This window comes from Paenibacillus tepidiphilus, assembly GCF_008635795.1.
Taxonomy (GTDB): domain Bacteria; phylum Bacillota; class Bacilli; order Paenibacillales; family Paenibacillaceae; genus Paenibacillus_AQ; species Paenibacillus_AQ tepidiphilus.
The window spans coordinates 57672-115342 of record NZ_VWRQ01000010.1 but is presented as its reverse complement, the minus strand read 5'-3'; the positions used below and the strand labels follow the sequence as shown (position 1 = coordinate 115342).

61 protein-coding genes (2 of these 61 cut by a window edge) are annotated in these 57671 nt (G+C 54.2%); 14 read left to right on the top strand and 47 right to left on the bottom strand.

The annotated features are described in order from the left end of the window. The 6 genes from F1379_RS14590 to F1379_RS14565 all read right to left on the bottom strand — a co-directional run. Window positions 1-621, bottom strand: partial view of an NAD(P)/FAD-dependent oxidoreductase gene (locus F1379_RS14590; protein ID WP_150270909.1) — the 5' portion only. It extends 417 nt beyond the left edge of the window; only the first 621 of its 1038 coding nucleotides appear in the window; the start codon lies at window positions 619-621; its stop codon lies off the left edge, out of view. Window positions 622-671: 50 nt separating this feature from the next. After that, entirely contained in the window at window positions 672-1706 is a 1035-nt protein-coding gene (locus tag F1379_RS14585) for a FecCD family ABC transporter permease (RefSeq protein ID WP_150270907.1), read from the bottom strand. A 2-nt stretch (window positions 1707-1708) separates the two neighbouring features. Next, window positions 1709-2767, bottom strand: a complete 1059-nt coding sequence (locus F1379_RS14580) for a FecCD family ABC transporter permease (RefSeq protein ID WP_150270905.1) — start codon at window positions 2765-2767, stop codon at window positions 1709-1711. Between the two features lie 222 nt (window positions 2768-2989). After that, window positions 2990-3220 (bottom strand): hypothetical protein, encoded by a 231-nt coding sequence (locus F1379_RS14575; protein WP_150270903.1) that lies wholly within the window; start codon window positions 3218-3220, stop codon window positions 2990-2992. A gap of 90 nt (window positions 3221-3310) precedes the next feature. Next, a complete protein-coding gene (locus F1379_RS14570; protein WP_239004676.1) occupies window positions 3311-4057 on the bottom strand; it encodes a metallophosphoesterase family protein in 747 nt (248 codons plus the stop codon). Window positions 4058-4167: 110 nt separating this feature from the next. After that, entirely contained in the window at window positions 4168-5769 is a 1602-nt protein-coding gene (locus F1379_RS14565; RefSeq protein ID WP_338046310.1) for a sigma-70 family RNA polymerase sigma factor, read from the bottom strand. Window positions 5770-5985: 216 nt separating this feature from the next. Here F1379_RS14565 and F1379_RS14560 point away from each other — a divergent pair, with 216 nt between their 5' ends. Then, window positions 5986-6474 carry a cell wall hydrolase gene (locus F1379_RS14560; protein WP_150270899.1) on the top strand — a complete coding sequence of 163 codons (489 nt, stop codon included), beginning with the start codon at window positions 5986-5988 and terminating at the stop codon, window positions 6472-6474. A 53-nt stretch (window positions 6475-6527) separates the two neighbouring features. Here F1379_RS14560 and F1379_RS14555 read toward each other — a convergent pair whose 3' ends face one another. From F1379_RS14555 to F1379_RS14530, 6 genes are all read right to left on the bottom strand, one after another. After that, entirely contained in the window at window positions 6528-7577 is a 1050-nt protein-coding gene (locus F1379_RS14555) for a copper amine oxidase N-terminal domain-containing protein (protein ID WP_150270897.1), read from the bottom strand. Between the two features lie 289 nt (window positions 7578-7866). Beyond that, window positions 7867-8619 (bottom strand): RNA polymerase sporulation sigma factor SigF, encoded by a 753-nt coding sequence (gene sigF / locus F1379_RS14550; protein ID WP_150270895.1) that lies wholly within the window; start codon window positions 8617-8619, stop codon window positions 7867-7869. 11 nt (window positions 8620-8630) lie between these two features. Further along, complete coding sequence (gene spoIIAB / locus F1379_RS14545; RefSeq protein ID WP_420850506.1) at window positions 8631-9083, bottom strand: anti-sigma F factor; 453 nt, start codon at window positions 9081-9083, stop codon at window positions 8631-8633. Further along, window positions 9083-9436 carry an anti-sigma F factor antagonist gene (gene spoIIAA, locus F1379_RS14540; protein ID WP_150270891.1) on the bottom strand — a complete coding sequence of 118 codons (354 nt, stop codon included), beginning with the start codon at window positions 9434-9436 and terminating at the stop codon, window positions 9083-9085. The genes spoIIAB and spoIIAA overlap by 1 nt, the downstream gene beginning before the upstream one ends. Before the next feature lie 198 nt (window positions 9437-9634). Then, entirely contained in the window at window positions 9635-10825 is a 1191-nt protein-coding gene (locus F1379_RS14535; protein ID WP_150271120.1) for a D-alanyl-D-alanine carboxypeptidase family protein, read from the bottom strand. 209 nt (window positions 10826-11034) lie between these two features. Next, window positions 11035-11460, bottom strand: a complete 426-nt coding sequence (locus F1379_RS14530) for a hypothetical protein (protein ID WP_150270889.1) — start codon at window positions 11458-11460, stop codon at window positions 11035-11037. A gap of 782 nt (window positions 11461-12242) precedes the next feature. Between F1379_RS14530 and F1379_RS14525 the strand changes: the two genes are divergently transcribed. Then, complete coding sequence (locus F1379_RS14525; protein WP_150270887.1) at window positions 12243-13280, top strand: serine hydrolase domain-containing protein; 1038 nt, start codon at window positions 12243-12245, stop codon at window positions 13278-13280. 1266 nt (window positions 13281-14546) lie between these two features. On the opposite strand, the gene F1379_RS14520 is transcribed toward F1379_RS14525, so the two are convergent. The 7 genes from F1379_RS14520 to fur form a co-directional block, all read right to left on the bottom strand. Further along, complete coding sequence (locus F1379_RS14520) at window positions 14547-15878, bottom strand: pyrimidine-nucleoside phosphorylase (protein ID WP_150270885.1); 1332 nt, start codon at window positions 15876-15878, stop codon at window positions 14547-14549. Beyond that, the gene (locus F1379_RS14515; protein WP_150270883.1) at window positions 15878-16738 is read right to left on the bottom strand and encodes a purine-nucleoside phosphorylase; all 861 of its coding nucleotides are present in this window, start codon (window positions 16736-16738) and stop codon (window positions 15878-15880) included. Before F1379_RS14515 ends, F1379_RS14520 begins: the two co-directional genes overlap by 1 nt. Before the next feature lie 50 nt (window positions 16739-16788). After that, on the bottom strand, window positions 16789-17613 hold the full coding sequence (locus F1379_RS14510) for a purine-nucleoside phosphorylase (protein ID WP_150270880.1): 825 nt from the start codon (window positions 17611-17613) through the stop codon (window positions 16789-16791). A gap of 31 nt (window positions 17614-17644) precedes the next feature. After that, window positions 17645-18823, bottom strand: a complete 1179-nt coding sequence (gene deoB, locus F1379_RS14505) for a phosphopentomutase (RefSeq protein ID WP_150270878.1) — start codon at window positions 18821-18823, stop codon at window positions 17645-17647. A 107-nt stretch (window positions 18824-18930) separates the two neighbouring features. Then, window positions 18931-19824 carry a site-specific tyrosine recombinase XerD gene (gene xerD / locus F1379_RS14500; RefSeq protein ID WP_150271118.1) on the bottom strand — a complete coding sequence of 298 codons (894 nt, stop codon included), beginning with the start codon at window positions 19822-19824 and terminating at the stop codon, window positions 18931-18933. 174 nt (window positions 19825-19998) lie between these two features. Beyond that, entirely contained in the window at window positions 19999-20232 is a 234-nt protein-coding gene (locus F1379_RS14495; RefSeq protein WP_150270876.1) for a DUF4227 family protein, read from the bottom strand. 247 nt (window positions 20233-20479) lie between these two features. Further along, the gene (gene fur / locus F1379_RS14490; RefSeq protein ID WP_150270874.1) at window positions 20480-20947 is read right to left on the bottom strand and encodes a ferric iron uptake transcriptional regulator; all 468 of its coding nucleotides are present in this window, start codon (window positions 20945-20947) and stop codon (window positions 20480-20482) included. A 329-nt stretch (window positions 20948-21276) separates the two neighbouring features. On the opposite strand from fur, the gene F1379_RS14485 reads away from it, so the two are divergent. Further along, on the top strand, window positions 21277-21501 hold the full coding sequence (locus tag F1379_RS14485; protein WP_150270872.1) for a hypothetical protein: 225 nt from the start codon (window positions 21277-21279) through the stop codon (window positions 21499-21501). Between the two features lie 49 nt (window positions 21502-21550). Here the strand turns inward: F1379_RS14485 and F1379_RS14480 are convergent, their stop codons facing one another. The 9 genes from F1379_RS14480 to F1379_RS14440 form a co-directional block, all read right to left on the bottom strand. Then, on the bottom strand, window positions 21551-22087 hold the full coding sequence (locus F1379_RS14480; protein ID WP_150270870.1) for a GNAT family N-acetyltransferase: 537 nt from the start codon (window positions 22085-22087) through the stop codon (window positions 21551-21553). Window positions 22088-22128: 41 nt separating this feature from the next. Continuing rightward, on the bottom strand, window positions 22129-23019 hold the full coding sequence (locus F1379_RS14475; protein ID WP_150270868.1) for a MerR family transcriptional regulator: 891 nt from the start codon (window positions 23017-23019) through the stop codon (window positions 22129-22131). A gap of 133 nt (window positions 23020-23152) precedes the next feature. Then, on the bottom strand, window positions 23153-23554 hold the full coding sequence (locus tag F1379_RS29765; protein ID WP_162551166.1) for a PucR family transcriptional regulator: 402 nt from the start codon (window positions 23552-23554) through the stop codon (window positions 23153-23155). An 88-nt stretch (window positions 23555-23642) separates the two neighbouring features. Continuing rightward, a complete protein-coding gene (gene allB, locus F1379_RS14465; protein WP_150270864.1) occupies window positions 23643-25043 on the bottom strand; it encodes an allantoinase AllB in 1401 nt (466 codons plus the stop codon). Between the two features lie 55 nt (window positions 25044-25098). Further along, window positions 25099-26151: a DUF6282 family protein gene (locus F1379_RS14460; protein WP_150270862.1), complete on the bottom strand. Its 1053-nt coding sequence runs from the start codon at window positions 26149-26151 to the stop codon at window positions 25099-25101. A 46-nt stretch (window positions 26152-26197) separates the two neighbouring features. Further along, a complete protein-coding gene (locus F1379_RS14455; protein WP_239004675.1) occupies window positions 26198-27067 on the bottom strand; it encodes a carbohydrate ABC transporter permease in 870 nt (289 codons plus the stop codon). Then, window positions 27067-27963 (bottom strand): carbohydrate ABC transporter permease, encoded by an 897-nt coding sequence (locus tag F1379_RS14450; protein ID WP_150270860.1) that lies wholly within the window; start codon window positions 27961-27963, stop codon window positions 27067-27069. Before F1379_RS14450 ends, F1379_RS14455 begins: the two co-directional genes overlap by 1 nt. Window positions 27964-28034: 71 nt before the next feature. Beyond that, on the bottom strand, window positions 28035-29372 hold the full coding sequence (locus tag F1379_RS14445) for an extracellular solute-binding protein (RefSeq protein ID WP_150270858.1): 1338 nt from the start codon (window positions 29370-29372) through the stop codon (window positions 28035-28037). An 87-nt stretch (window positions 29373-29459) separates the two neighbouring features. Beyond that, a complete protein-coding gene (locus F1379_RS14440; protein ID WP_239004674.1) occupies window positions 29460-30167 on the bottom strand; it encodes a GntR family transcriptional regulator in 708 nt (235 codons plus the stop codon). 361 nt (window positions 30168-30528) lie between these two features. Between F1379_RS14440 and F1379_RS14435 the strand changes: the two genes are divergently transcribed. Further along, window positions 30529-30951, top strand: coding sequence for a GNAT family N-acetyltransferase (locus tag F1379_RS14435; protein WP_150270856.1), 423 nt, complete (start codon window positions 30529-30531; stop codon window positions 30949-30951). A gap of 86 nt (window positions 30952-31037) precedes the next feature. On the opposite strand, the gene F1379_RS14430 is transcribed toward F1379_RS14435, so the two are convergent. The 4 genes from F1379_RS14430 to F1379_RS14415 all read right to left on the bottom strand — a co-directional run bounded on the left by F1379_RS14430 (window position 31038) and on the right by F1379_RS14415 (window position 34117). After that, on the bottom strand, window positions 31038-31469 hold the full coding sequence (locus tag F1379_RS14430; protein ID WP_150270854.1) for a hypothetical protein: 432 nt from the start codon (window positions 31467-31469) through the stop codon (window positions 31038-31040). A 157-nt stretch (window positions 31470-31626) separates the two neighbouring features. Next, complete coding sequence (spoIIM, locus tag F1379_RS14425; RefSeq protein WP_150270852.1) at window positions 31627-32250, bottom strand: stage II sporulation protein M; 624 nt, start codon at window positions 32248-32250, stop codon at window positions 31627-31629. Window positions 32251-32354: 104 nt separating this feature from the next. Further along, a complete protein-coding gene (locus F1379_RS14420) occupies window positions 32355-33554 on the bottom strand; it encodes an endonuclease Q family protein (RefSeq protein WP_150270844.1) in 1200 nt (399 codons plus the stop codon). Further along, the gene (locus F1379_RS14415) at window positions 33545-34117 is read right to left on the bottom strand and encodes an NUDIX hydrolase (RefSeq protein ID WP_150270842.1); all 573 of its coding nucleotides are present in this window, start codon (window positions 34115-34117) and stop codon (window positions 33545-33547) included. The genes F1379_RS14420 and F1379_RS14415 overlap by 10 nt, the downstream gene beginning before the upstream one ends. A 76-nt stretch (window positions 34118-34193) precedes the next feature. Here F1379_RS14415 and F1379_RS29760 point away from each other — a divergent pair, with 76 nt between their 5' ends. Next, complete coding sequence (locus F1379_RS29760) at window positions 34194-34367, top strand: hypothetical protein (protein ID WP_162551165.1); 174 nt, start codon at window positions 34194-34196, stop codon at window positions 34365-34367. A gap of 101 nt (window positions 34368-34468) precedes the next feature. Here the strand turns inward: F1379_RS29760 and F1379_RS14410 are convergent, their stop codons facing one another. After that, on the bottom strand, window positions 34469-35596 hold the full coding sequence (locus F1379_RS14410) for a M20/M25/M40 family metallo-hydrolase (protein WP_150270840.1): 1128 nt from the start codon (window positions 35594-35596) through the stop codon (window positions 34469-34471). A gap of 102 nt (window positions 35597-35698) precedes the next feature. Here F1379_RS14410 and prli42 point away from each other — a divergent pair, with 102 nt between their 5' ends. After that, window positions 35699-35800, top strand: coding sequence for a stressosome-associated protein Prli42 (gene prli42, locus F1379_RS14405; RefSeq protein WP_150270838.1), 102 nt, complete (start codon window positions 35699-35701; stop codon window positions 35798-35800). 392 nt (window positions 35801-36192) lie between these two features. On the opposite strand, the gene F1379_RS14400 is transcribed toward prli42, so the two are convergent. The 9 genes from F1379_RS14400 to F1379_RS14360 form a co-directional block, all read right to left on the bottom strand. Beyond that, window positions 36193-37677 carry a dihydrolipoamide acetyltransferase family protein gene (locus tag F1379_RS14400; RefSeq protein WP_150270836.1) on the bottom strand — a complete coding sequence of 495 codons (1485 nt, stop codon included), beginning with the start codon at window positions 37675-37677 and terminating at the stop codon, window positions 36193-36195. A gap of 430 nt (window positions 37678-38107) precedes the next feature. Beyond that, window positions 38108-39094 carry an alpha-ketoacid dehydrogenase subunit beta gene (locus tag F1379_RS14395; protein ID WP_150270833.1) on the bottom strand — a complete coding sequence of 329 codons (987 nt, stop codon included), beginning with the start codon at window positions 39092-39094 and terminating at the stop codon, window positions 38108-38110. Between the two features lie 3 nt (window positions 39095-39097). After that, window positions 39098-40129: a thiamine pyrophosphate-dependent dehydrogenase E1 component subunit alpha gene (locus tag F1379_RS14390; RefSeq protein WP_150270831.1), complete on the bottom strand. Its 1032-nt coding sequence runs from the start codon at window positions 40127-40129 to the stop codon at window positions 39098-39100. A gap of 564 nt (window positions 40130-40693) precedes the next feature. Further along, window positions 40694-42115: a dihydrolipoyl dehydrogenase gene (lpdA, locus tag F1379_RS14385; protein ID WP_150270829.1), complete on the bottom strand. Its 1422-nt coding sequence runs from the start codon at window positions 42113-42115 to the stop codon at window positions 40694-40696. Between the two features lie 208 nt (window positions 42116-42323). Then, on the bottom strand, window positions 42324-42512 hold the full coding sequence (locus F1379_RS14380; RefSeq protein WP_150270826.1) for a hypothetical protein: 189 nt from the start codon (window positions 42510-42512) through the stop codon (window positions 42324-42326). Next, window positions 42509-42910, bottom strand: a complete 402-nt coding sequence (locus tag F1379_RS14375) for a hypothetical protein (protein ID WP_150270824.1) — start codon at window positions 42908-42910, stop codon at window positions 42509-42511. Before F1379_RS14375 ends, F1379_RS14380 begins: the two co-directional genes overlap by 4 nt. Before the next feature lie 784 nt (window positions 42911-43694). Next, on the bottom strand, window positions 43695-45551 hold the full coding sequence (locus F1379_RS14370) for an ABC transporter ATP-binding protein (protein ID WP_150270822.1): 1857 nt from the start codon (window positions 45549-45551) through the stop codon (window positions 43695-43697). Next, entirely contained in the window at window positions 45532-47319 is a 1788-nt protein-coding gene (locus tag F1379_RS14365; protein ID WP_150270820.1) for an ABC transporter ATP-binding protein, read from the bottom strand. Before F1379_RS14365 ends, F1379_RS14370 begins: the two co-directional genes overlap by 20 nt. 19 nt (window positions 47320-47338) lie before the next feature. After that, on the bottom strand, window positions 47339-47548 hold the full coding sequence (locus F1379_RS14360; RefSeq protein ID WP_150270818.1) for a Ni2+-binding GTPase: 210 nt from the start codon (window positions 47546-47548) through the stop codon (window positions 47339-47341). Window positions 47549-47761: 213 nt separating this feature from the next. Between F1379_RS14360 and F1379_RS14355 the strand changes: the two genes are divergently transcribed. After that, complete coding sequence (locus F1379_RS14355) at window positions 47762-48331, top strand: thymidine kinase (protein ID WP_150270816.1); 570 nt, start codon at window positions 47762-47764, stop codon at window positions 48329-48331. A 132-nt stretch (window positions 48332-48463) separates the two neighbouring features. On the opposite strand, the gene F1379_RS14350 is transcribed toward F1379_RS14355, so the two are convergent. Continuing rightward, complete coding sequence (locus F1379_RS14350) at window positions 48464-48985, bottom strand: DinB family protein (RefSeq protein ID WP_239004673.1); 522 nt, start codon at window positions 48983-48985, stop codon at window positions 48464-48466. A gap of 134 nt (window positions 48986-49119) precedes the next feature. Here F1379_RS14350 and F1379_RS14345 point away from each other — a divergent pair, with 134 nt between their 5' ends. From F1379_RS14345 to F1379_RS14315, 7 genes are all read left to right on the top strand, one after another. Beyond that, window positions 49120-49818: a hypothetical protein gene (locus tag F1379_RS14345; RefSeq protein WP_150270814.1), complete on the top strand. Its 699-nt coding sequence runs from the start codon at window positions 49120-49122 to the stop codon at window positions 49816-49818. Then, the gene (locus F1379_RS14340; protein WP_150270812.1) at window positions 49766-50290 is read left to right on the top strand and encodes an accessory gene regulator B family protein; all 525 of its coding nucleotides are present in this window, start codon (window positions 49766-49768) and stop codon (window positions 50288-50290) included. Before F1379_RS14345 ends, F1379_RS14340 begins: the two co-directional genes overlap by 53 nt. Next, a complete protein-coding gene (locus F1379_RS14335) occupies window positions 50287-50406 on the top strand; it encodes a cyclic lactone autoinducer peptide (protein WP_150270810.1) in 120 nt (39 codons plus the stop codon). The genes F1379_RS14340 and F1379_RS14335 overlap by 4 nt, the downstream gene beginning before the upstream one ends. A gap of 21 nt (window positions 50407-50427) precedes the next feature. Next, a complete protein-coding gene (locus F1379_RS14330; RefSeq protein ID WP_150270807.1) occupies window positions 50428-50772 on the top strand; it encodes a LytTR family DNA-binding domain-containing protein in 345 nt (114 codons plus the stop codon). A 191-nt stretch (window positions 50773-50963) separates the two neighbouring features. Continuing rightward, window positions 50964-51143, top strand: coding sequence for a sporulation histidine kinase inhibitor Sda (locus tag F1379_RS14325; protein WP_150270805.1), 180 nt, complete (start codon window positions 50964-50966; stop codon window positions 51141-51143). Window positions 51144-51443: 300 nt separating this feature from the next. Beyond that, window positions 51444-54065, top strand: coding sequence for a bifunctional 2',3'-cyclic-nucleotide 2'-phosphodiesterase/3'-nucleotidase (locus tag F1379_RS14320; protein WP_239004672.1), 2622 nt, complete (start codon window positions 51444-51446; stop codon window positions 54063-54065). 614 nt (window positions 54066-54679) lie between these two features. Beyond that, on the top strand, window positions 54680-55177 hold the full coding sequence (locus F1379_RS14315; protein WP_150270801.1) for a hypothetical protein: 498 nt from the start codon (window positions 54680-54682) through the stop codon (window positions 55175-55177). A gap of 194 nt (window positions 55178-55371) precedes the next feature. Here the strand turns inward: F1379_RS14315 and F1379_RS14310 are convergent, their stop codons facing one another. From F1379_RS14310 to F1379_RS14295, 4 genes are all read right to left on the bottom strand, one after another. Then, window positions 55372-55683, bottom strand: coding sequence for a hypothetical protein (locus tag F1379_RS14310; protein WP_150270799.1), 312 nt, complete (start codon window positions 55681-55683; stop codon window positions 55372-55374). Beyond that, entirely contained in the window at window positions 55680-56225 is a 546-nt protein-coding gene (locus F1379_RS14305) for a hypothetical protein (RefSeq protein WP_150270796.1), read from the bottom strand. Before F1379_RS14305 ends, F1379_RS14310 begins: the two co-directional genes overlap by 4 nt. 239 nt (window positions 56226-56464) lie before the next feature. Next, window positions 56465-57571 carry a hypothetical protein gene (locus F1379_RS14300; RefSeq protein ID WP_150270794.1) on the bottom strand — a complete coding sequence of 369 codons (1107 nt, stop codon included), beginning with the start codon at window positions 57569-57571 and terminating at the stop codon, window positions 56465-56467. Continuing rightward, on the bottom strand, window positions 57555-57671 hold the final stretch of the coding sequence (locus tag F1379_RS14295; RefSeq protein WP_150270792.1) for a hypothetical protein. Its footprint extends 1287 nt past the window's final position; only the last 117 of its 1404 coding nucleotides appear in the window; its start codon lies off the right edge, out of view — the gene reads right to left on this strand; the stop codon is at window positions 57555-57557. The genes F1379_RS14300 and F1379_RS14295 overlap by 17 nt, the downstream gene beginning before the upstream one ends.

Genomic DNA, 57671 nt, shown 5'->3' with positions numbered 1-57671 from the left:
CTTGATCTGCACGGAGGAGGCTTTCATCTTCGCGACATTCTTCTCATGGCCGCCGAACTTCTCCCGCCGGTGCACGACGGTTACGCTGGAAGCGATGCCTTCCAGGGCATTGGCCCAATCGACCGCAGAATCCCCGCCTCCGGAGATCAGTACGGCTTTGCCGCGGAACGGCTCAAGCTCCTGTACGGTATAGTGCAGGTTCGTGACCTCATAACGCTCTGCCCCTTCAATCTCCAGCTTGGCCATCTGCAGAATGCCATAGCCGATGGCCAGAATCACTGTCCGCGTCCAGTGCCGCTCTCCCGTAGCCGAAGTTAGAATGTAGGTTCCGTCCTCCTGCCGTTCCTGCTCTACGATTTGCTGCCCGAGAACGATGGTCGGATCAAAGGTGCGGGCCTGCTGCTCCAGCTGCTGGATCAGCTGTCCGCAGAGAATCGGGGTGACGCCGCCGACATCCCAGATGACCTTCTCCGGGTAAATCAGCATACGCCCGCCCAGCTCCTCCTTCGCTTCGATCAGCTTGGTCTTCAAATCCCGCATTCCGCTGTAAAAGGCAGTATACATCCCGGCGGGTCCGCCGCCGATAATGGTCACATCAAATAATTCCAGTTGCTCGCTCATGTCTATCCCTCCATAAGATGAAATCTTGCACTTTCAGTTCTGGTTCAGGCTCAGGCTTTGGTACGGGCCAGCAAATATAGAAAATAAGGTGCGCCGATCACAGCGACAACAATGCCTGTAGGAATCTCCGACGGCTGCATAATCCGGCGGCCGACCGTGTCGGCGGTAATCACCAGCAGCGCGCCGAGCAGTGCCGAAACCGGCAGCATCAGCTGCGCTTTCGGCCCGACCAGCCTCCGGGCGAGATGCGGCCCGACCAGGCCGACAAAGCCGATTCCGCCGCTGACGGCGACACTGGCCGCTGCCAGCCCCACCGCCGCAGCCAGCAGGCGGAACTGCTCTCCCGGTACATGGGCGCCAAGCCCGGTCGCCGTCTGTTCCCCCAGATTCAGCACATTCATAACACGCGCCTTGTAAATGACATAAGGCAGCAGGATAACCACCCAGGGCAGCAGCGACAATACATATTTCCAGCTGGTGCCCCAAATGCTGCCGGCCAGCCAGGTGGCGACAAACTGGTATTTGTCGGGATCCAGTCGCAGCGTTAGCACGATCATCGCCGCGCTGATGCCGGAGGCCACTGCCACCCCGGTCAGCAGGAGGCGGATCGGCTTTATGCCTTCATGCCGCTTATAGGAAAGCGCATAGATCAGTATTGCAGTAGCTCCCGCCCCGACAAAAGCCATCAGCGGCAGCACGTAGGCCGGCGCCGCAGATGCTGTAGGATAAAAGGAAATCAGCAGCATGACCATCAGCCCCGCCCCGGCATTGATGCCAAGGATACCGGGATCGGCCAGGTCGTTGCGGAAGACCCCCTGCATTACTGCGCCGGATACGGCCAGGGCCGCACCGATCAGCACAGAAATAACAATCCGGGGCAGCCGGAACTGCAGCAGGATCAGCTCCTGCTTGTCCGTGCCCCTGCCAAGCAATGTATTCAGCAGCTCCATAGGAGTCAGCCGTATGTATCCGGTATTCATACTTACGATAAACATCAGCACAACCAGGATGGACAGTATGGACATCACCGCCAGCCCGCGCTTGCGTCTTTGGGAATGATAGTCCAAGGCGGCAATTCTCGGCATGCTCACAGCTCCCTTCTTTCTTTGCGGGCCAGATACAGAAAGAACGGTACTCCGACCAAGGAGATGATGGCGCCGACCGGCGTTTCCGACGGCGGATTGACCATCCGTGCCGCCAGATCGGCGAATACAACCAGCAAGCTGCCGAGGACTGCGGAGCAGGGAATAATCCAGCGGTAGTCCACGCCGACCAGATAGCGGGTCAGATGGGGAACCATCAGCCCGATGAAGCCCACCGCTCCCACTACCGACACCGAGGAACCGGCCAGCACCAGGACAATCACCGTTCCGGCTATCTTCACCAGTGTCGTGCGTTGTCCGAGTCCCTTGGCCACCTCCTCACCGAGACTGAGCATGGTAACGGAACGCGACAAAGCAACGGCCGCGAGGATTGCAGCCACAATCCAGGGAGACATCACTTGCAGCTGCAGCCAGGATGTGCCGGCAAGCCCGCCCGCATACCAGAAGGCCAGGTCTTGGCCAATCCGGAAATAGAGGGCGATACCCTCGCTGAGCGCCGTGAGCAGCGCACTGAACGCCGCACCCGCCAGCACCAGCCGGGCCGGCGTAAGTCCGCCCCTGGCCATGGAGCCGATCCCGTAGACAATGCCCGCCCCGGCTCCAGCCCCGATAAAGGAATACAGAACAAGGTACATGAACGGCAAATTCGGCAGGAATGCAAAGCACAGCGCAAGGGCGAAGCCTGCACCGGAATTGATCCCCATAAGTCCCGAATCCGCCAGCGGATTGCGGGTCATGCCCTGCATAATCGCGCCGGCCACGGCGAATGCGGCGCCGATCATTACCCCGCCCAGCACCCGCGGCAAGCGGACCTCGCGGATCACCTGATGATCCGTAAGATCCGGATTAAAGTGGAAGATTGATGTCCATACCACGGACAGCTTGATATCGGCTGCTCCGAACGAAACCGAGACAGCCACACCCAATGCGAGCGCAAGCAGACCGCCTATCAGGATCAGCGTTGCCGCCCAAGGGCGGGAACGTAGCTTAGGCGCTTCCATACCGCGGGTGAGCCCGGCTTCGGCAGATGCCTGTGGATTCATAGAGGTCACCCTTTTTCATGAAATTGATTCTCATTATCATTATAATAGGGGCCGAATCCGCTTTTGACAATGGACAAATTCAAAGAACTCTTCCGAAAAAACACCGATTATGTATAAAGTGCACGGTTTAATAACGCACAAACCCCGGGTACTCTCCTTATCGGAGGTCACCGGGGTCTTAAAATGCTGCCGTAACGGGTCTATAGTCAAGCAAACTGCGGATCAACGTGTATACTCTTCATATTCGTCCCGCTGACTGCGCCCGTTCAGCTTATTGTACATGTACTCATCGTTCTTCAGCTTGTAGAGCTGACCCATGCCGCCAAAGATAAACAGCAGCAGCACAATCAAGGCGTACGCATATGTAAATTGATTAATATAGAAGCACAGCACAATCCCCGCCAGACATAAGACGATGAATCCAAGACCGACTCTGGACAATATTTTTCGCACAGCTAAACTCCCCCTCTAAATGATTGAAGGAAGTATACCATATCATCCTTGGCAATCTTGTCGAATCTTGTTGGATGCCGCGGGCCCATTCTAACTGTCCTCCCGCCCGGCTCCGGATAATACAAAGTATTCTTCGTACCCGTTACCCGCAGGCTCTTCATGGATTCCCAGGCCGTTCAGCCGGTGGCCGTAGGCGCAAGCCCCATCAATGCCGATCTTGTCTCCAAGCGGGCTGTACCAGATTTCTTCCCGCTGGTGCAGTCCCAGTGTCGGCGTATGTCCGAACACCACTGTCTTGTCCGTCGTGACGACCGGATGCTTGTGGAAGGCTTCCCGGATCCAGATGAAATCGTAAGGCCTCTGGGTTCTCCAGTCCGTGACGGCAGGATCAATACCGGCATGGACGAACAGATGCTGTTCACTCTCATAGTACACCGGCAGCCGGTTCAAAAAGTCGAAATGGTCGCCGAACTCTTCTTTCAGGTAAGCTTTTGCCCGTTTATATTCAGTCCAGCCCGCTTCCTGTACAAAAAACTGCTGGCCGCAGTAGCTCATCAGCGTTTGATACCCGCCATTCGTCAGCCAATGCGTGTCCAGCTTGTCGTCGTCCTCACTGTTCAGTGCATCACAGGCCATCTGGTCATGATTGCCCTTCAGCACCACCGCCCCATGCTGCTCATGAAGCGCCATAACCTGCTCCACTACCGCCCTGCTGTCCGGACCGCGGTCCACATAATCACCCATCAGAACCAGCCGGTCTCTGGAGGGCGAATAATCCGCTTTGGCGAGCAGGGCATTTAGTTCCCGGTGGCAGCCATGGATATCGCTGATAGCCAAGATTCTGATTGCAGTTCCCTCCCCGCTCCAGTATGCCGGAATGCCCGGAGTCTCTATTATATCTCATGACAGAGCAGAAGCATACGCAAGCGGAGAGGCTTAAGCCCGGTTCAGATGCGGAGCGGCCTTCCCGCCCCGCTGTCCCAGCGCCAGGGTACCGAGTGCCCCCCCAGCCGCAGGCTGCCAAGCCAGGCGTCCACTCCCTGCAGTTCTACCCGGTCCGCCTGTCCGTTTAATACCCTTTGGCCGGCATCGGTCAAGGTGACCTTGCGCTTCAGGAACTCCGGTACCCTGCGGAACATAGCCGCTCCCTCCGCACTCTCTGCTTCCTTCATTTCTTCCACTCCGTCAACGCGGATTAACGCCTGCGGCTCCTGTGCCAGCAATTCGAAATAGCGGAAGTATTCCAGATCGCCCATCCCCAGCATGTGCAGCTGGTCGGTCACCTGGCGGAACAGTTCAAGCGGCGTATCCGCCCCGCCTTGAACCCTTTCCAGCGTGGTCTGCTCCACAATTCCAAGGCCGTTCGACAGGGAAGGCAGCCGCGACAAGTGCGCGGTGAACGCTTCACGGGCAAAGGGCAGCGCCTTATCCAGGCGCTGGCGCTCCTGCTCCAGCAGGTCCGCCAGCCGCAGCGGATCGGCGGACGCATAGGCCTCCCACAGCTCCCTTCCCAGCTCCAGCTCCTCCCGTCCAATACTCCGCCATGTACCGGATAAGGTCTGCAGCTGCGACGGCGTCAGCTGTCCCAATCCATGGAACACTTCGATACCCGGAAACTCGCCGATGCACAGCAGGCTCAGCTTGGTGCGGCCCAGCTTCCGTCCGCTGAACCAGTGCAGCAGAAAGGCCAGCATGCTCTGGTCAAAGAGATCATGCTCGAACCACAGCACGATTTCATCATAACGCTTGAATTCGCCGAGCCTGCGTTCCTGCTCCGCATAAGCTGCAAGATATTCTTCACGGGGAATACCCAGTCCTTCCTCCAGCGCCCGGGCCCGGATCAGCCGTTCCTGTTCGCCTGCGCTTGCGCCGTATACCGGTCCGTAGGAGTAGATTTCACGCCAGACCAGCACCTCGCCCTGGACGATGCCCTGTCTCAGCATGTCTCCAACCACATCACCGTTGACAATATGCAGCATATTAGCTCCTCCTTCATAAAGCTCGCTGAACATGGACGCGAGATTGCTGACAGGCAGCGCCGACTTCAGCTTCCGGCGGCCGTCGTACAGCCGCTTCTTCAAGACTGGCGCCGGTGTACCCAGATACGCGGAGATTTCCTGCAGCGAGTAGCCGTAGAAATAGAACAGCTGCACAGGCACCCGCAGTGTGGCAGGAAGGTCCTGCACCAGACTCCGCAGCGCCTCTGCCGTCTCCCGGCGTTCGGCGAGCTCCGCCACACTCTCGGCGGGCTGCGGCAGGCTGCCGGCCTTCTCCAGCGGCACAGCAGTTGGGCACTTCCGCCGCAGTATCCGCTGGCACTGCCGTACAACAATGGTCTTGTACCAGCCCGGAAACGCCGCCGGCTCCCGCAGCTTGCCCAAGTTCAAGTAGGCCTCAAGATTAGCCTCCTGTATGGCATCCTCCGCCAGATGTGCATCCTGCAGCTTGTCGTAACTGACCGCATAAGCCATCCCCCGGAAATGGGCCATCAGCTTCCCGAACGCCTCCTGATCTCCCGCGTTTACATCTCTGATCCACTGCTCCATCATATTTCGCGCTCCTCTGGTCACATGTTCTAACTATAAGTGCCGGATTGGGGGGAGAAGGTTACAAAAGTACAAAGTGAAGTGAGACTATTATATAGTTTCACTATTTTGCTGTGTATTTTTCAAGTTTTGATTGTAATTCCTACCTAGAATTCTCTTTATATATGAGAAGCAAATAGCGCGCTGCTTCATCATCACGATTTTAGGGAGGAAATTGATATGGCGTATGGTGATCCACTTACAAGTTTTAATCAATTATACGGACGGGACAGTGCCGATTTGCTTGCCCGAACCATTTATGGTGAAGCACGGGGCGAAATAAGTGTAAACAGCCGGTCTGCTATCGCCTATGTAGTTATTAATCGAAAAAACTCGCCTTACTTCCCGAACACAGTTCAGGATGTTGTCTTACAACAAAATGCCTTTAGCTGCTGGCGAACATCGGACCCTAACTATGATGATTGTATGGCGCCAAATGTCAGTAGTGCAGTATGGCAAGAATGCTTGAATATTGCCTTGAATACAGCCAACTACTACAATCCTATCGGCTCAAATCGGTATTACGCAGTAACATCGTTATTTAATAACAATTCAGAGACACGGTCAGATGGTAAATTGTACTACTATATGTCCGGATCAGGATGGCTTGTAGTCACGGGCAAACTTGCTCTCGGGAACCACACTTTTTTTAATCTTCAAGGAAGTTAATCAACGAGCGGCTCCTACTTTATTGGTAGGGGCCGCTCGTATTGGGATTTTACTTAATATGCTTTAAACTCGACCATCTTGGACTGCAGCTGATTTTTTTCAAATTCATAAACGATAGTGAAGTCTCCGATGTATTCGGTTATTGATATATTTGCAGCTATTTTAGCTACTAACTTGCCATCCTCAACCAAATAATTAACAATACTGCCAAATCCCACTTTACCATTCTTATTCATATTATATATCGGTCCGGGTTCATGAATACTCACCTTTTGACCTTGTACAGTCATTGTTATATCCAGCCCGTCTCCCTTCTTTGTCATTTGGGAGCTTACTTCCTTCTCCAGCGTTTCAAGTGGATTTATCACTTGTATTTCTTTCAGGTTTGCTCCATCTACGACATGAACTTCCTGAAGAGAAAGGCCCGTTCCCCATCCCACGGTTAAAATAGCAACAGCATCCTTTACCCCATCACCCGTAAGATCGGTAGAGCTCAACTGCGGTTCACGTGTTGGATCTGTAACAACTTTCCAGTCAAAATACTGCTGTTTCCCATCGATTTCTAAATAAACGCCCTCGTATTCTCCAGCAGTCTTTAACGTTTCATTTGCGTTAAAAAGCTTTACATGCTTCTCAGTATCAGTAACAACGAGCTGTGCCTTCTCAGTCTTTCCCGCTGCCTGAATAATTACAACGGTCCGCTGAGCTGCATCCCATGAGACTGCTGCGCCCGATACTTCCGCTACAAAGCGGATAGGCACCATGAGCCGATTATGCTTTATTTCTGCAGCTGCCGGTAGAGTATAGGTTTTACTTCCGCTTCTGGCAAAAGCTTCTCCGGTCTTTAGTTGGTATTCCTTCTGATTTGCGTCCAACGTTACTGTCTTGGTGCTATTGTTCCAGACCAGTTGAATCCCTTTTAAATTCTTCACCATTTCCAGCGGGACAAATGTAGTTCCGTCCACAATATAAGGCGCTACGTCGGTTGTAATCAATTTACCATCTACACTGATCTTTGGCTCTGCTGCTGCATGTACAGGCGTTAATACCGCCAAATTAAATAACGCGAGAGATAATACGGCTAACTTAAGGTTTTTTTTCACTGCTTTATGCTCCTTTTCTCTTTTGTCAAAATTGAATAACCTTTACTAAAAATAAGACGCAATAAAATTAAAATTGTTTCCATATATTCAACATATAACTAATATAAAAATAATTTTAAACCTTCTGATATTTCATAGATCAAGTGTAGGATATCTGCAATCAAAAAAACCGCCCCTCCCGAGGCGGTTCACCGTTCTTGCACCCGTCACATACACTCCTTACACTCACTGCTCAGCCTTGCTGTATCCCTCGAAACCCTGCGGGCAGGCCGCTTAGCGGCCTGCTGCGCTACTGCGCAATCTGCTCGCGGATATTGGCCAGGATCTTCTTCTCCAGTCTCGACACCTGCACCTGCGAGATGCCAAGGCGGCTGGCGACTTCGGATTGCGTCTGGTCCCTGTAATAGCGCAGGTAGACGATCAGGCGCTCGCGTTCGCTCAAGGCTCCGATCGCCTCGCTCAGGGCAAGCTTGTCGAACCAGCGCTCCTGCGAGTCGTCGGCGATTTGGTCGATCAGGGTGATCGGGTCGCCGTCGTTCTCGAAGACCGTCTCGTGGATCGAGGTCGGCGGCTTGTTGGCCTCCTGGGCGAAGACGATCTCTTCGGGCGTCACCCCAAGCGCCTCCGCGACCTCGCCGATGGTCGGCAGGCGGTCCAGTGTCTTGGACATTTCATCCTTCATCTTGCGCACCTTATTGGCCATTTCCTTCAGCGAACGGCTGACCTTTAAGGTGCCGTCGTCGCGCAGGAAGCGCTGAATCTCGCCGATAATCATAGGCACCGCATAGGTGGAGAACTTGACCTCATAGCTGAGGTCGAATTTGTCGACGGACTTCAGCAGCCCGATGCAGCCGATCTGGAACAGATCGTCGGGCTCATATCCGCGGTTCATAAACCGCTGCACCACCGACCAGACCAGCCGGATATTGCAGCTGACCAGCGTATCGCGGGCCAGATTGTCCCCCGCTTGGCTAAGCGCGATCAGACGTTTGACCTCCGCATCGTCCAGATAGGTCGGCGGAGCTTTTTTCTCGGCATCCATGGCTCCAACCCCTAATTGTATAAAGCTTTTTTCGAGACGATAGTCTTCTTCATTGAGATGGAAGTCCCGCGCCCCGGTTCACTGGTAACCTCAAACTCATCCATAAAGCTTTCCATAATCGTAAAGCCCATCCCCGAACGCTCCAGCTCCGGCTTGGAGGTATACAGCGGCTGCTTGGCCAGCTCCAGATCCTCTATACCCTTTCCCTTGTCCTCGATGGTCATGTAGATGGTCTCGTTCTCAATGGAAGCCGAGATACTGACCACCCCTTCGGGATTGCTGTCATAACCGTGAATAATGCAGTTAGTGACCGCCTCCGAGACGACCGTCTTCAGGTCGTTCAGTTCTTCCATGGTCGGGTCCAGCCTGGATACAAAGGACGCCACCACCACGCGTGCAAAAGATTCGTTCTCCGACAGGGCGGCGAACTGGACACTCATGAAGTTACCGGCATCGCTCCTCATCATAATGCAACCTCCAAATTCAAGAGCGCGGCGCTCTCGTCGTCATATAGGGACATGATCTTGAACAGGCCCGACATATCCAGCAGCCGTTTGACCGGTGCGCTGGCGTCGCAGATAGCCATTTTGCCGCCTTTGCTGCGGATGAGCTTGTACCGGCCCAGAATTACGCCAAGACCTGAGCTGTCCATGAACTGCAGGTCTTTCAGGCTGAGAATCAAATGCTCGACCTGTCCCCGCATAATCGCCTCATCCATCTCCATCCGCACCATATCGGCGGCATGATGATCCAGCTCTCCGGCCAGACGCACGATCAGTACCCCCCGGTGATGCTCCATCTCCACATGTGAATTCATGCTTGCCACTCTCCTCTTAGCCTGCTTAGAAAATCTCTTGTTCTAGCTGTTCACCGCTTCAAGGACAAGGTTTCTACGCCGCCGCAGGGGAATCCTGCCCCCCGACAAAACTAGAAGAAAACCCCTAAGAATCAACAGCTGCTTAGGGGGAAATCTACAAAATCTCTGATGTTCGTCTTATTATGTCAAACCACCGGCTTAATCTGTTGTGAACATAGAACCTGTCGTACGCTTGAACAGCTTCCACCAGCCCGCCTTCGCCACATCCTCGCCGGCCTTCAGCTCGTATTCCTTCAGCAGTTCGTTGCCCTGATAGACTACAAGCTTGCCGATGGTCTGGTCCGCGGTGATTGGCGCCTTGAGACTCTTCGGCAGCACCAGTTCATGACGGATGCCCTCCTGGGTAATCCCCTTGCGCAGCAGTACGCTGTAGTTCTCCTTGGCAACAATCGGCAGCTTCGTCTTCATGCCCTTCTCGATATTCAGCATGCCGATGCTGTCCCCCGCCTTGTGAATGGTATGCACCTTGTATTGGCTGAAGAGATAGTCAAACATGCCCGACACCTCGCTGTTGCGCGTCTTGGTATTCGGCTCCCCGAGTACGACGGCAATGGCCCGAAGTCCGTCCCGTGCGGCTGTCGCCGAGAGGCAGAACTTGGCCTCGGAAGTATAGCCCGTCTTGAGGCCGTCTGCTCCGGTGTAGAAGCGCACCAGCTTGTTCGTGTTCACCAGCCAGAACGGCTTCTCCGTATCTTTGCGCAGATAGTCCTGGTAGGCCCCGGTATATTTGATGATCCGGTCGTGCTTGAGCAGCTCGCGGCTGATGACGGCAATGTCATGCGCAGATGAATAGTGGTCCTTCGCCGGCAATCCGTTGCAGTTGGCGAAATGGGTGTCCTTCAGCCCCAAGCCTTCCGCCTTTGCATTCATCATGTCGACAAAAGCGCTCTCCGAGCCGGCAATCTTCTCCGCCATCGCCACCGATGCGTCATTGCCGGAAGCCATGGCGATGCCCTTGAGCATTTCGTCTACCGTCATCTCTTCCCCCGGCTCCAGGAAGATCTGCGACCCGCCCATAGAGGCGGCATATTCGCTCGTCCGTACTTTGTCCGTCAGTTGCAGCCGGCCTTCGTCAATGGCTTCAACGGTGAGCAGCATGGTCATGATCTTGGTAATGCTCGCCGGCGGGAGCTTATCATGGCTGTTCTTTTCATAAATAATGGTGCCGGTGCCCGCATCCATCAGAATGGCGGAGCGGGCGCTCGGGGCAAGTGCGGCAGCGGCGGAGCCGGCATTCGCGGCGTCCTTGCCTTTTTCCTCTGCATAAGCTCCTGAAGCCGCGCCCAGAACCGACACAGCCGTCAGTGCGGCCAGCAGAGCATAACGCATTTTTCTCACAATGGTTCCCCTCCTGAACTTGACCTTTCCCTATCACAGGTACTGTGTTTCAGTGTCGGCAGAAATCGCGTAAATTATTCCATTTTCCACAACGAAATCAGGCCTGACCCTAAAAAAGCTCTCCCCGCGCATCTCAAAGAGATGGCGAAGAGAGCTGCATGTTATACATTGCGAGGAAGGAATTTTGGAAGAAAGAAAGCTTAGCCGCCGATAGCCATTGCAGTGAAGATAACGGGTCCGACAACACGGGCCTGAGCGTTATTGTCCTGGTTCTCTACGATCAGCTGATAGTTTTGCGTACCGGCAGGCGCATTGATGTCTACCATAGTCAGCGAGATCAGCCCCCAGTCGTTGAAAACATTTTCAAGCTCCACCAATCCGTAAAAGATTTCTGAACCTGCCCGCCAGATGCGCACCAGCACATTGGGGGTATCCAGTTGAGCTTCTACACCGATTGTCGCTTTCAGCTCAACCTTATTCGGGAAATGGGCCGGAACAGCGGGATCAATATACACCGAAACTGCAGCGATCTGCACCCCTGCCGGCGAAATCGGAATCGGGATGTTAACGCCGTTAGTGATGGGTGTAACGACATGCGCATTATAATCCAAGAGCGTCTTAACCATACTTTGCTCACTCCTTTTCATAGTGTACTAAATTATATGAATCCTATGAAAAGAGAGCTTGTGCGAATAGAGTGACAGTTTTGCCTAATTATATGGATTCCGCCGTTTGATAGATATGTGCCGATGCGTTCTTGCTGAGGTACTAGCAAACGCATAGCTGCAGGAGCAAGCGGTTAGCAGGTTCAATGTGCGGGGTGGGCAGATCGGGATAAGCGCTGTGGGGATGGCATAACGCGCATCGGTTCGACGAACAGACCGAGACGATTTCTGCAGGAATGGCGTACGGCGCGCCGGCTCGGGAACCAGACAGAAACGATTGCTGCAGGAATGACGTACGGCGCGCCGGCTCGGCAACTATGTTTTAAAGGAGCTAGGTGGATTTCCGCCACTTAATTTGCCAATATGTGTCCCAAAAGCAGCTTTAGATTGATTTCGTCCATCTAATTTTTTCGAAAAACCTCAAAAACACCTGTTTTGGAGCAAACGGCGAAATTTAGTTTGCGATTATCAAACTAAACTGTGTAAACATCCATAAACCGATAAATTAGTGTGCTGAAATCCACTTAGCTCCGCCGGGGCTGGCGACAAGCCTTCTGTTGGTGGTGGGGAATAGCGGAACCTCAGCCGCCTTACTCTCTCTGCATTGTTCGCGGGCACCCTGCACGTATAAAGAACAGTTATAATTAATTTTTCCCAAGGAAAATCATCCCGACTCTAGAATGTATAGATAGGGTTTGAGCCAATCAATCCGAGTTCCTGCAGAAGGGAAGATTCCTCTTTAGATGTCCGCACAATCATTTACTGCCATAATCGAACAAGCAGCAGCCGCAAGCTCCTATTCAGGAACCGTGCTGCTGAAACAGCATGGAGCCCCTTTAGCCGCGCTGTCCTCCGGCTATGCGAGCCTGGCAGACCGGCGGCTGAACCGGATAGATACCCGCTTTGGCCTCGCTTCGGGCGCCAAGCTGCTCACCGCCGTCGCTATCTGCCAGCTGATGGACCAGGGCAAGCTGACCCCGGACAGCAGAGTGCTTGATATTTTGCAGCGGTCCGATTTCCCCCGCTTTGCTCCGGATATTACGGTACATCACCTGCTGACGCATAGCTCGGGAATTCCGGATTATTTTGACGAAGAGACGATGGAGGATTTCAGTGCACTTTGGATAGAACGGCCGATGTACCGTCTGCTGCAGCCCCGGGATTTTCTGCCGATGTTCAGCGGACAGCCGATGAAGTTTGTCCCCGGAGCCCGGTTTCATTACAATAATGCGGGATATATCATGCTTGGCCTGCTGGTTGAGGCCATCAGTGGAGAGAGTTTCGCAGAGTATGTGGAGGGGAGAATTCTGCGTCCCTGCAGGATGGGGCATTCCGGGTATTATACACTGGATGAACTGCCGGAGAACACGGCAACGGGTTATATTGAGGATGAAGCTGGACGCATACGCACCAATATATACTCTATTCCGGTCAAAGGAGGACCCGATGGAGGTGTCTTCGCCTCCGCTCCGGATGTCCTGAGGCTATGGGAGGAATTGATCGGGCAGAGGCTGCTCAGCGCGACAATGACCGCTGCGATGCTGACGCCGCATATTCATGCCGGCGGGGAAGAGTACTACGGCTATGGGGTATGGATCACGAAACGCGGCGGCGAGATTCTCAAGTATCACTTAATGGGCTACGACCCGGGCGTCTCCTTCCATTCCGCCTACTATCCGGGATCAGGGATATCGGTTGCAGCCCTCTGCAACCGCAGCAAAGGCGCCTATAGCATCATCCGTGCCGTGGAAGAAGCGCTTGCTTTGCAGGAAGAAAGCTGACATGGGTATAGTGGTTTCAAGGGCTACTAATTCATGGGGCTACAGTGACCATGGGGTTACTGGTTCTTGGGGTTACTGGTTCTTGGGGTTACTGGTTCGTGGGGCTACAGTGATCATGGGGGTACTGGATCATGGGGGTACTTGGTCATCGGCGTGACTGAGTTCTCGGCATGACGAGGACCATAGTGTTACTAGGATCAGCGGAATACAGGGGTCATGTATTACTGGGTTCTTGGCGTGACTGAGTTCTCATCGTTACTCGGATCATGGCGTTACTCGGATCATGGTATTGGTATATGTAACTCCTGACTTCAAGCACCACTAGTACCTTGGCCCATTCAAATTCCAGAGTATAAGTGGTTTAATCCCCCTCTAGCTTGCTCGGTTGTAAAGTGCCATTGCACCGATTTCTGACCTGGTTGCGTTTCACTTCCCGCGCAGTCACTTCTTGCTGGAGCCGTTCTAAGCAGCCAATTCGGGGATGCAAACACTAACGTACAGGTGAAATTAGAGAGCGATTTTCCACTAACCCTGATAAAGAGCACCAAGAGAACTTTAAGGTACTGTCCTGCTTTTCGTTAGGTTAGCTTGGTTTGTGGATTATGGTCGTTTTTTCGCCTGCGTTTGCCTTATTTACCTTCACGGAAGCTCATTATGGTCGGTTTTTCGACTACAATGGGTCTGTTTTCCTCCACGGCAAGACATTGTGGTCGGTTTTTCGACTACGTTTGCCCTTATTACCTTCACGGAAGCCCATTGTGGTCGTTTTTTCGCCTACAATAGGATGGATTAGCCGGACTGTGCTGTTGCTGTTGGTCGGCCTGTTCACGAGAAGGAGATGTAGGTGCCGACGTCGCCAGCCTTACTCGCAAATAATGGTGCATAGCTACAACAATTTGATGCGGTCAAGGTACTAGCCTCATTTTATTGAGGTTTCATGGCATTATTGTTTTCGAGGCGCTGCTTGCCTCAATGCTTCAACCGTCTGAGTCTTCGCCCTTCGACCGTCTCCAGCGCACATAACAAAGGGGCCCCAAGCAACCATTGATGGCTTGGGAGCCCCTTCTTCTATACCATGATAAGTTTCACGCGGTCCTCACCGCTAACGGACTGAGACGCCATTATTTCGTCCGGATTTAGCCGTGTAACGTACACCCCTATGACAGGCAAAGTGGGCATATACTGGGCTGCACAGTAACGATAGGGTCATCTGAGTCTTTAACGCCCCTGTACCTGTACCCTGCCCTGATCCCAGGTCACTGCCCACTAATAACGGGTAACCCCGTCCTTAGTGACCAGTGCGAACACGAGCGGCTGCGGCGGTACCGGCTGAGCGCTGACGAGGTACGCTTCCCGCACCTTGTCCTGCGCTTCCCGCACCTTCTCCCCGCTTGCCGCATTCACATGCAGCACGGCCAGCGTATCGCCGGCGGCGACGGCATCGCCGACCTTCTTCGCCAGGTGAATCCCGACGGCGAGGTCGATCTGCGATTCCTTCGTCTCCCGGCCTGCTCCGAGCAGCATGGCGGCTATGCCGACGGCTTCGGCCTGAATGCTCTCAATGTAGCCGGATGCCTCCGCCTTCACCTCGATCAAGGTCTTCGCCGCAGGAAGCGTATCCGGCGCTTCCACCTGTGTCACATCTCCGCCCTGCGCAGCTACGATTTGCTTGAACTTCTCCAGCGCGCTGCCGTCGGCCAAATGGCCCTCCAGGATGGCGCGGGCCTCCGCTTCATCCTGCGCCTTGCCGCCCAGCACCAGCATTTGGCTGCCCAGGAACAGGCAGACCTCGCGCAGGTCCTTCGGACCGCCGTCCCGCAGAATCTCGATGCCTTCCTTGATCTCCAGCGCGTTGCCGATGCCGTAGCCCAGCGGCTGGTCCATATCGCTGATGACCGCCACGGTGTTGCGGCCCAGATGCGTGCCGATATCAACCATGGCCTGCGCTAGTGCTATAGAGTCATCCAGCGTCTTCATGAACGCGCCGCTGCCGGTCTTGACGTCCAGCACGATGGCGTCCGCACCGGCGGCAATCTTCTTGCTCATGACCGAGCTGGCAATCAGCGGAATCGACTCCACGGTTGCCGTTACATCGCGCAGCGCGTACAGCTTCTTGTCGGCAGGCGTGATATTGCCCGACTGGCCGATGACTGCCGCGCCGATCTCTCCGACCTGGGCGAAGAATTGCTCGCGGCTCATCTCCACCGAGAAGCCGCTGATCGACTCCAGCTTGTCGAGCGTGCCGCCGGTGTGGCCCAGCCCGCGCCCGGACATTTTGGCGACCGGAACGCCGGCGGAAGCCACTAGCGGAGCCAGTACAACCGTCGTCTTATCGCCCACGCCGCCGGTGGAATGCTTGTCCACTTTGACCCCGGCGATAGGACTGAGATCAACCTGGTCGCCGGACATCGCCATTTCCAGGGTGAGATCGCCGGTCTCCCGCGCATTCATCCCCTGGAAGTAGACGGCCATCGCCCAAGCCGCAATTTGGTAATCCGGTATTTCGCCTCTGCTGTATCCCTGAATCAGAAAAGCGATCTCCTCACGGCTCAGCTCGCCGCCGTCCCGCTTCTTCTGGATCAGATCCACCGCACGCATTAGATCTGCACCTCACGCACGAAGGAACGGACCAATCCGATGAATTTCGGCTTTGTCAGATTGGCGACCTTCACCACCTGCTCATGGGTGAGCGGCTCCAGCTCTTCGCCAATCGCCATGTCGGTGATACAGGTAATGCCCAGCACCCGCAATCTGCTGTGGCTGGCAACAATGACCTCCGGTACGGTGGACATGCCCACCGCGTCCCCGCCGAGGTAAGCCAGCATTTTCAGTTCGGCCGGTGTCTCATAAGTCGGACCGCTGATTCCGGCGTATACGCCTTCCTGCAGCACCAGGCTCTCGCCGTCCACACCCTTGACTCCTTCCGCCAGCTGCTTGGCCAGCGAGATGTACTCGCGGTCATAAGCGGCGGACATGTCAGGGAAGCGCACACCCAGCTCCGGATCATTCGGTCCGATCAGCGGATTGTCGCCGGTCATGTTGAGATGGTCTGTAATGAGCATCAGGTCGCCGGCCTTGAACGCCTTGTTCATACCGCCGCCGGCATTGGTAATGACGAGCGTGCCCACGCCCAGCTTGGCCATTACATAGACCGGCAGCACGACCTTGCGCATCTCGTACCCTTCATAGTAGTGGAAGCGGCCCTGCATTATAATGACATCCTTGCCCTCCAGCTTGCCGATCACGAACCGGCCGGCATGGCCTTCCACTGTGGAACGCGGAAAATGGGGGATTTCTTCATAAGGCAGATATATAGCATCTTCAATCTGGTCGCCGAGATCTCCCAGACCGGAGCCGAGAATCAGACCGATCACGGGGGAGTATGCCCCCAGCTTGCTCTTGATATATTCAGCCGCTTCTTTGACCTGCGTGCCGTAAGGGATAGTTGTTTGAGTCATGGATGGTTCCTCCCGTATTCATTAATTGGATTGCGGTTCTAATGCGCTGCTTACATCTTCGGAATGAACCCAAGCACCAGCTTGAGGAAATGCTCGCGCACCCGCTCCGCCGTCTCCATCACCTCGGCATGGTTCAGCGGCTGATCAAGAATACCTGCCGCCATATTGGTGATGCAGGAAATGCCCAGCACTTCGATGCCGGAATGGCGGGCCACAATCGTCTCCGAGACCGTGGACATGCCTACCGCATCGGCGCCCTGGCGGCGCAGCATGACGATTTCAGCAGGTGTCTCATAGGTTGGTCCCAGAAGTCCGGCGTAAACGCCTTCCTTGAAGGTGTAATTCTGCTCCGCTGCCGCTTCCTTCGCTGCCGCAATCAGGCGCGGGCTGTAAGCGGTGGACATATCCGGGAAGCGGACGCCGAGCGCATTGTCGTTCGGTCCGATCAGCGGATTGCGTCCGGTCAGATTGAGATGGTCAGTAATCAGCATCAGATCGCCGGGTGTGAAGTCCGTGTTCACTCCGCCTGCAGCATTGGTAACCAGCAGGCTGGTTACGCCAAGCTCCTTCATTACACGCACAGGGAAGGCCGTCGTTTCCGGGCCATACCCTTCGTACATATGGAAGCGGCCCTTCATCATCACTACACGGCGTCCTTCAATCAGGCCGATCAGCAGTTCGCCTTCATGTCCTTCGACCGTAGACACGGGAAAATGGGGGATTTCATGATAAGGGATCACCACCGCATCGGTGATCAGATCGGCCAGTACGCCCAGACCGGAACCGAGAATCAGTCCGATTTCCGGGGCAACGGTACATTTATCCTTGATATATACAGCAGCTTCCTGAATATTCTTCTGTGTTACAATGCTCACTTTGATAGGCCTCCTCTATTTTGCCGCTAATTTATTGAAGCTCTGACAAGAAGCTCGTTCCGTACTGCGGAGCCTTGGCGCCGAAATTATCAGCGATCGTCGCTGCCACATCGGAGAAGGTTGCCCGGATGCCAAGGTTACCCGTCTGCTTAAACCGCGGACTGTATACCAGGAGGGGCACATATTCGCGGGTATGGTCGGTTCCGCTGTGAATCGGGTCGTTGCCGTGATCTGCGGAAATAATCAGCAGATCGTCCTCGCCAAGCGTGGAGATCAGCTCCGGCAGCGCCTGATCGAAGACTTCCAGCGCCCGTCCGTAGCCTTCCGGATCGCGGCGGTGCCCGTACAGGGAATCGAAATCGACGAGATTGGTGAACAGCAGCCCTTCAAACGGCTTGCGCAGCTCGGCAATCGTGACTTCAATGCCATGCTCGTTGCTCTTTGTGGGATAACTGGCGGTAACGCCTTCGCCGGTAAAGATGTCGTTGATTTTGCCGACAGCGATGACGTCTTTGCCTGCATCCTCCAGCGCGTTCATCACCGTCGGCTGCGGCGGCTTCACTGCATAATCATGACGGTTCGGCGTCCGGGTGAAATGGCCGGGCTGTCCGACATACGGTCGGGCAATGACCCGGCCGACGGAGAACTCCGGCGCCATGGTCAGCTCGCGGGCGATATGGCAGGCCCGGTACAGCTCCTCCAGCGGGATGACTTCCTCATGGGCCGCAAGCTGGAACACGCTGTCCGCAGAAGTGTAGACGATCCAGGCTCCGGTCTTCATCTGCTCTTCACCGTATTCCACCAGAATCTCCGTGCCGGAAGCCGGCTTGTTGCCGATGACCTTGCGCCCGGTAGCTTCCTCGAACTTCGCAATCAGTTCAGCCGGGAAGCCGTCCGGATAGACATTGAACGGGGTCTCAATCTTCAGGCCCATCAGCTCCCAGTGTCCGGTCATCGTGTCCTTGCCGACGGAGACCTCCTGCATTTTGCCATAATAGGCGGCAGGCTCGTCCACCGGCTGCAGCGGAGGCAGCGGAGCAATATTGGCCAGACCCAGCCGCTGCAGATTCGGCAGCTGAAGACCCGGAACGCGCTCCAGAATATGGCCCAGCGTATGGGAGCCCTTGTCTCCGAAGCTTTCTGCATCGGGGGCTTCACCGATACCCACGCTGTCAAGCACTATAAATCCGATTCGTTTAAATGAGGACATTATCCCTCTCACTCCTTCATCCTGTATATGCTCATGTTCAAAGGGGATATCCCTTCCATATTTCCATCATACCCATAATCATCTTGAAAAGCATCTTTCACGGCCGGTTACCTGGCGCGCGGATGGAAATTCTCATAGACTTCCTTCATGTTGCGCCGGGCAATGCCGCTGTATACCTGTGTCGTGGAAATATCGGCATGGCCCAGCATCTGCTGAACAGAACGCAGATCGGCACCGCCCTCCAGCAGATGCGCCGCGAAGGAATGCCGGAGCGTATGCGGCGTTATATCCTCCGCAATACCGGCTTCCCGTGCATACTTCTTGATGATCTTCCAGAAGCCCTGACGCGTCAGGCGTCCCCCGAGACTGTTCAGGAACAGCGCCGGCTCGTCCGCATGGCCCCGCAGCAGCTTATCCCGCATGCCTGCGAGATAACCGGCGACACACTCCGCCGCGATATTGCCGATCGGCACGACCCGTTCTTTGCCGGACGCTCCGCTGCAGCGGGCAAATTTCAGTCCGGTCTGCACATCCCCGATATCCAGCGAGATCAGCTCAGACACCCGGATACCGGTGGCATACAGCAGCTCAAGCATCGCTTTGTCGCGGTTGCCCGGCGGGGTCGTTACATCCGGAGCGGCAAGCAGCCGCTCGATATCCTCGATGCTCAGCACCATCGGCGGCTTCTTGCTCGGCTTGATCGCTTCCATATCCAGCGTCGGGTCTTGGGCGATTACACGCTCTCTCAGCATATAATGAAAAAAAGCGCGCAGCGACACCGTTGTCCGGTTAACCGTGGCTGCAGCCCTGCCTGCTTTCCGCAGCTCTCCCAGATACAACTGGATATGTGCCCGCCTGATATCCTCCGGAGCACACAGCCCCTTCTCTCCGGCAAAATCAAGGAATTGCGATACATCACGGCCGTAAGACTCCAGTGTGCTGGAGGACAAGCCTTTATCACTGGACAAGTACTGCATAAACGGCTGCAATTGTGATTTTATCTGTTCAGTCATTTGTTCACGCTCCCGTCTTCCTCAGGCTACCTACTCCTTTGCAGCATACGGGCTTAACAAACGCAGGCTTTCGGCAGATCGCCCGGCAGTGCCCAGGCAGCCATCCGTCATAGCTTCATTTCGACAGACTAACGGCAGCTTCCTGCTTTTTGGGCCGCTGCACTATTCGCCGAGCCAGTAATAGAGCCGCAGGCGTTCGCCCGGACTCAGCTTATCCTCTGCGGTGTAACCATTCTGAAACGCCCGGACCGCCGTCCCTTCCGGGATTTCACCCGGACCTGAAGGATTCAGCCAAAGGCCGATCCAGCTCAGAACATAGTAAACCAGGCAGCTGACGGCAACCATCAATGTCATGAAATACAGCCGGCGCACCGTTTTGGGAACAGAAATAATCAAGGCAGGACCTCCCCGTTTATCATATAGGTGTACAAGCAGCGCTTCTGCAGCATGTGACCCGTCCTACACGATATGCCCAGGGGAAATCAGATATGTATGAGACTTAAGCAGCGTATCTGGTACAGAAAAAAGCTGTGCCGCCCTTCTCAGGACGGCAGCCGGTCATCTATGCTTTCTGATCCGTTAAAAAACTCCCTCCGGCATACGGCCGGGGAGAGTTAGTGCGGTTATCCTATAAATAGTGCGCTTATTCCGGCGACTGGCCTTCCGCGCTGTTCTTATCCTTGCAACGGTGGCATATGCCGTGAAAATCCAGTCTGTGATCCAGCACCGTAAAATTAAATTCCTGCTCCAGACGCTCTTCGAGCGGCCCGAGCCAATCCTCACGGATCTCATCCATAGTGCCGCATTGTACGCAGATCAAATGATGATGATGATGCTTCGCGGTATCCGTCCGCAGATCATAACGGGCAACGCCGTCGCCGAAGTTGATTTTCTCCACAACATGCAGCTCGCTAAGCAGTTCCAAGGTCCGGTACACCGTGGCGAGACCAATCTCGGGGGCCTTTTCTTTTACAAGCATAAATACATCTTCGGCGCTTAAATGATCCTCTTCGTTCTCCAGCAATACCCGCAAGGTTGCTTCGCGCTGGGGCGTCAGCTTATACCCTTGGGATTGCAGCTGCTGCTTGATTTTGTCTATCCGGGCTTCCACCTGTCTCCCCCCTTCACAACTTCCCGCACCGTATGCGAAAAACGGAATTCTGTCCTTTCAGCAAGGACAATCCAACCTCCCGCACAAAACCGCTCCCTCCATTATAGGTGGAGTCGCTTTGAGAAGTCAAACGCTTTTAGGCAGATGCGGAACACGTAAAAATGAAGATAAACAGCATGACCCGTCTCATAGCGCCCCCCGCCAGCCACGCGGTATACTGCTCCAAAAGGCCAGGAACCTGTGGGTAAGCTCCACTATTATACTATTAATAGAAACCATCTGTTCGCCGCAGGTTCATCCCGGGCCTTAAGCCGCGAGGAGGGACACCTATGCAAGAGCTTCGTTTACAAAAACAAACCCGCGTGGTCAGCTTCAGAGTCGCTGAGGAGGCGGGGGAATTTATCGTCTTCGATATGTCGATGTCCGGTCCGGTGCGCCAGCGCACCTGTTACAGCGGAACCGACTTCAGCGAAGCCTGGAACGCCGTGGAAGCCATACTGGGCAGCACCGCCGTTCCGGCGGAGCTGCAGAAATTTGCAGTGTTCGTGCAGTAATCGGGCAAGCGGTCCCCGCATGGGGACCGCCTCCCTATCCGAACCGCTTCTATCCGATAACTTGGTACATACTTACATATTGCTTGGCGCATACAAAGGTAAATCCGGATTTCTCGAGGACCCTCCGGGAAGCCCGGTTCTCATGCTCCGCACTGCCGGTAAGGATAGGCTCTGCTCCAAGCTCGCGCAGCCTCATCAGCCCCCAGCGTACTGCCGCAATTGCCGCTTCGGTAGCATATCCCCTGCATTGATAAGCTTCGCCTATGCCGTATCCGATCTCCACATGCTCCAGCTCTTCTTCCGGTCCATGAAATTTGTTCAGCGATACCGTACCGATCAGTTCTCCTGTCTCTTTCAAATACACCCCGGAGTCAAAAGCTTCACGGAGCAGATGGATTTCCCGCCTGCTCTTCTCCTGCATCTCCTCGATTTCCCGTGCGGCTGACTCCAGGGTCGGCGGGTCCTGGAAATAGAACCACTGCCGGTAAGAAGCTTCATTGCGCAGGCGCACATAGGTCTCCAGATCTTCCCGCCGCAAGGGTTGGTAGTCCAGGCGTTCACTGGTCAACGTACTGGCTCTCAGCATCTTTTGTTCCTCCTGATATGCAAATGGTCACGATTAGCGTTTCACCCGCGCTGCAGCAGATGCCACAGTTCCATCTCCGGATTGACGGGAAGCTCCATCCGCTCCTCCCGGTATATCTCGGCCGTCAGCGTCTCTGCCGGAGCATACGGTGATTGCGGCAGCCATTCGTCGTACAAATAGCCGTACGCCCCTTCAAGCGCAGCTCCCGTGAGGGTCTCCCGGTCCCCGGCCCGAAAGCTCACCCTCGCATATAAGCCCGCCGGGAGCGTATAGCCGCGCATGCCCTCGGGAATTTCGCCGGGAGCCCTCACCTGCACACCCATCAAGTAGGTGCCTGAGCTCAAATCCGCTTCACATTCACATACCAGACCGAGATTTACCGCCGGAACGGCAGGATTGGCAATCAAGCCGGCCTCTTCGTTGCCGAAGAAATTGCCGATGAGCTCGTCGATTAGCCGCTGCTTCTCCGCTTGCTTGGCATACGGCACACGCGCTGCCCGGCCGACAACGAACAGAGGCTGCCTAAGCTCGAAGGTATCCGCGCGGTAGACTATGGCAGGCGGAACCGATGCCGATATGGGAACATAGGGCTCCTGCCCAGCTCCGACTCGCGCCTGCAGCGCATGCAGTTCGCTTCTGATCTCATGCAGCAGCTGCTTTTCAGCCTGCAGTGCGGCAAGCTGCATCTGGACAGGCTCAATCCATTGCTCCGCGCCGGCATCGAGCATTACCCTGATATCCTCCAGGGAAAAGCGCAGCCTGCGCAGATACAGGATGTGCCGCATCCGCTCATGCTGCGCCTCTTTATAGAATGAATAGCCGTTACCGGAATCCGTCTCTGCCGGGACCAGGAGACCGATTTCTTTATAATGCCTTAGCGTCTTCTTGGAGACCCGGTGTAATTGTGCGAATTGTCCAATCGTAACGCGCATTTCATCACCTCAAGAAGAGCATAGCCCATGCCCTTGGGGCACAGTCAAGGAACAATATTATATAGGGGCTTCGGTCTAAACAAATCAAGCCCGCCATCCAGAGCTGAGATCTGAATGGCGGGCTTACGGTGCCTTATCGCCGGGCTGCCCCCGGCTTCACGCTTCCCTGCGGCCGCTCACCTAGAGCCGTCTCCCCCGGCTCCAGCAGCCTGCGAAACAGGAAGACCAGGCTCAGCAGCAGCAGGTTCTCGGCTTCCCGGAGCGGCATGCCGAGCAGCCGCTCCAGCTTCTCCAGGCGATACGCTGCCGTGTTGCGGTGAATATACAGCCTTGCGGACATTTCATTCATCTGGCCGCTGCAGGATACGAAGGTCTCCAGCGTAAGCAGCAGCTCCGGATCGCAGGCGTCTCCCGCCAGCAGGCCGCCGAGATAGCGGTCGACGTATTGCCGCATCTGCTCGCGGGAGATTCCTTGGACGAACAACAGGAAGTCTTCTTGTACGGCGGACAATCTGCCGGCTGATGCCGTTATCATCGTTATCCCTCCTTGGAATGAAGCCGCACGGGTAGAGGTAGATCGGAAGCACGAGATCGGTAGCGGTAGATCGGTAGTGGCACCGCAGCTACATTCTGATATTGACCGCTCCCGGATAGACGGGCGAGCATTCCAATCCGGCCGGATGATGAAGAAGCCCTTCGCCGCGGCTATAGACGACACGGCCCCGCAGCAGCGTCTTCTCCACTCTGCAGCCGAAGGTACGTCCAACATACGGCGAGTTCGGATGCCGCTGATAGAGATCGGATGTCTGGAGCGTATAGCCGGCTCCAAGGTCAACCAGTGCGAGATCGGCGTCGCAGCCCGGCGCAATGCTGCCCTTGGCAGGCGCAAGCCCGAAGCGTTCGGCGGGGGCTCCGGACAGCAGCCGCGCCAGCTGCGGCAGCGGAATCCCCCGTTTCAAATGCCCCTCATCCAGCATCAGCTCCAGGGTGCTTTGCACGCCCGAGATGCCGCCCCAGGCAGTGAACAGGTCCGGACCTGCCTTGAGCTCCGGGGGACAGGGCGAATGATCCGAGGCCAGCAGATCGAACCATCCCTCCCGCAAAATGCTCCAGAGCATCGCCTGCTCCCCGGCTCCCCGCAGCGGAGGGGCGCATTTAGCCACTGCGCCCATGGCCGCCAGGTCCTTGTCGGTCAGGCACAGATAATGCGGGCAGGTCTCCAGCGTAACATCCAGCCCCGCTCTCCGCGCCTCGCGGATGCGCCCCGCAGCAGCGGCGCTGCTGATGTGTACGAAATGCAGCCGGCAGCCGCTCTCTGCGGCAAGGCGAAGCGCCGTCTCCACCGCCTCCACTTCCGCCCCAACCGGACGCGAGGCGGTGTAGGCTTCTGCGCCGGTCTCCCCCCGGCGGAGAGCCTCCCGGGTGAGCCGGGAGACGGCTGGCTCATGCTCGGCATGAAGCGCGAGCACCTTGCCCGTCTCGGCAATGATGCGCATTCCTTCACGGAGCGTGTCGTCGTCCGACCGGCGGAACGCATCCTTGTGATCGTCCCCCGGGGAGGACATAAAGGCTTTGAACCCGATGACCCCCGCCTCGGCGAGCAGCGGCAGCTCCTGCAGATGGCCCGGCATCAGCCCGCCCCAGAAGCCGTAATCGGTATAGGCCGAACCCGCCGCGCAGTCTCTCTTCAGCCGGAGCGCCTCAGCAGTAACCGTAGGGGGAATGCCGTTGAGCGGCATATCCAGAAAGCAGGTTCCGCCTCCGGCAGCCAGAGCCGCCGAGCCGGTCCGGAACCCTTCCCACGAGCCCAGTCCCGGCTCATTGAAATGCACATGCGCATCGATCACGCCCGGCATTACCGTCAGACCGGTGGCATCAAGCACCTCGGCGCCGGCCGGATCAATCCCGGCGGCTATGTCCACCACCGTTCCGTTCACAATCCCCAGATCCTTGCGTTCCACGGCGGTCTCCGTAACGATATACCCGCCGGATACAACCAAATCATACGGTGACGCAGCTGCCATGCCATCCCTCCTCTATCAAGCTTAAGTGCCGATAAGCTAACCCGCCCGCGAATTGTTAGTCTATGCCGATCAGCCGGGCCGGGTTGGTGGCAACCATTTTGTAGATATCGTCCGGAGCGAACTGGTAATCCAGCAGGGAGGCAATCATCGTCCGCATGCCCTGAACCGGCGACGGCGCCGCCCGGATGCCGTAATCGGTGCCCAGTACGAACTGGTCGATCCCGACCTCGCGGATGGTCCGCATCCACTGGGTCGCATTCGAGAACCGGCCGAGCTCCGCCCCCATGTCCATATAGTCCTTCTCCACGTAATAGTGTGTCCGGGGCACATCGGGATACAGCCAGTCCACAAGGCAGGCTTCGAGGAACGCGCCGCGTGCCGCAGCCGACTTCTGCTGCTCGACGGTCATCTGGCCACGCACAGGATGGGCAATCAGCACCTTGGCTATGCCATACTGCTCAGCCAGATCGAGCAGGCGCAGCGCTTCCGGCACCGAGACATGCCCGGTGTTCAGATAGACCTCCGGATGCTCGGCCACCATGGTCAGAATCTCGTCCAGTTCCTCCGGCACCGGACCTTCCAGCGGGATGAAGGTCGCCACAGGCAGCTCCTTCTCGGCGAACTTCGGAAAGGCATCCTTGAACGGCACCAGCTTCCCGTCAATCAGCGTTGACTCCCGCTCGGCAGAGTGCCGGGTACAGTGTGAGCCGAAGCTGATGAAGCGGCAGCCCTCCTCCAGGTGCAGCGCCGTCCGCACCGAACGCGGATTCATGCCGCCGTGGCAGGAGTTCATCAGATAACCTCCGTAGGTGTGAATGCCCGGCACATGACGGTTTACAACCCAGGCCATACCCGAGGCCCAGCCGAACACATCATAATAGACGATGCTTTTCATGCCGGCAGCCGCGGCTTCCTGGGCGACCTGCAGCGGATCGAGGTGCCCTGGATTGGAATTCAGGACAGGACCGGCGTGCACATGGCTGTCGATAGCCCCGATCAGCAGCTCATCGGGCAGCTCCATTGACCTGCGGTAGAACGATTCGGTCCATTTGGAACGGTCCGGCGTGCGCGGCGGCAGCGGCTCCTGATTTTGGGCATAATTGAACATGTTATTCCCTCCATTGGCAGTTAAGTTAATTAGGCGCGGGCAGATTTTAACCCTTGACGGCGCCGGACATCACGCCGGCGATGATACGTGAACTAAAGGCGAAATAAATGACGGTAACGGGAAGCATCGACAGAATCATACCGGCCATCAGCTGCGGATAGTCCGTGCTGTGCTGCGATTTGAAATAGGACATTCCAAGCGGAACCGTGCGCAGCGCTTCATCCTTGAGCAGCACCAGTGCGAACGAGAATTCATTCCAGCAGGAGAAAAACTGCAGGATGGCAACCGTGGTCAGCACCGGAATAGCCATCGGGAGAATGATGCGGAACATGGTTGCGCTGAAGCTAAGCCCGTCAATCGCCGCAGCCTCTTCCATTTCCCGCGGGATGCCCGTGACATAGCTGCTGACCAGCATAATCGGCAGCGACAGGTTAAAGGCAATGTAAGGAATGATCAGGGTATACCATTCGTCGGCAAGGCCCAGATTCTTAAACAGCAGATAGATGGGAACAAGGAGGGCATGAATCGGCACCAGCATGCCGAAGAGGTAATAGAAGAGCATAGCTTTTTTCCCTCTGAAATCTATCCGGGCCGTAATATATCCCGTTACGAAAGCAATCGCCGTAATCCCGATGACCGACAACACCGTTACTCTGGCGCTGTTCCAGGACAGCTGGAGCATGTTCGTCAGCCTGATCGCTTCCAGATAGTTCCCGAATTGCGGTGCTTGCGGCAGGCTGAGAATATTGTTGGCGAATTCAGCCTGTGTCTTCAGCGAGGAATAACCGATCCACAGCAGCGGAAAAATGCAGCTTGCGGTAAACAGCAGCATCAGCGCGTTCACCGCAAGCTTGGCCGGATGCAGAAGAATCCGCCGTGCACTGTGCTGCGCCTTGAGTTCCAGCGGCATTTCCATCAATAAACGCCTCCTTCTTGGTTCCGCCGCCTCAGCCCCAGTGTAGAGAGCCAAATGATCAGCATGGTCAGCGTAATAATGGCTATCGCAAGCGCCGAGCCGTAGCCGTAGCGGAAGCGCAGGAACGAGCTTTGGTATGCGTATAGAGCCATAACAGAGGAAGCGTTGCCCGGACCGCCTCCGGTCAGCGCATACACATGCTCGAAGCCGCGCATATTGTTAGCAATGCAGAGCAGGGAAGCGACGATCAGCGTCGGCTTGGCGAGCGGGATGATCACATACCAGGCCTTGCGCACGCCTGTAGCCCCGTCAAGCTCGGCAACCTCCAGCACTTCCTTGTTGATGGAGGACAGACCCGCCAGCATCAGCAGTGTGAAGAAGCCGATATTTTGCCAGGACAGCGGAATGGACACCAGGAGCACAATCGGTCCCGTCAAATCCAGCCACGACTGCACCAGGCTGCCAAGACCCAGCCCCTTCAGGCCGCTATTCAGCATTCCATAGTTATAGTTGTAAATCAGCATCCACAGAAAGGCGATAATGACCGGTGCCAGCGTGGACGGAAAATAACTCATCGTCCGGTGCAGCCCTTTCCACTTCACCAATTTGGACATCAGCAGCAGGGCGAACACAAAGGCCAGCCCTACCTGACCGATCAGCCCGTAACCTGTCATCAGCACATTGTTCAGAAATGAACGCCAGAATACCTCATCCCGCATAATCTCCGCATAGTTCTCCCAGCCGATGAACTGCTTCTTGGGCCCTCCTGTCCAGGAGAAGAAGCTGTAACGGAAAGCGGCAAGTATGGGAATCAGCACGACAAAGGAATACAGGACCAGACCCGGAAGCAGATAGGCCAGAAGCACCCATCCCTTCGGGCGAAGCGCTTTGCCCATTATCTCACCCCTTCTTGTAGTATGTGTGCAGGCCGCCGGATACCAGAGCCAGGGGCTCTTCTTACTCCGGATTACGGCTTGGCCAGAAAGGTCTCGTACGCCTTCTGCGTTTCCTCAGCCAGCTGCTCTGGCGTCCGGGAGCCGGCCATTACGCCTTGGATTTCGGTGTTGATCACTTCCACCACCGAGGCGTCGAACCACAGGTCGAAGATCTTCGTGCTGTCGGCGGCGGCGCTGGCCTCATAAGCTTCAAGCGCTACCCGGTCCAGCTTCCCACGGTCGAACTCCCCCGGATCGTAAGCCGGAAAGCCGCCGGCTTCCGCCATCAGCCTGGCACTGTCTGCACCGGTCATATAATCGAGCATGGTCATGATCGCCTCCAGCTTATCGCCCGCTTCGACACCGGCATTGACACTGTAATAGACGCCCGCACCTCCGGATGAACTGAGCGGATTGCCAAGCCCACCTTCGATTCCGGGAAAGACCGTGACATGCGTTGCTTCGGCAATCGCCTCAGGCGCATTGTTCACGACGTTCATTGCCGACCAGATGCCGCTGGCAAATGCCGCCGAGCGGCCTTCAAAATAATAATTGACCATAGCGTCGGCATCCACAGAGTTCAGATCCTTGTTCAGATAACCGGCCTTGGCCAGATCGCTCATGATACCGATGGCCTTCACAAAGCCTTCGTCAGTGAATTTGGCTCCGCCGCCCGAAAGAATCGAGTCGGTCCATTCCGGTCCGGTTGCCCGGTCAGTCAATGCGCTGATCCAGCTGGAGAGGGCATAGCCTTTGGATTTATCGCCGTAGGAGAAGAGGTTGATCCCTTTCTCGGCCAGCTTGGCTCCCGCATCCATCAGCTCCTCCCAGGTCGCAGGGAACTCACTGTAGCCAATGTCCGAGAACATCTGCGCATTGTAGTAGATCAGATGCGTCGGCCCGGCCGCAATCGGAATTCCGTACACCTGGCCATCACGTGTTCCGGCATCCAGCGTACCTGCCCGGTATCCATCCCGCCATTCCGGGCGCTTGTCGAGCTCGGCATTCAAAGGCAACACGATTTCATTGTTCACAAAATTAGTCATCCATGAGCCGGGTACGATGAACACATCGGGCATGTCGTCGGCTGCGGCGAGCGCCTGGGCCTTAATCGAATAATCCTCGTTCTGCAGCTGCTCCTCCACAATCTCCACATCCGGGTAATCCGCCCGGAACCGTGCCAGTCCGTCAAGCACAGCCGTGTCCTCCGGACTTTTGCCGATATTGGATTCCTGATACCTGTGCATCAGCTTAATGGTGATTTTATCCGTACCCTCGGCAGCCGCATCTTCATTCTCTCCGCCGCCGCAGGCACTCAGTACGGATGTTGCCGACAGGAGCAGCCCCAGTGTCAGTGACCATTTTCTCAATTGCCCCACTCCCTTGTATGCATTTTCAGTTCATTTGGAATCCAAAATTGGATACAATCTGCTCCAAAAAAAATCACATCAGAATGTTCAAGACTGAAAAATCTCCTTGAAATTAAGAATATTGCTCGTCGTTTCCGTAAAATTCAGCGAACGTTCGATTTGCCAGAGATGCTCTGTCATAATCCCTGCGGCCCGCTCCCCGTCCTGCCGGAGAATCGCGGCTATCAGCTCTTCATGATCCTTGCAGAAGCTCTGATTGGTGCCGTACAGGGCAATAATGACCGAAGTTAGCGAGATCAGCTCCTCCAGAAAATGATAGTAATAGTAGTTGTCTGTGAGCTCCGCCAGCTTCAAATGAATATCTACCGTAACATCCAGCGCACCGACAATGTCTCCTTCATGGCTCGCCTGATGCTCCTCACGGATCAGGACCTCCAGGGGAGCCAGCTGCTCGGGTCTTACCGTCTCACACAGCTTCCGGACCATCGAGGCTTCGATGACCCTCCGCATCTCAAACACCTCTCTCGCCTCTTCGACGCTCGGGCAAGAAACAAAAGCCCCCCGGTACGGAATCACGGTAACCAGCTTCTCCATCGCCAGCCTTCTCAGCACATTGCGTATGGGAGTCCGGCTAACCTCGAAGGCTTCCGCCAGCGCATCCTCCACCAGCTGCGTGTTGGGCAGCAGCTTATGCTGCGTAATCGCCAGCTTGATGTCTCTGTAAATCTCCAGCTCCTTTCTTTTGCTCATCTGCGGCATCACTCCGTCTCCACCAATATTAAGGTTGCTGTTCAATCAGGTATGACTCCTTAATTGATTACAATGATAGTTTCACCTTCACTATAGGTCAATATATATGACGTGATTTCGGCGCAATGCACAAACTTTCTATAGTTAAACCGCTTGTCCATGTTAAATAGGATAAATATCTAACACATACTTAACACGCTTTCCCGCTATTCTCTTTTGGCAAAGCGTTAAAGTCAGGTTTGTCCAGGGTGATTACCGCCTCATTCTGCTCCGGTACATTACCATGCAGCTCCCCCAACCAACCAGCCTGCCCATATATTCTGGCTAACGTGGTACTGGAATGCCGTTACCTATCGTTGTACGATCATGTATAACCACATTCAGCTCATTGGCAAGGAGGAAAGATATGATCAGACAAGCACGAGTCAAAGACAGCCGGACGGTGGCCCATTTATTGGCCCAGCTCGGTTATCCCGGGACCGAATCTATAATTGAAGCACAAATCGCCAGGCTTCTCGCGCTCCCAGACGAGGAATTAATGGTGTACGAGGATGAGGGTGGGGTTGCCGGCTGTATCTCGCTGCATTATATGCCGCAGTTAGCCCATCCAGGGGATACGGCGATAATCAGTTATCTTGTGGTGGATTCCGCTTTAAGAAGCAAGGGGATCGGTCAGCTCCTTGAGGAGTATGCGTGCGAGGCCGCAACGAAACGAAACTGCGGGTATATCCAGGTGCATTGCCACGCCAGTAGAGCCGGGGCGCACCGCTTCTATACGCGCCAGGGCTATATGGAGTCGCCGAAATATTTCTCCAAAAAACTGGGATAGCCCTCCGTCCGAAACAAAAAATAACCCGTCCGGTTATTGTACCAGGGACGGGTTATTTGCATTTAAATGTATATTAAAACAGCGGGTTATCCGCCGGACACCCCGGCAGAGTCGTTTGTATGTTCTTTGTCTAAAGTCTGAGCAAGAAGGAATCGCTGAAGGTCAAGTTCAATCTTGGCCGCATGAGCGGCTGCTTCCAGGGAAGGTACCCACAGCATGGAATCATGCCTGATATAACTGAGCACCGTTTCGCTGCTCCGGTCAAAGTCTATCAGATGCTTGCTATCGGCCCACTCCAGTCTTTCTCTTGCCATTTCGGAGATCATTACATAGTCAAGCCTCAGCTTCATTTGCAAAGGTGCATCTTCCGAGTTAAGTTTAGCCCAGCCAAAGATTCCGCCCTCGACAACCTTTTCCGAATTCTCAACATATTCAACACCAGAATGCTCCGTTATAAAACTAACAATCCGCTTTTCCATCGCCTGGTACTGAACCGTTAATTCGTCAACATTGTACATTCCTCACTCCCATCTAACTTAAAATATGCAAGAAGGGCCTCCCTATCGCTTAGCGCAGTGGAAGGCCCCGTGGATGACAATTACACTAATAAGTTACCTTAACCATACTATAAAAACTGTAAAATGTATATGGCTGGTTTTCTTTACATTGGCAGATTCACACCAGCATCGGTGTCACCCAGCGCATCATCGCCGGCGTCACCCAAGCCTCAAAGCCGGAAATGGCCAGGATCAGCACAGCCAGTCCCAAAGTCAGCAAGGTATAGCTGGTGAACGGACGCGTAATCGGCATACGGCGCTGGCCCAGAACACGGCTGCGGATCATCAGCAGGGAGAAGGCGATCGCAGCTGCGCTGGAGACGAGCAGCACCGGAATCAGGATCAGGTTATGCGGAGCGACTGAGACCAGAGCGAACAGCATGCCATGCCAGGAGAACTCGCTGACCAGTGTGCCTACGGTGAAGCCAATCAGCACGCCCTTGAGAAAATCGAGGATCAGAATCCCCGGCAGGCCGATAACGGACAAGCCGAGAATCCAGATCAGCCCGATCCACTTCAGATTCAGCGCCGCAATGCTCCAGTACGTGTCCGGAGCGGCAGGCAGACCCTGCTGGTCGACTGTCACGAAGAAGTTGCCCAGGTAATCCCCCAATTCCTGCTGCTGGTCCAGCGTCAGGGCACTGACAATCAGCGCTCCGAACACCACTCCGACCAGAAATAAGACGGCGACAAAAATATACAGCGGCGTCTGTTCCTTCACCATCTGCCTCAAGCTGCGCATGGGACGTTCTCCTTTCGGTGTTCACATTGTTACACCATATGAAGGAGTGTCCCATTCTATGACTTGTCCGGCAATCAGGTTATGCCATCCGGCGGCCCTTTCCGCTATTTGGGCGGCTGCACCACCTTGCCGTAGGTTCCCCCGCCGCCCGCACTCAAGGTCAGCTGTCCGCTACGGGCCTTGACGATGTTCGCTGCCAGCTCTGCTCCCGCCACGGCGGCGAGCCCTGCTTCGTCCGCCCGGTGCAGAATATTCATCTCTGTACCGAAGGCAGCCAGGAGAGCGTTCATCTTGACCTTGCCGAGCCCTGGAATGAACTCCAGCGGCACCTGATAATGATACGCCGGCCGGTCTGCCGGAACAAACGGCTGCTCCCGGCCGGCGATGCTGAGGATGCGGTCGAAGACGCCCTGCACCAGCTTCAGGCTGCCGCAATACGGGCAGCGGTCCGCCGTTATCGCAGCTTCGTCGATAATGCTGCCGCAGCCGCCGCAATAGGTGCGGTGGTACTTGCCGAGCCGCGGATTCAGCCCGTAATTGGCACTGACTTTCCGCCCGGCTTCACGGGCCAGTGCCAGGCTCAGCTCGCTGAAGGAAGGCGCCGCCATGTCAATGACGTTATACTCGCGGCCGATTTTGCCGAGAGAATGAGCATCGGAATTCGTCAGGAACGAATAGCGGTCAAGCTCAGGGATGTAGCCCGCCATCTCAGAGTCGGCGCTCAGTCCCAGCTCCACGCCCGCAATGCCGTCCAGGTCAAATATTTCCTCCATCCGCTCGGCGGCACAGCCGTAAAGTCCCTTGTGCGGTGTAAAAATATGCGCCGGAATCAGCAGCCCGCCCCGTCCGGCAATTTCCTCCTGCAGCACTTTGGCCGGAGCGTACAGGCGCTGGGAGCTGAGATTGATGTTGCGCATGTGCCGGCCCATCCAGCCGCTAAAATCCTCCATCGCGGCAAGGTCGGGCATAAATGCCAGCACATGGAATTCCTTGCGGCCGGGCTCGCGCAGCTCAATCTCGCTGCCGGTCAGAAGCGTCGTGCCCCGGTACGCGATGCCGCCGCCCGGAACCTCCGCCATCTCGCCCGAGTCGAGCGCTGTGCGGATATCCTCCAGCACACCCGGTGAGTGACAGTCGATAATGCCGATCAGCTCGATGCCTTTGCGCTCAGCCGCTTCCTTGGCGATATTCGCGAAGGTCAGATCGCGGCTGCCGCTGATCTTCACCGCCTGCCCCTGCGAGGTGCGGCCGATATGCACATGCAGGTCGCAGTAGTAGCTGTTAAGCTCCTGATTTAGTGCCATTGTCCCGTCAGCGTGTACAGGTGCCAGGCATAGACCGCCATCATTGTCTTGGCATCGGCGATGCGGCCGTCCCGGATATATTGATAAGCCTCCTCCAGCGTCAGCTCGGAGACCTCCAGAAATTCATCCTCATCCAGCGCCATGTCGCCGGGCTGAGCGTTATCAGTGACATACAGATGAATGATCTCGTCGGCAAAGCCCGGCGAGGTGTAGAACGATTGCAGCAGCTGCAGCTCACCGCTGTGAAAGCCTGTCTCCTCCTGCAGCTCCCGCCCGGCGGCGGCCAGCGGATCTTCACCCGGATCGAGCTTGCCGGCCGGAATCTCTACTTCGGTGCGTCCCATCGCCTGGCGGTACTGCTCCACCACCAGCATTTTACCCTGGTTCAGCGCCAGCACAGCTACTGCTCCGGGATGCTTGACCACCTCACGCGTCGCCGTATTTCCGTCGGGAAGCGTAACCGTATCCACCTGCAGCGAGATGATTTTGCCGGAGAAGATCGGCTGTGTCGACACGGTCTTTTCATCTAAAAGCGGATTGCTGTGAATTTCATTATTTTTCATAGATTATGTTCTCCTTTTCTTCGGATTTGCATAGGGTGTATTATAGCAAACTTCAAGGGAAAGAAGGAATGCCGGCATGAAAGACATCGTTATCCGTTCAAGCCAGATTGCACTCACCCTCTCAGGCAAACCCGATCAGATTAAAGCAGCTCTCGCGGGGTGGTCCCGGCAGTACGGACGCGATATGCCTCTGGTCTACATTCTGCGGCTGCATGCCGGGAAGCAGGCTCCTTCGCCCAAGGCCGGGTAGACACTGCGCATTCGCAGTGTTCATGCACACAGGAAGGAGCTGCCGGCAGGGTTCTCCCCGCTGCAGCTCCTTCCTTTATCTGTTCCCCTTTAAAAGCGGGGCTAACCCTTCGTACTCTCCTGTACGATGGCCACCACGAGACCAGCCGCTTTGACAATATCTCCGGCCTTGATCCGCTCCTGTGTAGTATGGATATGCTCGTAACCGACCGCCAGATTCACCGTCGGCACCTTCAGTCCATTGAAAATATTCGCATCGCTGCCGCCCCCCGACGGGAACAGCCGCGGCGTAAGGCCGGCAGAAGTAATCGCCCGGCTGGCCAGCTGCACCACAGCATCGTTCTCGTTGAAGCTGAACGCAGGGTAAATGATTTCGCTGCGGAATTCACTTTCCGCCCCATATTCGCGGACCGTCGTTTCCAGCGCTTCGCGCATGGCCGCTACCTGCCGTTCCACCTTCTCTTGAACAATACTGCGGGCTTCCGCATCCAGCTGAACGTGGTCGCAGACGACATTGGTTGGACCGCCGCCGGCGAACTTGCCGATATTGGCTGTCGTTTCATTGTCAATGCGTCCAAGCTTCATCGCCGAGATCGCCTTGCTGGCCACCTGGATTGCGCTGATCCCATCTTCCGGATTCACACCCGCATGGGCGGATTTGCCGAAAATCTGCATCTGGATCTTGGCCTGGCTGGGTGCCGCCACGGCGATTGCCCCGACTTCACCGTTGGAATCGAGGGCGAAGCCGAGCTCGCTGTCCAGATGACTGGGGTCCAGATGGCGTGCGCCGACCAGCCCGGATTCCTCACCTGCCGTAATGACAAACTGAATCTGTCCGTGCGGGAGCTTCTGCTCCTGAATAACGCGGATCGCCTCAAACAGTGCAGCAAGACCCGCTTTGTCGTCCGAGCCGAGGATCGTGCTGCCGTCGCTGGTAATCCAGCCATCCTCGTGCAGGGTCGGCTTAATCTTTTGCCCGGGAACAACGGTGTCCATATGGCAGGTGAACAGCAGCTTCGGTGCGGTTACACCGCTGTCGCCCTTCCAGGTGACGAACAGATTGCCTGCCCCGTGCCCGGTGCGCTCCCGGGAATTATCTTCCACGGCTTCAAGCCCAAGGGCGCTGAACTTAGCCTTCAGCACATCGGCAATCTCCCGCTCGTTGCCTGTTTCGCTGTCAATCTGGACAAGCTCCATAAATTCCTGAATCAACCGGTCTTGTTCTATCATTCTGACTTCCCTCTCTTTCGCGGATACGTTACAATAGTTGTAATGCCGTAAAGTCTGTAGACTGTATGATTTTAACTTAAACTAATTCCAAAGGAGTCACACATGAATCGTCAAAAATGGTTCCGCATCGTTATTTACCTCATGCTGATTGCAATGGTCGCCTCTACCCTGCTGATGGTTATCGAGCCGTTCCTGCTCGGTTAAGCAGCCGCGATACTTGCTGATTGTAGCGTCCGGATATCCGGGCGCTATTTGGCGTTCAGCTTAGTATGGCTGACATCCTGGCTTAATATGGCTGACGTTATGGCGTAGTACATTGCTGCGGGACGATGCGGCATAAAGTATGTAATATCTCCCCCGGCCAGCCCGACAACAGACTGCCTTGCCTGGAGTGGCCGGGCGGAGACGAGATGCTCTGGATGAATAGATGAAGCAAGCGCAGAGCCGGGATTGAAGTGTGCAAAGAAGCTGCCACTCCGGCGTGCAATTAGCTTGCAGAATCCAGCCGGTGAATGCGCACGCTAAATTCAGTTCCGTGATCTCGGGTAAGGAGATGCGATCCGTGAATGGAAATCAGCGTACGTCAGTGAATCCTATCAGTATAATTTGGTATCCGGTGTGTAGCTCTCCACGTTATCCTTCACGCGCTGCAGGAAGCGCCCGCAGATGACCCCGTCCAGAATCCGGTGGTCAAGCGAAAGGCAGATATTGGCCATAGAGCGCACAGCCAGCATGTCATTGATGACCACCGGCCGCTTGACGATCGACTCGAAGGTCAGAATGGCCGCCTGCGGATAATTGATAATCGGATAGGACAGAATCGAACCGAATGAACCCGTATTATTAACCGTAAACGTGCCGCCCTGCATGTCGTCGAGGCGCAGCTTGCCTTCGCGGGTCTTCTGGGCCAGCTCGTCGATTTCCCGGGCCAGTCCAGCCACATTCTTCTGGTCGGCCCGCTTGATTACAGGCGTCAGCACGGAATCCTCTGTGCCTACAGCCAGCGAGATATTAATATCGCGCTTGACGATAATCTTGTCGACGGCCCAGACGGAATTCATAATCGGGTAATCCTTGATCGCGCTGACGACGGCCTTCATCAGAAAGGCCAGATAAGTCAGGTTGATACCCTCCTTGCGCTTGAACTCATCCTTGAGCTTGTTGCGCAGGGACACAAGGTTGGTCACATCGACCTCGATCATCGTCCAGGCATGCGGAATCTCCGAGACGCTCTGACGCATCCGCGTCGCGATGGTGTTACGGATCGGCGTGACGTCGATCAGATACTCGGAGCTGCCGCCAGGGCCGCCCTCGACTTCTATCGTCGGAATGCGCGGCGATTCGCTCAGGTGCAGCCCGGAGTGGCGCACCGGCTCCGGTGCAGCCGGCGGCTGCGTGAAGGCCACTGCTGCCGGCTGCGCCGCTGCGATGTTGGACGCAGCGGCACTGGCTGGGGCAGCCGCAGGATTGTGCGCGGCTGCGCCTGGCACTGGAGCAGCGGCTGCATTCGGCGCGGCTGCGCCTGGCGCTGGAGCAGCGGCGGCGCCGCTGTCCAGGAACGCCAGCACATCCTTGCGTGTGATGCGGCCGCCCAGGCCGGTGCCCGGCACGGCCGTCAAGTCAATGCCGTGCTGCGCGGCCAGCGTCTGCACGGCCGGCGAGTACCGCGAGCGCATGGGCGCGCTCGCGTCGAAGGCCGGCGCGGGCACTGCCGCCCGCGCCGGGTGTGCGGCGGCGCTGCTGCCTGGCGCAGCGCCGGTAGCCTGCTGCGGCGGGACCGGCGCCGCAGCAGCCGCTGGTGCAGCCGGCGCGGGGGCACCAGCCGGCGCATCTTCGGCGATGCGGGCGATCACTTCGCCGACGCTGACGACCTGGCCTTCCTCGGCGAGCAGCTCCACCAGCGTGCCTTCTACGGTGGAGGGCAGCTCCGCGTTGACTTTATCCGTTATCAGATCGCACAGCGGCTCGTACTGCTCCACCTGGTCGCCCGGCTGCTTCAGCCACTTCCCGATCGTCGCCGACACCAGCGATTCCGCCAGCTGCGGCATCGTCACATCCGTCAGCTTGGTATGGTCAGACATAATGTCACTCCTTCAAAGTTTTGTTATAGCATAATCTGCCTAGAATGACTTCGAACCAAACTTGCTTCGTAAGCATCCACTTAATTTGTTTAGCATAAGCATCTATGATTTACTTCGGACATATTTGCTTCATAAGCATTCACTTGGCTTGCAGTCGGTGTGCAGTCGGTGTGCAGTCTGTGTGCAGTCTGTGTGCAGTCTGTGTGCAGTCTGTGTGCAGCCTACGGCACTCGCTCACTTCGACGAACAAACCACCGTACCACAATTCAGCCTCTCGCTTCCACGATCAAACCACCGTACCACACACTTCAGCCTCTCGCTTCTACGCTAAGCCCGCATGTCACACACTTCAGCCACTCACTTTCACGATAAGCCCCCATGCAGCCCTATCGCATTTCCGCCCGGGCCGCATTTGACCGCCAGCTCTTCCTCAGTATTCCGCCAGCCGCAGCATTTCCGCCTTCAGCTTGTCTTTGCTGAGCATGAAGAATTTCTCCATCGGCGGGCTGATCGGCATTGCCGGTACATCGGGGCCGCACAGCCGGAAGATCGGCGCGTCCAGCTCGAACAGGCAGTGCTCGGCGATAATCGCCGCTACTTCCGCGCCAACACCGCCGGTCTTGTTGTCCTCGTGAACGATCAGCACCTTTCCGGTCTTGCGTGCGGCTTCGATGATGGCGTTCTGATCGAGCGGCTGCAGCGTGCGCAGATCGAGGATATGCGCAGTGATGCCCTGCTCGCTCTCCAGCTCCTCAGCCGCCTGCATTGCAAAATGCAGCGGCAAACTGTACCCGATCACCGTAATATCGCTGCCCTCGCGCAGCAGATTGGCTTCGCCGATCGGCACGATATAATCGGTTTCCGGCACATCTTCCTTGATCAGCTTGTAGCATTTCTTGTTCTCGAAGAACAGCACCGGATCAGGATCACGAACAGCCGCCTTCAGCAGCCCTTTGGCGTCATAGGCCGAATAAGGGGCTACAATCTTCAGCCCCGGTGTGCCGAAGAAGATCGACTCCGGACACTGCGAGTGATACAGTCCGCCGAAGATCCCGCCGCCGATCGGCGCGCGGACCACTACCGGACAGGTCCAGTCGTTGTTGGAGCGGTAACGGATTTTGGCCGCCTCGCTGATAATCTGGTTCGTGGCCGGCAGCATGAAATCGGAATACTGCATTTCGGCAATCGGCTTCATCCCGTACATTGCCGCACCGATGGCCACACCGGCAATGGCGGATTCCGCCAGCGGCGTGTCCAGTACGCGCTCTTCGCCAAATTGCTCCTGCAGCCCTTTGGTGGTTGTGAAGACGCCGCCCTTGACGCCGACATCCTCACCAAGCACGAACACCGAATCGTCGCGCTCCATTTCTTCCTTCATTGCCAGCCGAATGGCATCAATATATTCCATCATCGCCATGGTTTACATGCCTCCTTCGCGGGCCGAATCACTGTATACATGCAGCAGCGTATCCTCCGGTTTCGGGAACGGGGCGTTCTCCGCGTACGCAATCGCCTCTTTAAGCTCAAGATTAATCTCGGCCAGCAGATCACGCTCCTGCTCCTCGCTCCACAGCCCCAGGTCCGTCAAATATGTGCGGAATGCGGCCACGCCGTCTTTTTTCCAATTTTCATCCACTTCTTCTTTCGTCCGGTAGGCCAGATCATTGTCCGAAGTCGAGTGCGGGGACAGCCGGTACATCATCGCTTCGATCAGCGTAGGGCCTTCGCCCGCCAGCGCCCGCTCACGCGCCTCTTTCATCACCCGGTACACCTCCAGCGGATCATTGCCATCCACCCGGATGCCGGGGAAGCCGTAACCGAGCGCCCGGTCGCTGACCTTGCCGCCGAGCTGCTTGTGGACCGGTACGGAGATGGCGTATTGGTTGTTCTCACACATAATAATGACCGGAAGCTTGTTAACCCCGGCAAAGTTGCACGCTTCGTGAAAATCGCCCTGGTTGCTCGAGCCCTCGCCAAACGTCACGAAGGACACAAAAGGCTTCTTCTGCATTTTGGCAGCCAGCGCGAAGCCTACGGCATGCGGAACCTGGGTCGTTACCGGGCTTGAGCCTGTAACAATCCGCAGCTTCTTGTGGCCGAAATGCCCGGGCATCTGCCGGCCGCCGCTGTTCGGGTCCTCCGCCTTGGCGAAGACGGACAGCATCAGCTCGCGCATCGTCATCCCCACCGACAATACAAACGCATAGTCGCGGTAGTAGGGTAGAAAATAGTCCTGCTCGCGGTCCAGCGCAAAAGCCGCCGCCACCTGCGCCGCCTCCTGGCCGATGCCGGAGACATGGAAATTGATCTTACCGGCGCGCTGCAGCAGCAGACTGCGCTCATCGTATTTGCGGCCCATCTGCATAAATCTGTACATATCAATGACCTGGCCGTCGGAAAGTCCAAGCGGCTTGTGGCGGTTCACCGTTTCAACAGTACCTTGGGATTCCATGGGAGGTACCTCCTAAAAGTTTTGTGAGCATTGGCTTCCTGAATTGCGTCGTACAAAACTCGCTTCGGAAGCATACGCTTAGTTTTGTGAGCATTGACTTCCTGAATTACGTCGTACAAAACTCGCTCCGGAAGCATACGCTTAGTTTTGTGAGCATTTGCTTCCTGACTTTGCATCGTACTTCGGAAGCATATGACTGGTTTGGTCGGCAAGGCATTGAGATACAATGTTGCCAACCCTTCGTCTACAAAGTTTCATCATGCTGTATATCTGGGCTGAGACAGTGGTTTCAGAATCTGTCATGTGCGGCACACCCGATGTCCCTTGCGGTTCATCCGGCCGTTTCGGATAAAGTCTCTAAAGCATCCTATGAGCAGCCTTTAGAGGAGCTTTCAAAGCAGCTTTGCTCTGATCTTATAACCTGGTACTAATACTAGACCTAACCCCATTATAAGCCAACTCCGCACAAAAAGAAAAGCCGAAGAAATGCCGGAACAGAGCTTTTACGGCGAATGATTCGCCTTTTGCTCCTCCCGGCATTCTTCATGCTGCTTTATTAGTCCCCTACATGCCAATTGCCCGGCCATCCACGGCCAGCATCGCTTCCCCGATGGCCTCCGACAGCGTCGGATGCGCATGGACGGCCTCGCCGATCTCCCACGGTGTGGCGTCCAGTACCTGGGCCAGCGCCGCTTCTCCGATCAGATCGGTCACATGCGGGCCGATCATCTGCACGCCAAGGATGTCGCGGGTGGTCTTGTCCGCCACCACTTTGACAAAACCGTCTTTAAGGCCGTGCACAATCGCCTTGCCGATCGCCGAGAACGGGAATTTGCCTGTGACCACGTCATGGCCCAGCGCGGCAGCTTCCTTCTCACTGTACCCTACACTCGCCACTTCCGGGCGGGTATAGACACACCGCGGAATCCGGTGCGTATGATACGGCTGCAGCGGCTCGCCGGCCAGATGCTCTACCGCCCGGATGCCTTCATGGCTGGCAGCATGGGCCAGCTGTAGGCCGCCGATGCAGTCTCCGATAGCATAGATATGCGGCTCCCCGGTCTGCATATTGGCATTCACCACAATCACGCCTTTATCAAAGCGGATGTCGGTGTTCTCCAGCCCGATGTTCTCAACATTGGCTACCCGGCCTACCGAAACGAGCAGCTTCTCTGCTGACAGCTGCTCCAGCTTGTCTCCTTTGCGGGCGTCGATGGTGACGCCCGCAGCCGTAACCGTGCAGCTCCCGGCATCGACCAGGGTGCCGGTCAGCACCTTGACGCCGCGTTTCTTCAGCAGCCGCAGCAGCTCGCAGGCGACCTCTTCATCCTCATGCGGCAGCAGCTGTCCGGCAGCTTCCACAACCGTTACCTGCACGCCGAAATCGGCCAGCATCGAAGCCCATTCCACGCCGATGACGCCGCCTCCGACAATGATGATCGAAGCCGGAAGCTCCTCCATCGCCAGCGCCTCTTCGCTGCTCAGGATGGCTTGGCCGTCCGGCGCAAGACCCGGCAGCACGCGCGGACGCGAGCCCGTGGCGATAATCAGATGGACGGGGACGACCGTCTCCATCTCCCCGTCCGCAAGCTCCACTGCCACCGCTCCGCTGCGCGGCGAGAAGATCGAAGGGCCGATGATCCGCCCCCTGCCCTTCAGGACCTGGATTTTATTTTTGCGCATCAAATATTGCACGCCCTGGTGGAGCTGCTCCACTACCGCTTCCTTCCGGCGCTGTACCTTGGGGAAGACCAGCTTGACCCCTTCGGTTTCTATTCCGTAAATCTCACTCTCATTTATTTCAGCGTATACCTCTGCACTGCGCAGCAGCGATTTGCTGGGAATGCAGCCGCGGTGCAGGCAGGTGCCGCCCAGCTTGTCCTGCTCGATGATAACGACCGACTTGCCAAGCTGGGCCGCGCGGATCGCCGCTACATAACCTCCGGTACCGCCTCCCAGAATCGCTACGTCACAAGAAATCGTCATGATATGTATCCTCCAGTCCGTACTCTCCAATTGTCCTGCCAAAAGTCCTTAACCTACTATATTGTACTCTCTTTCGAATCCGATTCAAAACTTATAAACGTCATATACCCGGAAGAGACCGTTTTTGACAGTAAGGATGCTATGATGCGGCCATGTGCAGACCCGGAACCTGCGAACATGCAGGAACAGGCCCCGAAATGGGACCTTTTTATGTGAAGGATGAGAACCGCTTATTCTCCAGCTGCGAGATGTATCTTTTGCGGCCCGTATCTAATATATCTTTCGCCTGATTGCTGTATGCGGATACCTCTGTCGTTGTTCTGGCCAGCTTGATTTTCGTCTTCAGCTCGTTATATTCGTTTAATTCGGATTGCGTTAAAATAATCTTTTTTTTCATTTTGCCTCACTCCCGTTCTCCTGAGTGATTTCGACCTCGATTTGCCCTCCGCCGCTTGCGGACAGTTCCGGCAATTCCTCCTGGGATTTGAGCTTTGCATCCAGGGTCATCTTGGCCTGTTTAGCTATGAAGCTGCCGCCGCCAAAACCGCCCAGCATCGCTACATAAATATACTTCGGGTACTCCAGCCCCAAGGGTAAAGCCGCAATGAGTCCAGCTCCCATGCCGAGCAGGATGTCCGAATAGATCCCTAAATTATATATATTCCTTTTTACATGAAGGGTGTCAATTTCTATCTTGGCCGGCGATACCCAGCTCCCGTCATTAAGGTACAGCCCGGAAAGCACGCCGCCAAATCCTCCGGATATGAGTAAAGCTAATATATCCCAAAATTCCATGTATGCATTCCCCCATCGAATTAAGATATATGTACTGAATACAGTATATTTCCCCGCTATCAAAAAAGACCCCGCTGTAGCGGAATGCCCGCTTCCAGTGAAAGAGATAAAGCGATGCCGCTGGTTGCACTTCCGGCTTCGCCGAATAGCATTCGGCAGTGCCTGCCAGGATAACGGCCGGATATCCAAACTCCCGCTGAGTCAGAGCCAACCTCTGGCCAACTCAATTCGTTCACCGCATTTAGTTTGATTTTCGCACACTATTTCAGTCTGGATTACGGATTTCAGCAATCTAGTTCGATTACCGCCACTTATATTGGTCGATATTAATGAATTTACTATTTTTCGCCAATATTAAGTGGCGAATATCCAACTAAGCCTGTGATTATCCTCCATACAGGTGAAATTAAGTGGCGATTTTCCAACTACAGTCTGCGAACAGGGGCTGCCAGCGGATTCTACAGCAAATAGCGGTGTTCATCCGGAACTCGGGGAACGGACAGCGGACGGAAGTCCATAACTTTACTGACTTCACTTTACTGACTTCACTTTACTGACTTCACTTTCCGGCCTTATCGGGCCTTATCCAGCCTTATCCGGCAAAAAAAGCAAACCGGAGGCCCGCTGCACTATGTGCGGCAAACCTCCGGTCTACAGATGATGTACAATATTGCAGATTTGGACCGCCCGGCTAAGCACTGCAGCCGCTTGGTCGGCAATCCGCTTGGACACGCCGGCATTCGCGGCTCCATATAAGCTGCGCGCTTGCCGCTCAGTTGCGCCCCTACCCCTGCGCTTCTTCCGGCTCCTTGGCCGCGCCCCGCACCAGGTCGCTGTACAAGCCGCCCTGGCAGAGCAGCTCGTCGTGCGTGCCCTGCTGCTCCAGCCGTCCGCCCCGCAGCACCAGGATGCGGTCTGCCGCGCGGACCGTGCCGAGCCGGTGGGCGATGACGAAGCTGGTCCGCCCCTGCATCAGGGTCCGCAGCCCTTCCTGGATCTTGATCTCCGTCACGGTATCTATGCTGCTCGTGGCCTCGTCCAGCACCAGCATCGACGGGTCGGCCAGAATGGCCCGGGCAATAGCGAGCAGCTGCTTCTGACCCTGGCTGATGCCGCCGCCGCCGACGGACAGCATCCGGTCATAGCCGCCGTGCAGCCGCATGATGAACGGATGGGCGCCGGCCAGTCTGGCGGCCGTCTCCACCTCTTCATCTGTGGCGTCCAGCTTGCCGTAGCGGATGTTATCACGGATCGTTCCCCGGAACAGGAACGTATCCTGCAGCACAAAAGCCATGTGGCTGCGCAGGCTTTCGCGCTTGACCGAAGTCAGATCCTTGCCGTCGAGCGTGATTTGGCCCTTGCTTGGATCATAGAAGCGGGACAAGAGGCCGATCAGAGTGGTCTTGCCTGCGCCCGTCGGACCGACCAGCGCAATCATCTCGCCCGGCTTCGCCTCGAAGCTGATGTCATGCAGCGTCTCGTTCTCGCCGTCATAGGAGAACGAGACATGCGAGAACTTCACCGCGCCGTCCACCCGCTCCAGCGAGACCGCTGCGCCTTCATCCTTCGCTTCCGTGGCTTCATCCAGCACCTCGAACACGCGCTCCGCACCGGCAATCGCCGACAGCAGCGTGTTCCACTGGTTCGCCAGGTCGTTCAGCGGCCGCGTGAACTGGCGGGTATACTCCACGAAGGCAATGATGACGCCTACGGTAACCACACCGCGGATCGCCAGCAGACCGCCGACCCCGGCGACAATCGCGAAGCTGAGATTGTTCAGGCCGTTCATCAGCTTAGGTATGAAACCCGAGATCGACTGCGCCCAGTAACCGGAGAGCATGATGTTGTTGTTGCGTTCCCGGAATCCGGCAATTACGCGCTCCTCTTGGGAGAAGGCTTTGATGATGCGCTGCCCGGATAAGGTCTCCTCGATGAAGCCGTTCAGCTCGCCCATATTCTTCTGGCGTTCCTTGAAGAGCGGTCCGGTGCGGCGGGTAATCCAGCGCATCCCCAGCATCATCAGCGGCACGACAATGAAGGTAAGCAGCGTGAGCAGCGGGCTGAGCCACAGCATTACGCCCAGCGTGCCGACGAGCGTCAGTACGCTGGAGAAGATCTGAATCGCCGAGCTGTTCAGCGTCGAGCTGATGTTCTCAATGTCATTGGTCAGCCGGCTCATAATTTCGCCCTGCTGCCTGCGGTTGAAGAAGGAGATCGGCAGCCGGTGCAGATGGGCGAACAGATCAGTCCGCATCCGCAGCACCGTCTCCTGGGCTATTTCGATCATCCAGATATTCTGCAGCCAGGAGACCAGTGAATTCAGCAGATAGACCAGCCCCAGCGTAACCAGGAACAGTAGCCATGGCCTGCCTCCGCTGCCTTCCAGATAATGATCGACGGCCCTGCTGATCAGGTACGGACCAAGCAGCGAGAGTGCGGAGCTGATCATGACCATCAGCAGCACCAGCGTCAGCTTGGCCTTGCGCCGGGCCAGGTACCCCCAGATCCGCAGCAGCGTCGCCCGCGAATCCTTCGCCTTGGCCTTGGGCCTGCGCCCCGCCGGAGCTCCGAGACCCCGGGCTTCGCCAAGTCCCAAACCAAGCTTGGGGTGGCGGAAAGGCTCAATTAAAGCTTTGAACATGCTGTCCTGCCTCCCTGTCCTGAGATTCGCCTATTTTGCGGTACAGCGGTGAGTCCGCCATCAGCTCCTGATGGGTGCCGCTGGCCATCAGCCGCCCTTCATCGAGCAGCAGGATAAGATCCGCCGACACCGTGGAGCTGATCTTCTGCGTAATCAGGAAGGTCGTGCAGGACAGCTGCTTCAGTTCATCCAGCAGCCGCCCCTCTGTAACGGCATCCAGCGCACTGGTGCTGTCGTCCAGAATCAGAATCGCCGGCCTGCGCACCAGCGCCCGGGCGATGCTCAGCCGCTGCTTCTGGCCGCCGGAGAGATTGACGCCCCGCTGGCCAAGCAGGGTGTTATAGCCCTGCGGCAGTGCAGCTACAGTCTCGTGAATCTGGGCTGCAGCCGCCGCCCATTCGATCTGTGCCTGCGTGGCCTGTTCGTTCCCCCAGGCGATGTTCTCCTGCACCGAACCCGAGAACAGCAGCACCTCCTGCGGCACATAGCCGATGGCTCCGCGCAAAGAGGCGATGTTCATCTCTTCGGTTGGGATATCATCCACCCGGATTTCCCCTGTGTTTTGCTCATACAGCCTTGGAATCAAGCTGACCAGCGAGGTTTTGCCTGACCCGGTCGCCCCGATGATCGCCACCCGCTGGCCGGGCTGCACCGTGAAGCAAATATCCTCAAGCACGGTTAGCCCGCTGCCCGGATAGCTGAAGCCGACATGGCGGAACTCCACTTTGCCCCGCAGCGCCTGCTCCGGCTGTTTCTTTCCCTTGCCGTTCGCAGTAATCTGCTCCACCCCTGCGCCGGCCGTTGCTGCAGCATCAGCTGCATTTCCATATTCTTCCGCCATAACCTCTTCCACCCGCCCGGCGGATGCGCGGGCCCGGGAGAAGGTCGCCATAATCCCGGAGAGCGCCGACATCGCCCCGATGGTGCGCAGCGAATAGTTAATGACCGCTACGGTTTGTCCCAGTGTGGCATCGCCTGTCGAGATTTCGATCCTGCCATACCAGAGCACGGCAAGGATTACCGCGTTTACAATCAGCATAATGAGCGGAGCCGTCGTTTCTGTCAGCCGCAGCGCGGCGATGGTCGCTCTCATCAGCTCGGCGCTATGCGCCGTGAACCGGCTGATCTCGTGTCCCATGCGTACGAAGACGCGGATCAGCCGGATGCCGGTCAGATTCTCCTGAATGCTGCCGTTTACTTCATCAAGCCGCCTCTGTACACTGCGGAAGAGCGCCGAGGATCGCCGCAGCATCCACAGCAGGAGCACAATCAGAACCGGGAGTGTTACAGCCAGCATCAGCCCCAGCCGCACATGTACGACCAGCGCCATCAGAACACTCCCGAGCACCACGAGCGGTACACGGGTCATAAACCGCAGCCCCATAAAGATGGTATCCTGCAGCTGTGTGACGTCCTGGGTCAGCCGGGTGATCAGTGAAGAGGTCTCGAATCTGCTGAAGACGGAATACGTGAAGGATTGCACCCGCTCGTACAGCTTCTCGCGCAGATCAAAGGCAAAGCCCTGGCTGGCATGTGCCGCAAAAAAAGAGCTGAGCACACCCGCCCCGAACGCGATCACCGCGCTGCCGGCCAGCACTCCGCCCCATAGCCACACCACGCCCGTATCCCGTTCCCGGATTCCGGAATCGATAATTTTGGAAATCAGATAGGGCTGGGCCAGCTCTACCGAGAGTTCAATCAGCATCATGACAAGTGCGGCTATTGCGGCAACCCTGTATTTCCTGAGATAAGCAAAAATAATGTTCACCTGCGATACCCCGTCCGCTTTACTCGTAAAGCGCTTCCTTAAGTCGTGTTGACATCGTCTCACGTTGCCCGGCCTTCAGCGCTGCCCGCTTGAGCGCTTTATTGCTGCGTTCCAGCTCCTCCAGCTCAGCGAGCATTTCCTCGAGCAGCTCATCCGCTTCCGCGGACAGCCCGTCCCGCTGCCGCAACGCTTCGGCCTTTTCTTTAAATACCGCCAGCTTCTCCGTCATTTCACAAGCCTTCCTTCAGTAAATTTTCTCCTGCGGCAAAAAAACACAATTGCGTACATTATATCATATACCCGCGGAGACAACGCTGACGGCTGATTGCTGAAATTTGCGTCCAAGACATCTGGCACTGGCTACCGCCGCCGTGTGTATGATACTCTAATATAAGTCTTTTTATAAGAGTATACAGGTTGAACAGCGAAAGGATAGATGGACGTGGCACAGTTGTTTTACAAATACGGCGCGATGAACAGCGGCAAATCCATTGAAATACTTAAGGTTGCCCATAATTACGAGGAGCAGGGCAAGTCTGTGCTTATCTTCACCCCCGCTCTGGACGACCGTGATGAAGTCGGATATATCTCCTCCCGGATCGGCCTCCGCAAGCAGGCCATTGCAATCGACGAGCACACGGATATTTTCGGCATTGTAGAAAGAGCGCTGCCGCGCCCCCACTGCGTGCTGATTGATGAATGCCAATTCCTCAGCAAGGCCTGCATCCTGCAGCTGGTGCGGATTGTGGATGAGCTGAATATCCCGGTGATGGCCTTTGGCCTGAAGAACGACTTCCAGAACAACCTCTTCGAGGGCAGCAAGTATATGCTCATCTATGCGGATAAAATCGAAGAAATGAAGACGATCTGCTGGTTCTGCGAACGCAAAGCAACCATGGCCCTTCGGGTAGAGGACGGCAAGCCCGTCTATACTGGCAGGCAAATCCAGATCGGCGGCAATGAAGCCTATTATCCGGTCTGCCGTAAATGCCATAAGAATCCGCCGCTTTGATCTCTATATAATGGAAAAAGCATCACTGCCGCGAGACTGCCGTCTCCTCCGGAGGATGCTTTTTTTGTTGGTGCCGGCATAGCCTAACGGACCGTAAAGACGCGGTAATCAGGGAGCTTCAAAACAGCCGCTTCAGTTAAGGTACCGCTCCTTCAGCACCTGCAGATGATGCAGCTCGTGGCCGATGATCAGGGCGGCCTGGGCCCGGACAGTCATCTGCACTCCTGCGAAGCGGCCGGTGCGGGTCCAGGCCTCCTCTGCGATGCTGTCCAGCAGCGCCTGTGTAGATTCACGCACAATCCGGTAATGGCCCACCATCTCCGCCAGGGTGAACCGGTCGAAGCTGCCTGCGGCAACGTAATCTTTTTCCTCATAGCCGGGCAATTGCGCTTCTTCCCCCCTGGCAAAACAAAGCAGCCGGTAAGACATAATCCGGTCGTTGTCGGTAAGATGGCCGAGCATCTCCTTGATGCTCCATTTCTCTGGCGCGTAGCGGTAGTTCCCCTGCTCTTCACTCAGGCTGGTCAGCAGCCTGAGCACCGTCTCCGTCTGCTTCCGCAGAATCTCCCGCAAATCGCCTTCATCCGGGACAAGCGATATATACCCTCTTTGAAACTCGCAGTACTCATTCGGTTCAGGACGCTGATTCAACATAGTTTTACCCCTTTCTGGTGGTTGCTGCAACAAAATAGGTAAACGGTACAAAAAAGCCGTTGTTGTATTCTAGTCTATTATGTATAATACTTGCAAGAATTGGATTTGGGCAATCTGCCCATAGGAGTGTCAGCATGCTGGATTTTGCGCTCTATATACTCTTTTCCATGTTGGAAACATTCGCAATGTTCTTCCTGGCTTTCAGGGTGTTCAAGATTGATCTTTATACGAAAGAGATGTTTTTTGCCGGTTTTATTATGGCCTTTTTCTCTTATATCATTCGAGTTGAGCACAACCGGGTTGAAGCTGATATCATCAGTCAATATCTGCTAATGTTTTGTTTCTATTGGCTTTTATTTCGTGTCCACGTATTCTATGCCGCTATCCTGACAGGGGTAACTTACCAGTCATATACTTTCATCCAGACCGTTTATATTTTTCTGTTGAACAAGCTCGGCAACTTTTCTGCACATTCGTTCTACGGCCTGGATATCAATACTTATTTATTGCAAACCATCTCTGCCGCAACCGCCATAGGTATAGGTGCATATCTGGGAATCAAACGCAAAGGCTTCGACTTTGTTCCGGACAAGCCCCAAGGGTTCATACATATAAGCAGCAAAGAGAAATTCCTGTTTATACTGAATCTCCCTACGGCGGCTATTGTCATCTCTATCATGTATCTGTTTAATTCCGGATACTTCTACCTGGTCCCGCTAATCTACGGCTTCCTGCTTTTTTGCTATATTTATTTATCCTATAAGAAAGACAGGAGCGGCAATGAATATTTTAAGTCTCAAGATCGCCTCGATGATCAAACAGGCAAACCCTGAGGAAACAGGGTCCATCGAAGTGATGCAGTATGCTCTTAACATTATACTTAACAGCCTGCTCATTATCGCCCTATCCCTGCTGATCGGATGGACTACAGGACATTTTGCGGATACAGCGTTGGCACTGCTTAGTTTTGCATTGCTGCGTGTTCTCTCGGGAGGAAGACATCTGCCGAACGCATTCTCCTGTAATCTGTTCTCAATAGCTCTGTGTTCCTTGATCCCGCAGATTACCTTTCTGTTTCGGGATCATGTAGGGATAATCAATCTGATTTCACTTCTGCTTATGCTGTTGTATGCTCCGGCCCCCGATGTCAATGCCAGAATCCCTCTGCGTTGGTATCCCCGGATGAAACTGCTTGCAGTTCTCACCGTCGGCCTTAATTTTTTCTTGCTCTCGCCTGTCATTGGATTGACCTTTCTGGCGCAATCCTTAACAGTAATCTCATGGAGAAGGAGGAAGCAGACATGAAGAAGAGCATTTCCCGCACAGCATCCAAGATGTTGACATCATCCGCCCGTTTCTTTTCAACTGTTCTGAAGCCTTTTGCCTACAGTCCACAAGCTCCTGAAGAATTGCGGAAGTAACCCGAACAAGGTGGGGAGTACATGCGTGTCTTGCTGAACGACGGTTCCTCCCGGGACATTCGGGAAGAAGAAATATTGTATTTCTCAAGCTACAAGAATACAATATACGTCCATACAAAAGAAGGCGAATATGTGCTTCCCACCACCCTCTCAGATCTGTACGCTGCTTACAGCGACAGCGGGTTCGAGCGTCTGGACCGCAGTAATGTAGTGAACATAAGCAACGTTGACGGCTATGATTCCGAACGGAAGGTGGTTATCTTTGCAGAATCCGAACAATTCGCCACAGTCTCGGAATCCAAAGAATCCCGCATCAAGAGGTATTTAGCCTCCCGCAACGAAGATATAAGCAAGGATACTAAATAACCCCGGCACAACCGTTTAGCAATCTATTTCTTATTTTGATAAACCATTTATTTTCCCATAGATTCAGATCATTGTAAAGAGTAATTCACCGGGCGAATGACAGGAGACGGTCTTAATTCCAAATGGTACCATTTAAAATGATTGGTATGATTCTTAAGCTAGATTTATATAATAACTGATGGAGGAATCAAATGGATTATTACTTTCATCCTTCTCCGCGGCCCTCATCCTTGGAAATGTTGTCTGATGAACAACTGCTCAACATCTATGAATTGGCGGTAGAGGCACAAGCTTCGCCCGATTTTATTGAAATTATAAAAAATGTACTTTCCGGCCGTAAATTAATTGAATCCGGAAAATGCGACTCCTGATTTTTCCTCAAACAATCCCCTACATATAAATGCTCCTCTTCCTGGAGTAGTGCATATTCACCCGGCTCCGCCGGGGGATATGTACCGTTTTTGTTTCCGATCTTATTTCCTTGCCTCCCCTTCCGCTCTACCTTCTTACAACTTCATTTACCCGGTACTCTTCTTTTTTTTGCTTTCATCACGGTTGATTTTCACAAAGATCCGGCTTTTTATTTTGGATATGTTAATTTTAAGTAAATTCCGCTATAATACTGTTGTATTTGTTACATATCTTAACATAGAGAAGGGATGAAAGATTTCATGAATAATAACACTAGGTCTGTTTGGCGGAAGACAGCCCTGTCCTCACTGGCACTCTCCTTAGGCATTCTCCCGCTCGGCGGCACTTTCGCTTCGGCCGCAGCAGCAGATGCGACATTGAAAGTAAGAATTATGGAAACTACCGACATTCATACGAATCTGCTGCCTTATGATTATTACAAGAGCGCGACCTCGCTGACTGTCGGATTGGCCCGCACCTCTACTCTCGTCAAGCAGGCACGCAGTGAAGCCGCCAACACACTGCTTGTAGACAACGGTGACCTGATTCAAGGCACTCCGCTCGGTACCTATAAAGCCCTGGTTAATCCGATTAAAGGAAATGAAATCCATCCGGTATATAAAGCTATGAACCTGATGGGCTATGACGTTGCCACCTTCGGGAACCATGAGTTCAACTATGGGCTTGATTACCTGGACCAGGCTATCAAAGGAGCAAACTTCCCTTATATCAATGCTAATGTCTATATAGACGACAAAGATAACAATACCGATAATGATGTCAACCAGTACAAGCCCTATCAAATTATCAGCAAATCCTACAAGGACGAAGCCGGCAACGCCCAGACGCTCAAAATCGGCGTGCTTGGCCTCGTAACCCCGCAAATTACGGAATGGGATAAAGCCCATCTGGAAGGCAAGGTCATTACTAAGGATATTGTTGCCACTGCCGAGAAATTTGTACCGGAAATCCGTGCCGCCGGCGCCGATCTCGTTATCGCCATGACACATTCCGGCTTTAACGGCACTGCCGAGCCCCATGTGAAGGCGGAAGATGCGATTCTGCCGCTCAGCAAGGTGCCGGGAATCGACGCCATTACATTCTCTCATACCCACAAGGTATTCCCGGCGGCTGATGAGAAATCGCTGGACACGCTGTTCAAGGATGCTTCCGGCAAGGTTCTAGCAGGTGTGGACAATGCCAAAGGCACGATCAACGGCGTACCTGCAGTACAAGCCGGGTATGGCGGCAGCAACCTGGGATTGATTGACCTGACCCTGGAGAAGGAAAACGGCAAGTGGAAGGTTGCTGCCTCGCAGTCCTCCACCAGAGCCATCTATGATTCCGTCGCCAAGAAATCCACTGTGGATGTGGACCAGGCCATAGTTGACGCTGTACAGGCAGACCATGAAGCCACGATCAAGTATGCCAACAGTCCGATCGGAACCACTACCGGCCCTATCTACAGCTATTTCGGATTGGTTCAGGACGATCCTTCGGTGCAGATCGTGACGACAGCGCAAAAGCTGTACGTGGAAGACTATATCAAGAAGAATCTGCCGCAGTATGCGAACACTCCGGTATTGTCCGTAGGCGCTCCGTTTAAAGCCGGACGCAACGGCCCTGAAGAGTATACCGACATCGCTGCTGGTCCGCTGGCCATCAAGAGTGCCGGTGACCTGTATCTGTATGACAATACGCTGAAGGCAATTCTGGTTAAGGGCTCTGTTGTCAAAGAATGGCTGGAAATGACGGCAGGCAAATTCAATCAGATCGACCCTGCTAAGACTGAAGCACAGGAACTGCTGAATCCGGCTTTCGCTGTGTACAATTTTGATGTTATTGACGGCGTAACGTATCAGGTGGATGTGACCAAGCCGGCCAAATACAAGCCGGACGGCACGGTCAACGATGCCGCCTCCAGCCGGATTATCAATTTGCAGTATAACGGCAAGGCGATTGATCCCGAGCAGGAATTCATCGTGGCAACCAATAACTACCGCGCCAGCGGCGGCGGCAATTTCCCGGGTGTAAAGGGCAGCAAATACATCATCGACTCCCCGGATGAGAACCGCCAGATCCTGATGGATTATATCACTGCCAGCAAAACCATTAATCCGACCGCCGACAACAACTGGTCAATTGCACCGATTTCAGGCGATGCGAAGGTTACATTCACAACCTCACCGAAAGCGGAACTGTATGCCAAAGAGACCGACAACATTGCCTATACCGGTCAAGTAGATGACAAAGGCTTCGGTATCTTCACGCTGGACGTCAGCAAGGCTGTTACCCCTTCGGTACCGGCAACCGGCAGCGGGCAACCGGCAGCAAGCAGCTTTAAGGATGTTCCGGACAGCCACTGGGCCGCCTCCTATATCAGCGGGCTTGCAGCCAAGGGCATCCTGTCCGGCAAAACCGCCGATACCTTCGACCCGAATGGTCTGGTCACCCGTGCGGAATTCGCCAGCATGCTAACGAAAGCGCTGAATCTGAAGGCAACCGCAGCGGCAGGCTTCAAGGATGTTCCGGCTTCGGCCTGGTATGCAAGCTCCGTCGCAGCAGTCGCCCAGAACAAGCTGGCCGGCGGCATCACCTCTGATACCTTCGCACCTGCCGCTTCCATTACCCGCGAGCAAATGGCCGTCATGGTGAAGAAGGGGCTTGATCTTCGCGCAGGCAAGACGCTGGCCGCTGCTGCGGCACTCAGCTTCAGCGATGCCGCGTCTATCAGCGTCTGGGCTAAGGACGCAATCACCGTAGCCGCCGAGCAGGGCATCATTGCCGGCCGGGCGGACGGCAGCTTCGCTCCTAAAGCCACTGCCACCCGCGCAGAGGCTGCCAAGGTGATCTCTGCACTGTTATCCGCCTCCGTAGAATAAACGGGCATACAGCCTCAAAGAAGCCATCCGCCGTCATTATGGCAGGGTGGCTTCTTTATATAAGGTTTTATTGTGCAGAAGAGGATATAATGAACGAGTAAGCTGATAGCGGAAGCATGGTTGTCACGAGTTAAGCGCTAAAAAGTAAATCAAATAAGAAATACCGGGCAGGATAGCGGCCCGATATCAAAGCTCTCGTGATAGTCAGCGCCAAGCCCGGGCTAATCCTCAAGCCAAACTAAAAGTTCACTGCTATTAGTTCGATTTTCGCACTCTATTTCGGCCTGTATTACGGATTTCAGCCATCTAATTCGATAATCGCTACTTAAATTGGTCGAAATTGGTGCACTCACTATTTTTCACCCATATTAAGTGGCGAATATCCAACTAAGTCTATGATTATCTCCATATAGGTCAAATTAAGTGGCGATTTTCCAACTACAGTCTGCCTGCCAGTGAATAATACAGCCAATAGCAATATTCATCTGGAAATCGGGGGAACAGGCAGCGGACGGAAGTCTGTAGCTTTGCTGGAATCACTTTTCTGGCCTTATCCAGCTAATCTTATGTTCAACTTATATAGCAGGACAATACCATGCAGAGGAGCGGATCAAATGTCATTTCTGAAGGACTTCGGTCAATTCGCCGGGGAAATTACAGGCAAGGTGCTGGGAGGATCGGTCCGGGTGGTCGGCGAGCTGACCGGGAGCGGCTTCGTTAAAGAGGTCGGCAACAGTGTCGAGAAAGCGACGATTGCCACCGGCAAGACCGCCGGGCAATTGGCTAGCGGTGCATTTGATATCACGAAAGGCGTAATTACGCAAGATAAACGTGATATCAATGAAGGCTTGAGCGATATTGGCGAGGCTGTAACCACTACCGCCAGGGGAGCTGCCTTGTCGGCCAGATATGTATATACCAGCGGCAAGGACGTAGTAACCGGCATCAGAGACGATGATCCGGACAAGGCGAAGCAAGGCGCCAAGAACCTGGCAGCAGCTGCAGCCGTCAGTGTTCTGGCCATCGGCATTCTGGATGCCGCGGGCGGTCCTAATGGCGGCGTCGATATGGCTGACGCGGATGTGGAGCTTGAGCTGCCTGACGAGGCATAACAGCCGGGAGATACGCTGGATGAAGCTTGCAGAATGAAGATTACAGGGGCTGCTGCCAAGCGTATTCAAGTCATCGTTCCGGTGCTAGGCTGATAGCGGTCATAGACGGCAATTAAACACTCAGTAAAAAAACAGGCAAGCCGCTAACAAAAGCGGCTTGCCTGTGTAAACATTATTATCTCACATAATAAAATTTATAAATAGTTATCGACATCACTTAAACTGTAATAACCATATCTAAGTTTCTTAATAATTTGCTCTTCATTATAATTATTTAAAATTATTTCTTTTTCAAGTTCTTCAAGCCTAGCTATTTTCATACGTTTAAAGAAAATTACTAATAGATACTGCGAAAGAACGACTATGATTACAAGGGCAAGACCATTAAAAAGTTGTTTCCATAATATATTATTAAAATCATAATGCGTAACAGCGTATAACAACATTGTTATTGTTACAATTATTTTTGCAAGTATACTATTAATAAAACTAAGTAGTCTCTTCAAAATCCAACGAAATGCTCCATTCTTTTTTTAATATTAATCTCTTCATTTAGTGGAGCATCTAATGCAATATCCTCAGATATACGGTTTTTTGCGACCTCTTTCCAAATACTAACATTTACGCTCCAATTCAAAATAACATCAATTATTGGGAAGTATCTAAAAGAGTATATTATGAAATAAACTTCAAAAACCCAGAAATCTTTTCTGTGTGAATGATAAACAAAATATAAATTAAGCACTAAAGCCCCAACCATTATTATACCTTCATGTATTTTTAGAGGAAGTGAACCTTTTTTTTCGATCTTATTTTTAGCTATACGAAATTTCCTGATTTTCTCTTGCCTGAAATATTTATTAAAAACATCAAAAAGAGTAATAGTTGTGTTATGGAAAATAATAAACCCTACAGTTACAGTCATCCAGTGTTTTTGAATGTCTATAATATCAGGAAAAATCCAATACCCTAATCCAGCTAAGGCAGCAAACAAAGTCCAATTGCTTAATCCACCGGAAATTATCTTCTGTCTTTCTCTTTCCTGCAAACGATTAATATATTCCAGCCATTCTTTCTGAGAGAGCCGAGTATCCAGTATTAATCCCCCTAAAACCTCTTCATAGAAAGAGACAGTCTTTGTTTGCGTCTTTTCTCAAATCAAATTTTCCCGTATCTTGAACTTTAGCCCTTCAAAAGACCTTATGCTTAATACAAAGCTTCTCGGCTACCTCATAGCAACATAATTTAAAATTAATGGTATTGAAAGAGAAAAAACCGTGACATTCGCTAATGATATTCCAATTTCCAACTAAAACGAAATAGTTTTATATTGGGTATTACTAGCCAAAAAACATACCCTAGTATGATTGCAAACAAAAGAATGCCTATAACTATATAAGAATAAATAGAATTTAAGATATCTTTCATCCAAGTAAGTCCTAATGGAGATATGCCAAATAAAATAAATAAATTAATCGGTGTTATTAAAGTGCCTGCTATCTGACTAATCTTTCTCGCGTTATCTGTTGCCTTATTATTTAAATACATATTTATTGTACGAAAAGATGATACTTTATCTTTTAGCTTTGATTCTAACTTGTTAATTTCCTCCTGTATAGTTCGACTATAATAGATGTTACCTTCATCATCAAATGATACAAATTCAATATTTCCATTTAGTTTACATACAATAATCTCTGTTTGATTTTTCTTGAGTGAGTAAGATTCTAAATCTTCTTTCAAATAGTATTTCATTAACCACTGCCATTGTTCATTACTAGTTATGCCTTTCACAAAATTAGCCTGACAAAAATAGTCAGGAATGCTATGGTTGTAAATTTCACTTAAATAAGAGAGGTCTAGGTTTTCAAAAAAAGTAAACTTCATTCTTCTCCCAAAATTAAATGCACTTATTTGTTTATTTAAAAAGGCTAGAAACATGTCGAACATTACTGGATCATTTAGCATGTCCAGCCAAAATAAATATGAATCAAATGTTGGAACATATACAAAGCTAATTGTATTATTATAATCTATAATTTCATCACTAAAATTAACCTTGAAATTGAAAACTTCAGTATCTTTTAACCTTACAACAATATTATTGAGTTCCATCTTGTATTCAAAAGTATACTTAAAACCTTTTCTACTGGCTTCGTTTTGAATTAATCTCGTAAATTCATTAATCCAAGGTTCTGTATTAACTATTATTTGATTGCCACTATAATTTGCATAGCCCTCAGCAATAATTTTATTTAGGTAATATAAATTCACATCATCAGGAAATTTTAATTTATAGTCACTTTCACTAAATCTGAATGAACCAGTTACTGAATGCCAAGTATAGTTCATTGCTATTTTCGTTAGAGTTTCATACTCACTGCCCAGAAGCATTTGGAATCAACTCCGTAATATTTCTAATAGATTCATGTATTGCAAGAGTAAGTTTAGTAACATCATCTTGATTCCGTTCATATAAATCAAGTAAACTCTT

Coding starts and splice junctions, on each gene's coding strand:
- F1379_RS14420 (WP_150270844.1), bottom strand. CDS start 33,554: ATGGCACTAAATCAGGAGCTTAACAGCTACTACTGCGACCTGCATGTG.
- F1379_RS14480 (WP_150270870.1), bottom strand. CDS start 22,087: ATGCTGAGAGCCAGTACGTTGACCAGTGAACGCCTGGACTACCAACCC.
- F1379_RS14325 (WP_150270805.1), top strand. CDS start 50,964: ATGGATTATTACTTTCATCCTTCTCCGCGGCCCTCATCCTTGGAAATG.
- F1379_RS14360 (WP_150270818.1), bottom strand. CDS start 47,548: ATGACGGAGAAGCTGGCGGTATTTAAAGAAAAGGCCGAAGCGTTGCGG.
- F1379_RS14340 (WP_150270812.1), top strand. CDS start 49,766: ATGAATATTTTAAGTCTCAAGATCGCCTCGATGATCAAACAGGCAAAC.
- F1379_RS14565 (WP_338046310.1), bottom strand. CDS start 5,769: ATGATGGAGCAGTGGATCAGAGATGTAAACGCGGGAGATCAGGAGGCG.
- F1379_RS14580 (WP_150270905.1), bottom strand. CDS start 2,767: ATGAATCCACAGGCATCTGCCGAAGCCGGGCTCACCCGCGGTATGGAA.
- F1379_RS14370 (WP_150270822.1), bottom strand. CDS start 45,551: ATGTTCAAAGCTTTAATTGAGCCTTTCCGCCACCCCAAGCTTGGTTTG.
- lpdA (WP_150270829.1), bottom strand. CDS start 42,115: ATGACGATTTCTTGTGACGTAGCGATTCTGGGAGGCGGTACCGGAGGT.
- F1379_RS14560 (WP_150270899.1), top strand. CDS start 5,986: ATGGCGTATGGTGATCCACTTACAAGTTTTAATCAATTATACGGACGG.
- F1379_RS14515 (WP_150270883.1), bottom strand. CDS start 16,738: ATGACTCAAACAACTATCCCTTACGGCACGCAGGTCAAAGAAGCGGCT.
- F1379_RS14395 (WP_150270833.1), bottom strand. CDS start 39,094: ATGGCGATGATGGAATATATTGATGCCATTCGGCTGGCAATGAAGGAA.
- F1379_RS14350 (WP_239004673.1), bottom strand. CDS start 48,985: ATGTTGAATCAGCGTCCTGAACCGAATGAGTACTGCGAGTTTCAAAGA.
- F1379_RS14455 (WP_239004675.1), bottom strand. CDS start 27,067: ATGGAAATGCCGCTGGAACTCAAGGCGCAGCACAGTGCACGGCGGATT.
- F1379_RS14460 (WP_150270862.1), bottom strand. CDS start 26,151: ATGTTCAATTATGCCCAAAATCAGGAGCCGCTGCCGCCGCGCACGCCG.
- F1379_RS14415 (WP_150270842.1), bottom strand. CDS start 34,117: ATGAAAAATAATGAAATTCACAGCAATCCGCTTTTAGATGAAAAGACC.
- F1379_RS14520 (WP_150270885.1), bottom strand. CDS start 15,878: ATGCGTGCGGTGGATCTGATCCAGAAGAAGCGGGACGGCGGCGAGCTG.
- F1379_RS14335 (WP_150270810.1), top strand. CDS start 50,287: ATGAAGAAGAGCATTTCCCGCACAGCATCCAAGATGTTGACATCATCC.
- spoIIAA (WP_150270891.1), bottom strand. CDS start 9,436: ATGAATTCACATGTGGAGATGGAGCATCACCGGGGGGTACTGATCGTG.
- F1379_RS14450 (WP_150270860.1), bottom strand. CDS start 27,963: ATGGGCAAAGCGCTTCGCCCGAAGGGATGGGTGCTTCTGGCCTATCTG.
- sigF (WP_150270895.1), bottom strand. CDS start 8,619: ATGGATGCCGAGAAAAAAGCTCCGCCGACCTATCTGGACGATGCGGAG.
- F1379_RS14375 (WP_150270824.1), bottom strand. CDS start 42,910: ATGGAATTTTGGGATATATTAGCTTTACTCATATCCGGAGGATTTGGC.
- F1379_RS14345 (WP_150270814.1), top strand. CDS start 49,120: ATGCTGGATTTTGCGCTCTATATACTCTTTTCCATGTTGGAAACATTC.
- F1379_RS14430 (WP_150270854.1), bottom strand. CDS start 31,469: ATGTACAATGTTGACGAATTAACGGTTCAGTACCAGGCGATGGAAAAG.
- deoB (WP_150270878.1), bottom strand. CDS start 18,823: ATGTCCTCATTTAAACGAATCGGATTTATAGTGCTTGACAGCGTGGGT.
- F1379_RS14535 (WP_150271120.1), bottom strand. CDS start 10,825: ATGCGTTATGCTCTGCTGGCCGCACTGACGGCTGTGTCGGTTCTGGGC.
- F1379_RS14485 (WP_150270872.1), top strand. CDS start 21,277: ATGCAAGAGCTTCGTTTACAAAAACAAACCCGCGTGGTCAGCTTCAGA.
- F1379_RS29765 (WP_162551166.1), bottom strand. CDS start 23,554: ATGATAACGGCATCAGCCGGCAGATTGTCCGCCGTACAAGAAGACTTC.
- F1379_RS14475 (WP_150270868.1), bottom strand. CDS start 23,019: ATGCGCGTTACGATTGGACAATTCGCACAATTACACCGGGTCTCCAAG.
- F1379_RS14315 (WP_150270801.1), top strand. CDS start 54,680: ATGTCATTTCTGAAGGACTTCGGTCAATTCGCCGGGGAAATTACAGGC.
- F1379_RS14585 (WP_150270907.1), bottom strand. CDS start 1,706: ATGCCGAGAATTGCCGCCTTGGACTATCATTCCCAAAGACGCAAGCGC.
- F1379_RS14330 (WP_150270807.1), top strand. CDS start 50,428: ATGCGTGTCTTGCTGAACGACGGTTCCTCCCGGGACATTCGGGAAGAA.
- F1379_RS14400 (WP_150270836.1), bottom strand. CDS start 37,677: ATGTCTGACCATACCAAGCTGACGGATGTGACGATGCCGCAGCTGGCG.
- prli42 (WP_150270838.1), top strand. CDS start 35,699: ATGAATCGTCAAAAATGGTTCCGCATCGTTATTTACCTCATGCTGATT.
- spoIIAB (WP_420850506.1), bottom strand. CDS start 9,083: ATGAGGAGCGATGCCGGTAACTTCATGAGTGTCCAGTTCGCCGCCCTG.
- F1379_RS14380 (WP_150270826.1), bottom strand. CDS start 42,512: ATGAAAAAAAAGATTATTTTAACGCAATCCGAATTAAACGAATATAAC.
- F1379_RS14530 (WP_150270889.1), bottom strand. CDS start 11,460: ATGGTTAAGACGCTCTTGGATTATAATGCGCATGTCGTTACACCCATC.
- F1379_RS14525 (WP_150270887.1), top strand. CDS start 12,243: ATGTCCGCACAATCATTTACTGCCATAATCGAACAAGCAGCAGCCGCA.
- F1379_RS14320 (WP_239004672.1), top strand. CDS start 51,444: ATGAATAATAACACTAGGTCTGTTTGGCGGAAGACAGCCCTGTCCTCA.
- F1379_RS14390 (WP_150270831.1), bottom strand. CDS start 40,129: ATGGAATCCCAAGGTACTGTTGAAACGGTGAACCGCCACAAGCCGCTT.
- allB (WP_150270864.1), bottom strand. CDS start 25,043: ATGGCAGCTGCGTCACCGTATGATTTGGTTGTATCCGGCGGGTATATC.
- F1379_RS14410 (WP_150270840.1), bottom strand. CDS start 35,596: ATGATAGAACAAGACCGGTTGATTCAGGAATTTATGGAGCTTGTCCAG.
- F1379_RS14300 (WP_150270794.1), bottom strand. CDS start 57,571: ATGCTTCTGGGCAGTGAGTATGAAACTCTAACGAAAATAGCAATGAAC.
- F1379_RS29760 (WP_162551165.1), top strand. CDS start 34,194: ATGAAAGACATCGTTATCCGTTCAAGCCAGATTGCACTCACCCTCTCA.
- F1379_RS14435 (WP_150270856.1), top strand. CDS start 30,529: ATGATCAGACAAGCACGAGTCAAAGACAGCCGGACGGTGGCCCATTTA.
- spoIIM (WP_150270852.1), bottom strand. CDS start 32,250: ATGCGCAGCTTGAGGCAGATGGTGAAGGAACAGACGCCGCTGTATATT.